The following is a 57671-nucleotide window of genomic DNA, read 5'->3' as shown; positions in this document are numbered from 1 at the left end:
AACTTCTATCGCGACGTGAAGTTCCGCTACATGCGTGCCGGCGGCGCCCAGCTGGACGGTCCGGGCGGCTGGGTGTCCGGCCGCTACGACCGCCGGTGGAACGCGACCCGCGCCCAGCTGCTGCGCACCCGGTCGCTGGGCGGCGAGTTCATCATCCTGCCGCACGACCTGCGGGGCGCCGACGGGTTCGCGATCTCCCGTTTCCCCGGCGACAACGGCAACTGGGCCGACTACGACGCGTTCCTGACCCGCCTCATCGACGACGTGCGGGCGACCGGCGTACCCGTGCAGTGGGACATCTGGAACGAGCCCAACCTGAGCCTGTTCTGGAACCGTCCGCAGTCGCAGTACTTCGAGCTGTGGCGCCGCAGCTACCAGCGGATCCGGGCGGCGTTTCCCAACCACCTGATCGTCGGCCCGAGCATGGCGGGCGTCCCCTCGACCGGCGGTTGGTGGGTGCAGTACCTCGACTTCGTCCGCGCCAACAACGTGGTGCCGGACATCTTCAGCTGGCACGCGCTGCCCAGCGACCCGGTGGCCAACGTCGCGACGGCGAACTCCACACTGGACGCCCGCGGGATCCCGCACCCGCGGGCGTACCAGGTCAACGAGTACGGCGCGTCCAACGAGCAGCGATGGAGCCTGCGCGGCTGACCCGGGTCCAGGCACCGGGAGCGAGCCCCAACGTGGGAGCGGTGCCCGGCCGCCCCTCCAGCCGCATCCAACTCGCGCAGCCCAATCGGTTCTGGCACAAGAAACGTGGTCGTGTCGGACTGTGATCGCCACGCCGCCGACACGCCTGCTCGGCATGGCCTTCGGCCAGCAGCATTGCGCCGCGCGCACCGGCCGCCATCGCCCGCGGCCCGGAGGTGGCATGGGTCGCTGCCGTCGCCGCGAGCTCGAAGGCTGCCGCCGACGCGTCGCCCGGTCGTCCCGCAGCAACCGCGATCTCGACCGCGGCAGCGCACAACGGCGCCCTGCGCAGGGAATCGCTGCCCACGGCCGTCAGGGCCCAGGAGCTGCAGAAACTGGCTACGGGCGATACAGATACGCGATGAGCACCTGCACTTCGGTGAGACCGGTGAGGTTCAGCGCGGCCTGTTGGCGTGCCGCTTCGTCGACTGACAGGCGCCACCGTGTGATCGGGCTGCGGCCCCAGAAGGGCGGCCTGGGCGAGTCGAGACCGCCGAACGTGTCGGCGTCGAAGTTGGCGGCGACCGTCGTGGCGCGCGGTGGCAGCAGCGTGCGGGCCAGCGAGCCGTTGCCCCGCCAGGTTTCGTTGCGGCCTGAGTGCTCGAGGCGGCAGGTGACCCGCGGGTCGCGGGCGGTCGCGCCGAGCAGCGAGACGTAGACGGTCGCGACTTTGGCCTCGGTCACCTGGGGCAGCCGGTCGGCCGTCACGTCGAACTCGAGCAGGCCGGTCGCCGCGAACCCGGCCAGCGCGCCGGCGTCGGTGAGATGGACGAAGAGCAGGCCGCTGACGAGGGTGGCCTCGTACTCCAGGTACTGATCCCGGTAGAAGATCACGCTGGGCAGCCGTGCCATCGTGTCGGCGTAGCGCTGCACCAGCGACAGTGCCGGGCCGGCCTCGCCGCGGGCCAGCCGGCGGTAAGCCTCGTCTTCCTCGTCCACTGGCAACCGGCCCAGGTCGAGCGAGAGCGCCTGCGCGGTCGCGCTGCCGGTGTAGAGGTCGAGGGCGCGGGCGCTGAAGAAGACGTATTTCTGCAGTAGGTCGCAGTAGTCCTGGGCGCGGGCAACGATCGACCGGACCACCTCGGCCGTCGCCCCGACGTCGGCGCGGTAGTTCGCCGCCCGCTGTTGGAGCCGGGTGATGTCGGCCTCGGCCTGGGCGAGTGCCAGGTCGCCGGCGGTCCGCTGAAAGTACGCCTGCCGCCACCGGCCCCAGGCGGCTGCCCGCGCGAAGCCCAGCTCCACCAGCTCTTTTAGCAGCTCCTTGTAGCGGGCCCCGGACGGGCCGGTGATGTTGCTGTACTCGATCTGGCGCAGCAGTGTCGCACGGCTCACCAGGTCTGACGTCTGGGCGTAGATCTCCGGGATGCCGCCGACCAACTCGTCGGCGGGCGGCTGCAGCGACGGGTTCCACTCCCGCGTGTACGGGTCGGTCCACTGCACCCAGCTGGTCAGTGGCCGGCCCGGTAGGCGAAGCTGGCCGTAGTCGGATCGAAGCTGCCCGGGCCGGACAGCACGCGTTGCGCGGTGACCAGATAGCCGGGCACGTCGTTCAGGCGGTTGAGGGCAGAGACCGCCGCCGCGGCCTCGGCTGCGGCGCCCTCGGGCGCGGGAGCGTTGGCGCCGACGATCGCCGTCGCCACCGCCACCATGACCTGCAGCGCGGTGCTCACCGTGCCGATCGAGTCCATCTCATACTCTTCGGCGTCCAGTTCCTGGGACAAGCCGTCGATGATCACGCGGTGCTGGTCGATTGCGGCGCGCAGGGTGCTCAGCTCGGCGATCGCCGACCGCTCGGCGGCGAGCGCGGCCAGCCGCTCGACGGTGCGGATCTGCCGCGTCTCGGTGAGCCGCGCCAGCTCGCCGGACAGCCGTATCTGGTTCTCCGCCACGTCCTGCAGATGGCCGAGCAGCTGGACGGCTACCCCGAACAGCGGCGCCACCGCGGGCACGTAGCCGGTCAGTACGTTCTCGTACCGCGGGAAGTCGGGCACGAGGTCGTGGTCGCGGGCGTAGCCGAGCGCGTTCTGGTTCGCCGTCAGATAACCCGCCAGGATTCGGGCCCGGGCGTGGTCCGGCACCAGCGCGAGGGCGGCGCTCATCTCATCGATCGCGCGGGTCAGGTTTTCGGCGGTCTCGGGCCGGGCGGTCGTGAACGACCGGAACAGGTACTCGCCGACCCGCACCCGGTGCTCGGCCCACGTGCGCACGTCGGTACCGAGCAGGGGCCGCCGGTCCCGATACGCCTGCCAAACGCTGTCGTCGGCGCCCAGTGCCGCCCGGACGCGGTCGGCGAACTGCTGGCCGGTGACGACCTCGTCGGTGATCGTTCCCGCGGCGCCGGCCGCCCCGGCTACTCCTGGGCCGCCGGTTTCCGCCCCGCTCGACAGGTTCTGACCGGCGGCGCCCCCGCACCGCCCGTCCCGCCGCGCACATCTACCTCGGCTGTCGGACCGGTGACCCGCACGATCGAAACCTCGCCGCCCGGACCACCGGGACCGCCCGGACCGCCGGAGCCGCCGGCGCCGCCCTCGGCAGGTTCGGCGTAGTCGTCTTCGTCCTTGTAGTAGCCGCGGTCCCCCTCGCCGCCATCGCCGCCCGCGCCGCCGGCGCCGCCCGCGCTACCAGTGGCGACCAGGACAGCCCGCTCGGCGGCCCGGACGATCAGCCCGATCCGGCCGGCGCGTACTCCCGCGCCACCAGAGCCACCCGGGTGGCCCGGCTCGCCGACAACGCCGATCCCGCTGCCCGACGCGCCGTGGAAGCCGTGCCCGCCCGGCAGTGGGATCGCATCTGGGGCGACGTCGACGCCGCCGCCAGCGCCGTCGTAGGAGTCGGCGATCAGCAGCACATCCATGCCGGGGAAACGAGCCCGGAAGCCAGCGGCGTGCTCCACACGCCGCGCGACCAGCACGACCCGATGGCCGGCCGCGAACGGGACGCCAGCCCGGTCGAAATCGGCACGGACTCCGGTCAGGAAGGCGTCATCCAACGTAATGCGGTCGCGGACCAAGCAGATCGTCGCCACGGCTCATCAGTATCCCGGCGCGGTGAGCAACCGATGACGCGTTGTACCTGATCCGACAGGGCGTCGATGATGCTTGTCGTCGTGCCGGTCGGGCACCAGATGCGTGAGCAGTACCGCAGCCTGCGACCGGCACGCAGCCGTCGCCGGTCGCGGCTACCGGAAGTCACGGGAGGTGGGCTTGCCGCACTGCAGTGACCGCACCGGTCTGCGGCATAGGTGGGCGTTGGCTGTCGGGCAGCGCGACCCTGCCGCGGCGCGACACCGGTTGCCGACGCGTGTGCGCATTGTGCACTGTCCAGCGATATCGGCTCCGATGCGCCGTGTCTAGTTGCGTGTAGCCAGATGCGCGTTTGGATTGGGATGGACGCCGGCGGGCTTCGGGCGCTTCCTGTGAACTTCGGCTGACGGGGAGGCCGGTGGTGATCATTCGCTGCCTGGTCGTGCGGGCAAGCGTAGGTCTCCGATCTCGATGGTCCAGAGGATGTCGGTGAGTTGTTCGGTGGCTTTGGCCAGGTAGCGGCGGTAGGTGCTCAGGGGTAGGTGGAGGATTTCGGCGGCGGCTTCCTGGCTGGGGCAGGGCGCAGGTAGGTGCGGTTGAGGACGGCGCGGAGTTGGTCGCCTTTGGGTTCTTTGCCCAAGCATGCGACGGCGTCTTCGATGGTGGCCCGGAGCTGGTCGGCGTTTGGCCCGTTGGTCGTGGCAGCCAGTGTCGAGCCGAGGAGCGGGTTCGCGGCGAGTTGGTCGGGCCGGTGCAGAGTCTGGAGTGCTGCCTTGACCGCGGCGCTGAAGCGGGCGCGGTCCAGTGGTGGCGGGCGGATCAGCGCGGCCGGTGGTGGTCCGGTTGCTCCGGAGCGCCCACGTTCGTGCATCAGATCGAACCAGTCGTCAACCGGGAGGCGTCGCCAGTCGATGCCGTACACGATGTGTCGTAGGCCGCCGACGTTGGCCTCGACCAGCGGGGCGAAGGCCAGGTAGTCGAGGAAAGGTGCCCAGTGTTCGGCGTCGACAGTGACGATGAACGACCATGCGAGCGGGCGGGTCAACCATTCGATGAGGCTGGGAACGGTGCCGGCCAGCAGCGCGTACAGGTCACGTTGGTGCTCGCGGGGGCCGGCGCAGTAACGGACTAACTCGACACGTTCCCCCGGACGCAGTGGCCCTTCCCGCGCGATGTGGTCGAACACAGCGCGTACGACCGGATCACGGTCTTCCATCGCACTGCCGCCGGGACACCGCACGTGGTAGGCGAACCCGGCGACGCCATCGCCGGTGCGTACGACGCTGAGGTGCTCGGGCTGCTCACGGAGCCAGCCGCGGGCGAGGTCTGCGCTGGCCGGTCCTTCGAATCGTTCGACGATCGAGCAAACCTGCTCGTGTTCGCCGGGGCGGGCCGGGACGACGGTGGCGGAGCCCTGCGCCCGCAGGGCCGAGATCGCGGTGGCGAACGGACTGCGTCGAAGGAGGCAGAACAGTTGCTGCGCGTGCAGCGGCCGATCGAGGCTGGTGCCGGCGCGCAGGCCAGCCACGGCGTGTTTGTAGACGGTCCAGCGATGCGCCCGGTACCGCTCGGGTGCGCGCCGCTCGAACTCGGCATCCAACACGTCCCGGGCCAGGTCGTGGGTAAACAGCCCGCGTGTGCCGCTGACGACGAACGGTTGCCGGGCCAGCCACTGCCAGACCGCAGGCGCGTCGGCGCCCACCAGCCGATGAAGGAGGTCCTCGGTGGTCAGCCAGGCCAGCGCGCAGGTAGCCAGGCCGGTCAGGTGGGCCTCGCCGGGCACGTCGCGCAGGAACGACTCCAGCAGCGCCGAGATGAGATCCGGTGCGTCGGCGAGGGTGTCGGGCACGTCTCCGGATGCGGCGAGGTCGGCCAGCAGGGCCATGGTCAGCGGATGCCCCCGGCCGAGCATCAGCAGGTGCTGCCGCAGCGACGGTACGACGCCGGCGCGTGCGAGCAACTGCCCGCTTTCGACCTGGTCGAACGGATCGAGGCGATGCACGGCCACGAGCTGCCGCCATCCGGAATCGGTACGCCAGGGCGCCGTCGGCGGGTCGCGGCCGGCCAACACCACGACACTGTCAGCGCTCAGACGCGGTACGAACTCGTCACGCAGCCAACCATCGATCGGGGCGAGCTGCTCGTAGCCGTCGACAAGTAGGACCGCGCCGGCCAGCAGCCCCACGGTCGGTCGGCGGTCGTCCTGATGATCGAGGGCAAGCCGGACGGCCGTCTCCAGGCCCTCCGGTGACGGATCGACGTCACGGCCGTCGATCTGCGTGACGCTACGGCCTGCCGCCTGCGCCCGGGCGCGAAACTCCAGCAGCAGGGTGGTCTTGCCGATACCGCCTTGGCCGTGGACGCAGAGCACCCGTCGCGCGGAGCGACCGTCGAGGGCGTCGTCGAAGCTGGCGAGTTCGTGGTGGCGTCCCACGAAGCGTTGCCGCCGCGCGGTGTCCAACAGATCGCCCAGGTGCGTAGCCAACGCCGCCATCTCCAGAGGGTCAGCTCCACTGTCCGCCTGCGGGCCGCGATTGAACAGCCATTGACGACCATCTGACCTGGAAAGTGAGCGCCGATCCGGCCGATCCTCTGGGCAATCGCTTCATGACCCGGAGGTACACCATGGCACGGATTCTTGTTCTCGGCGCAGGCATGTGTGGCCTGTCGACCGCGTTGCTGCTCGCCCGCGACGGCCATGACGTGACGGTCCTGGAACGTGACCCAGCCGAGCCGCCGCCGCCCGCGCAGGCGTGGCAAGCGTGGCAACGGCCTGGCGTCAACCAGTTCCGGTTACCGCACATCATGCTCCCGCGGTGGCGGGCCGAGATGAGCCGCGAGCTGCCGCAGGTCCTCCACGAGTTGGAGGCCAACGGCGGGCTGCGGATGAATGTGCTGGCGATGCTGCCACTGTCCGAGCGTGGCCCGTGGCGCGACGGCGACGACCGGTTCGAAACCGTCGCCGCCCGCCGGCCCGTGCTGGAGGCCACCCTGGCCACCGTCGCCGCCGATACGGCGGGTGTCACCATCCGGCGCGGTGTCACCGTCACCGGGCTGCTCACCGACCCGTCCGTCGGCGGGCCGGTGCCGCGGGTCACCGGTGTGCTGGCCGCCGGCGGGCACGCACTGCGCGCGGATCTCGTCGTCGACTGCGGCGGTCGCCGGTCGGCGCTGGCGTCGTGGCTGCAAGCCGCTGGTGCCCGGCGGCCGGCCGAAGAACGCGCCGACTGTGGCTTCGTCTACTACGGACGGCACTTCCAGACCCGTACCGGAGCCCAGCCGGAAGGCCGCACGAACATCGTGCAACGCCACGAGTCGATGTCGGTTCTGACCCTGCCCGCCGACAACGGCACCTGGAGCGTCGCCCTGACGACCAGCGGCCGGGACCGGGCGATGCGGGCCCTGCGCGACCCGGCCCGTTGGGACGCCGCCCTCGCCCTCTATCCCACTGCCGCACACTGGCGCGACGGTGAGCCCACCGGCGGCGTCGAGACCGTCGCCGGCATCGAGGACCGCCACCGCGACTTCGTCGTGGACGGCGACCCGGTCGCCACCGGCGTCGTCGCCGTCGGCGACGCGTGGGCCTGCACCAACCCCTCACTCGGACGCGGCGCCACGATCGGCCTCCTGCACGCCGAAGGGCTGCGCGACGTCCTGCGCGACACCGACCCCGCCGATCACGACAAGCTGGTGCGCCAGTTCCACGAATGGACCACCACAGCCGTGGAACCGCTGTACCGCGCGACGCTGTGGTTCGACCGGCACCGGCTGGCCGAACTCGACGCCGACGCCGCTGGCATCCCCTACCAGACCGACGACCCGAAATGGGCGTTCAGCCTGGCCACCTTCGCCGCCGGCCGGACCGACCCCGATATCGCCCGCTCCTACCAGTCGCTGGCATCGCTGCTGGCGACCCCCGACGACCTGCTCGCCGAACCAGGACTACCCGAGAAGATCACCAAACTCGGCGGCCACGCCCCCAACTACCCGCTACCCGGACCGGGACGCCGCGAGCTGCTCGCCGCCATCGGCACCTGATCACCGACAGCCGAACCTGGAGACAACCATGCTCATCGAACGTGGCGACATCACCCTCGACGTACGCGACAGCGGCACCGGCCCGCCGGTCGTACTGCTGCACGGCTGGCCGGACACCAAAGACGTGTGGCGCCACCAGATCCCCGCACTGCTCGCCGCCGGGTACCGGGTGATCACTCCCGACCTTCGGGGTTTCGGCGCCTCCAGCCGCCCCACCGCCGTCGACGCTTACACCGCCCCGACCATGGTCGGCGACCTGCTCGGCGTGCTCGACAGCCTGGCGATCGACCGGGCGCACCTGGTCGGCCACGACTGGGGCGCCGCTATCGCCTGGATGACCGCTGCCCTTGCCCCCGATCGGGTCGCCAGCCTCACCGCGCTTTCGGTCGGTCATCCCGCCGCGTTCCGGGCCGCCGGGCTGCGCCAGCGGGAGAAGTCCTGGTACATGCTGCTGTTCCAGTTCCCCGGCATCGCCGAGCAATGGCTGCGCGCGGACGACTTCCGCAACCTGCGGGAGTTCTCCTCACATCCCGACATCGACAGAGTCGTCGAACGCCTGGCCGAACCGGACGCGCTCACCGCCAGTCTCAACGTCTACCGGGCCATCCTGCCGCCGACCTCGCTGATCGAACCACAGGTGGCGTTGCCACGAGTACAGGCACCGGTGATGGGGGTATGGAGCAGCGGCGACCGGGCCCTGACCGAAGAGGCGATGACCGGCTCGGCCGCCCATATCGCCGGCCCATGGCGATACGAACACCTCGACAGCGTCGGCCACTGGATGCAACTGGACGCACCCCAGGTACTCAACGCGTTGCTACTCGACTTCCTCAACCACCGCGACGCGACATCGGCGCCTACCACCCAATCGTCAAGAGACGTCCTGGCCGGCTCCACCACTACCCAGCCTGGCGGGTAGGTGCCGGGCGCCGCACTCGTTCAGCAGAACGACGGTGCACGCGCTGCGGCGCCTGCACCACACCGGCGTGCTCACTCACGGCCAGACCAGCATCCCCATCCATCGGCCGCCGCAACCGGCGGCTCCCTTCGAAAGGCAGGCAGCAACTCATGACCATCGACCAATCCAGCAGACGGCGGGTGGCGGTGCCGCTCATCGCGGTTCTCGCGCTGATCACCGGTGTCGGTGCCTGGCTGGTCCCGGCCGCCGGGGCCGCGACCACATCCGACGCGCCCACCCTGGCACGCACCGCAGCGCCTGTCATCGGCCCGCCGTCGGTGGCCGACCGCATCGACGCCGGACTCGACCACACCTGCGTGGTCGACGACGACGACGCGGTCCGGTGCTGGGGACGTAACGATGCCGGTCAGCTCGGCCACGGCGACAACGCCACCCTGTTCAAGAGCCGCATCGGCGACGATGAGACGCCGGAATCGGCCGGCCCCGTCGACCTCAACGGGGTGGGGGCGTCGATGGTGTCGGCCGGGGACAACCACTCATGCGCCATCCTCGTCGACGCCACCGTCGCCTGCTGGGGCCAAAACCTCAACGGCACCCTCGGCTCCGGCGCCCAGGACCCGTTGAACGGGGCCATCGGCGATGACGAGGTCCCGGGCGCGGTCCGCGTCAACCTCGGCGCAAACCGCACCGCGAAGGCGATCGCGGCAGGTGGCCGCCACACCTGCGTCATCACCGACCGGGACAAGGTCATGTGCTGGGGCAACGGCAACTCCGGCGAACTCGGCTACGGCGACACCGACGACATCGGCGACGGCGAAACCCCGGCCGATGCCGGCACCGTGGACCTGGGTGCCGGACGCGACGCCAGGTCGATCGCGGCAGGTGGGCAGCACGTCTGCGCGCTGATGGACAACGGCAACATCTTCTGCTGGGGCGACAACAGCTCCGGTCAGCTCGGCTACCCCGGCGTCGACGCCGTCGGCGACAACGAGACACCCTTCAGCGTCGGCACCGTCGACCTCGGCGCGACGAAGGCACTCACACTCACCGCAGGGCTCAAACACACCTGCGCCAAGCTCGACAATGACAAGCTGCGCTGCTGGGGCAGCGGCCACTACGGCGCGATCGGCTCCGGCTCCGCCGACAGCATCGGCCTTGTCCAACCCCCGGACACCGGTCACGTGGATCTGCGCGACATCGACACCGACACCGACAACGTCAGCCAGGCCGGCGCAGGCGAGGACCACACCTGCGCGGTGCTGTCCGGCGCCGTACACACCGTGCTCTGCTGGGGCCGCGAGGGGGACGGACGGCTCGGCCAGGTGGGCCTGGCCCCGAACAACAACATCGGCGACGACGAGGCACCCGCCGTCTATGATCCCATCGACCTGGGCGGTGACTCCATCGTCGCCGTCACCGCCGGCGACACGCACACCTGCGCCGTCACCGTCGCAGGCCAGGTGCGGTGCTGGGGTTCCAACCGCCTGGGCGCGGTCGGTCACGCCGGCGGCGACTGGCGAGACATCGGCGACGACGAGACACCCGGATCGATCAATCCGATCGTCCTGGGCGCCACAGTCACCGTCTGCCCGCGCATCCTGTGCCCCTGACAATTCAGACACCCACGCCGAGCACCGGAACGCCAAAGCGGGCCGGTGTTCGGCGACGGCGGCCCGGGCACCGCCGCCCGCCCCACCACCGCCACCTGCTGACAGCAGGTTGAGGCTCTCGCTCGTTTGCGTTTCCTCGACAGCACCTAGCCCTGCCTGCCCGGCTCGCAGTTCCAGCAATCGGTAGGGCGGCGTTGCCTATACTCGGCATGATCGGTACCAGGCAGGCCGTTGAGAAGTCAGCGCCAGGTCCGGGCGGACGGGCGGCGAGCACCGTCGCCTGGGGTCGCGTATCCGCGGTCGACGTAAGAGGTGTGGGCGTTGTGGCGGTGTGCGGGAGAAATTCGGCCGATCCGCGCGCCGTGTCGCGGACCGGCCCGGAGCATAATCGCAGCTAGCAGATCGCCCGGTCGACTGAGGCTCAGGGGGACATCGTGGCCGCTGTGCCCGATCGCGGAGTGCGGTCGGGCGTCTTGGGCGATGCGACGGTGGCGGGTGCGGAAAGTTCGATGCGGTATGTGTTGGATCGTCTTGCCGAGGGTCCGCGTGGTCCGCTTGGTCGGCGGAGGGTCAGTGATGCGATCCTGCGGTCGTGGCGGCGTTCGGCCGATGCTGGTCTGGTTCCACAGCAGATCCATGCGCCGTACGACCCGGATGTTGACGCCGATGGCCGGCTGCGGTGGGCGGCCGCGCCCGCGATGGCGGCGGTGAGCGGTGACCTTGCGGGTGTGGAGGTCGCGCTGTTGCTGGCGGATGGCCGGGGTCATGTCGTCGAGCGGTGGGCGCCGGCGCGGATGGGCTTGGCGATGGATCGGCTCGGTGCGGCGGCGGGGTTTGTGTGCCGTGAGGAGGTTGTCGGGACGAACTCGATCGGCGCAGCTCTTCGCACTGGGGGCGCCTCGGTTGTCCTGGGGTTGGAGCATTTCGCGGATGGTCTGACCGCCCTGTCCAATGCGTCGGGTGCGGTGACCGACCCGCTTACCGGGCGGGTGCTGGGGGTGGTCAACATGACCTGCTCCGGTCGGGTGTACAGCGCGGTGATGCCGGCGCTGATCGGTCGTATCGTGCACGAGACGCAGCAGCGGTTGATCGGCGACTCGGGGGAGACCGCGTCTGTTCTGCATGCCGCGTTTCTGCGGGTGCGCCGGCGAGCGAAGGGACCGATCGCGGTGTTGGACGGGCGGCGGATGTTCGTCAACAGCGCGGGTGCGTTGATCGTCGACCCTGCCGACCGTGCGGTGCTGTGGGATTGGGCCGAGCCGCTGCTGGGCACGCCCTCGGCGCGTGCCGGGTCGATGATTGTGCTCGCGTCCGGCGTCCAGATGGTTCGGTGTGAGGCGGTGTACGACGGGGACGCCACCGCGGGCGCTGTCGTCTGGCTGGGCACCAGCAGCGCGCCGATCTCGGTGCCCAACCCGTCCGCGGATCCGGCGACCCGGTGGACGATGTTGACGGTCTCGGAACGCAGCATCGCCGCGCACGTCGCCAACGGGCTGACCAACCGGGAGACCGCGTCTCAGTTGTTCATCTCGACGCACACCGTCGACTACCACCTGCGGCAGATCTTCCGGAAACTCGACCTGCGTTCACGCGTCGAGCTCGCCCGGGTCGTGGCAGACGCCGACCACCTGCCCCGGACGTAAGTCCGGCGGTCCTCCCGCGCGTCGTCAACGCTCGTCGGACCCTTGGCACGGACTACGCGTTCACGTGGGGTGCGGTGATCCCTTCCCGCCCTACGGTTGCGGCAGTCCATCCCTGTGGAAGGAATCCGCTGATGACGACGATGCCCGTGCTGTTCATCCATGGCCTCTGGCTGCACGCCACCTCCTGGAACCCGTGGATCGAGGTGTTCACCCAGGCCGGCTACGACGCCACCGCACCGGGCTGGCCCGGTGACCCCGCATCCGTGCAAGAGGCCCGCGACAACCCCGAAAGCATGGCCGATCGCGGCATCGACGACGTCGTCGAGCACTACGCGAAGATCATCGCCGACCTTCCGGCCAAGCCGATCCTGGTCGGACACTCCTTCGGCGGCATGTTCGCCCAGAAGCTCCTGGGCCAGGACCTCGCCGCCGCGGCGGTCGCCATCGACGCGGCCCAGATCAAGGGGGTACTGCCGTTGCCGCTGTCCTCGCTGCGGGCGACGCTGCCGGTGTTCAAGAACCCGGCCAACAGGCACCGCACCGTGGCGCTGACCGCCGAACAGTTCCGATTCGCTTTCGGCAACGCGATCCCGGTCGAGGAGTCCGACGCCCTCTTCGCGCAGTGGGCGATCCCGGCCCCGGGCAGGCCCTTGTTCGAGGCCGCCGCCGCGAACTTCAACCCGCACTCGCCGGCGAAGGTCGACACCGCCAACTCCGGCCGGGGGCCGCTGCTGCTGGTCATGGGGGCAAGGACCACACCGTCCCCGAAGCGATCACCAAGGCCACCCTCAAGCAGTACCGGCACAGCACCGCGACCACCGACATCGTCGAATTCGCCGATCGGGCGCACTCACTGACCATCGACCACGGATGGCGCGACGTCGCCGACGCCACGCTCACCTGGCTCAAAGCACAGGGCCTGTGATGCGCCGCCCGACGGTACGCCTGCGCGTGCCCACGCTCCTCGCGACGCTCACCCTCGTCGCGGCAACCGGTCTGGCCGGACCCGGCTCCACGGCGGTCGCCGGGCCGAGCACGTCGAGTGCCGGCAAGCCCACCGTCGTGCTCGTGCATGGCGCCTGGGCCGACTCCAGCAGCTGGAACGACGTCGTGCCGCGGCTGCGCCACGACGGCTACCGCACCGCCACACCCGATCTGGCGCTGGAGTCCGTCGCGGCCGACGTGACCCAGGTCCGCGCCGTACTCGACTCCATCACCGGCAAGAAGATCCTCGTCGCGCACTCCTACGGCGGCATCGTCATCTCCAACGCCGCCGCCGGCCGCACCGACGTGCTCGGCCTGGTGTTCTCGGCCGCGTTCGTGCCCAACGAGGGCGACTCGATCGCCAGCCTCGGCGCCGGCTTCGTGGCCTCCGACGCGTTCCACCACCTCGCGTTCACCGGCGCTGCCTTCGCATCCCCGGCCTACATCGCCCCGAACCTGTTCCGGCAGTACTTCGCCCAAGACCTGCCGCCGGCACGAGCAGGTCTGCTCAACGCAGCCCAACAGCCGTTGAACTTCCCCATCGTCACCACACCGTCCGGGCCTGTGGCCTGGCCAAGCACACCATCGTGGTACGCCATCTCGGCAGGCGACCGGATGATCGACCCGGCACAGCAACGCTGGATGGCCACCCGCGCCGGCGCCCGCACGGTCGAGCTCGCAGACGCCAGCCACGCCGGCGGTATCACCCGCTACGCGGCCCAGTTCACCGCGCTCGTCGGGCGTGCCGCCCACGCCACCACCCGCTAACCAAGTCAGACAGCCCGTCCTGGCCACCCGCGTGGCCAGGACCCGCTGACGTCAGGAGACAACCATGGATCTTCACCTCGCCGGGAAGGTCGCCGTCGTCACCGGTGCCAGTAAGGGCATCGGCCTCGCGATCACCCGATCACTGGCCGCCGAAGGCGTCCGCGTGGTGGCCGGCGCGCGGACAGGCAGCGCCGAACTCGACGTCCTCGCCGATCAGAAAGGCGTCCACCCCGTCCAGGTCGACCTGACCACACCCGACGGACCAGCGACCCTCATCACCGAGGCAGTCAACCGGTTTGATGCCATCGACATCCTCGTCAACAACGTCGGCGCCGTCCGCCCACGCCTGCAAGGCTTCCTCGCCGTCACCGACGAGGACTGGAACTGGGCAATGACGATCAATTTCTTCGCCGCCGTCCGCACCATGCGCGCGGCCCTCCCGCACCTGGTCACCCGAAGCGGGGCGTCCATCATCACCATCAGCTCGGTCAACGCGTTCCTGCCCGACCCCTCGGTGATCGACTACAGCGCAGCCAAAGGAGCCCTCACCAACCTATGCAAATCCCTGTCCAAGGAGTACGGCGGCACGGTCCGGGTCAACACCATCAGCCCCGGACCGGTCCAAACCGATCTCTGGCTCGGTGACGACGGCGTTGCGGCCACCGTCGCCCGCGCCAACGACACCACCGCGGAAACGGTGGCCCGGCAAGCTGCCGCCGACACCTCCACCGGACGATTCACCTACCCGCAGGAAATAGCCAACCTCGTCCTGTACCTGGCCAGCAACCACGCGGACAACATCACCGGAAGCGACTTCCTCATCGACGGCGGCCTCATCAAAACCCTCCAGTAGCGATCACGAGACCGACCCCGCCGCCAACAACTGCTGGAAGCGACCGTGCTCGGCTGCATACCGCGCCGCCCGCGACACCCCGGCCCGGTTGCCTTGCTGGGATAGCTCGACAACCGCACCGTCCGGTGCGCCGTCCAAACGTCAATCGTCGGTGAACAGCTGCGCGGTACTGGCCCGATCCCAAGCGCCGGCCTGGATGCGGAGCAGCACGGCCAGCGCGGCGAGCGCGACCAAGCCGCCGGCTACGAACGCCGCGACCGGATTGCGGTCAGTGACGACCGCCGCCAGCAGCCCGGCACCTGACCCGGCGAGCACGGCGGTGACTACGCTGACCATTCCGGCTACGGTGACAAACTTCTGCCAGCGCCCGCCCATCGAGCCCTTGGATCCGTAGCCGCTCTGCGGCCGGGACGCTGAGCAGGTGCCCGAGCAATTCAGGAGCGTGCAGGAAGTAGTAGCCGCGCAGGCGGGCGATCCGCTGGGCGTAGCCGTGGTCCTCGATACCGGACTGCAGCACCCCGGTCGAAGGTCACCAGGCCCACAAACGCCAGCGTGGGCAGCAGGATGAGCCCGAAGGCGTAAAACGCCGCGCCGACATTGGTAGCGGTGGCGATCAGCCCGAGCGCGACGAGGCCGCCCGACACGGCGACCGGGCACCCTGCAAAGTGAAGTGCTCGGTCGTCGCGAACGAAACCGCCGCTTGCCGCGGGTCGATGTCAACGCGATCGACGTTGTTGGTCGGCTCGCTGTTGGACACAATCCGTCACTCCGATCCACCGTCGCGCAAATGGGTCCAGCCCAGCTGAGGTCGTCAGAGCGCTCCTGGCCGACGGGGCCAGCGCAGGAACGCTCCGACCACTCCCCCAGTGGATGGTGATCCGTCCCCGAGGCGGGAGGACAAACCACCCGATCACCCGTATCGACCGGACCGCCACGACACCCGGCTGCACGGTAGGGGGCCAGCGTACCGAGACCGACCCCACCACGCGTCGGACGACCGGACGGGGACCGGTACCTCGCACGTCCGTCACCCGGCCGGAACGATCCGTACGCTAGGTAGCCCCGCGTCACCCCACTCCGCGCGGCGGCGTAGTGGGCGATCCCACGCCCTGAGAGCCTGGTAAATAAGGGTTTCAGGTGGGTTGGTGGTGGGCGAGGAGGCGGGCCATGAGGATGATCATGGCCCATTGGACCATGGCGGCGTGGTGGTCGGGTCGGCGTTCGTAGTCGCGGACGGTGCGGCGGCATCTGTTGATCCAGGAGAAGGTGCGCTCGACGCACCATCTGCGGGGCAGGACGACGAAGGTGGTCTGTCCGGCGAGCTTGGCCACGATCTGGACGGTCAGGGCCAGGCATTCGGTGGCCCAGTCGACGAGTTTGCCGGCGTAGCCGGAGTCGGCCCAGACCAGGGTGATGGTGGGGAAGGTGGCGCGCAGCGCCCACAGCAGGGGCCGTGCGGCGTCGCGGTCCTGTATGTTGCCGCCGGTGATCAGGATGGCCAGGAGCAGGCCGCAGGTGTCCACGGCGATGTGCCGTTTACGGCCGTTGGTCTTCTTGCCGGCGTCGTAGCCGCGGCTGGTGCGGCCGACGGTCTCCGCTGCGCGCACGGTTTGGGAGTCCACGATCGCGGCGGTGGGCTGCCGGTCGCGGCCCTGCACGGTCCCGGCCGGTACGTGCGGGGCCAGCACGGCCCATTCGGCGTCGCTGGTGTTCCGACCGGTAGCGGCGCCCTCGAGCGGTGGGCAGGTGATCGCCGGCGGCGGCCGGCGTGGCGGGTGCGGCGACGCCCGCGACCAGGTATACAGACAGGGTTGGGCCTTCGGTCGTGCTGGTTTAGTCGCCTTTGCTCGTACCGAAGGCCCTTCTGCATGTCACGCCAACACGCCGCACGACCGTGAGCATCGATCTTCCTGACGGCCACCCACCACCCGGAACCCTTTATTTACCAGGCTCTGAGTGACACGCAGCCGAACTACCAGAGCATCGAGACCTACGGGCCATTCAAACCCGGCCGGGAGAACGGCGCACGCGACGTGGCCGTCACGCTGCTGGACGCCGGCAAGGTGATCCGGGGATACGACAAGCACATGAACGTGAACCCGAAGATCCCACTGCTGGCGGACGGCATCGTGATCGAAAGGGACAGCTACGTGCACGATCCCGACGGCTACTACGTGCAGTTCTACGCCGACGTGCACGACTCGTACGAGGGATTCCTGCCAGGTAGCGGCCCGGTCGAGTCGTACCGCCCGACTCCGGGAGCCCCCGAGATCCTCCGCACCCAGCGATTCCCCAGCAGAGCACAGGCCGAAGCCGTTCTCGCCAGCGTGACAGCCAGCGCCACCTACCGCGTCGACCTCACACCCGCGAGCGCGATCGTCGTTCCAGCGTACGGCCCAGTCTTCGAGGCGATCAACTAACGAGCCATTTTCATCGTGGGTACGGTAGCGGTCGTCTTCGGCGTGTTGAACTCCGCGGCCGCGGCCGAGCGCCCCCAAGCCTCGCCAGCAACCAGCCGGCAGGCATACTTAATGCGCTCCCCGCTCACCAGCAGTGACGCGGTCACGCTCACCGAATGTCGCGCAACAACGGGAGGGGACTCGTGCTCTATGCGCATGTGATACAGCGGCGCGCGAACGGGCGCGCGGCGAGCCGTTCATCAGCGATCGGTTGTCCGCACTTTTCGCAGACGCCGTAGGTCCCGGAGTCCAGCCGGCGCAGCGCGTCGTCGATTTCGGCGATTCGCTCCCGCGCGGCCGCCAGCAGCGCGGTCAGCTGGGCGCGCTCGAAGCCGATGGTGGCGCCCTCCGGGTCGTGCTCGTCGTCGGCGTTCGAATTGCGCGATGCCGCGAACAGCGCCTCCAAATCCACGGCCAACGTCGCCGCCTCAGCCTCGGCGCTCACTCGAAGCCGCAGCAGCTCATCCCGGACCATCTCGGCAGCTTAACGATTTCCGGCGGGCGTCAACCGGCCGCCGAACTGTTTGCTGGGCCGCTGGGGAACGTTGGTCGTGACGATCTGCCTGGTCAGACACCGGCGAACTGTGCCGGGTGCGCGACGTTCGGGACGGACGGGCTCAACCGCGCCAACGTTGGAGTTGGGTGTGTGGAGCGGCTAGCTCTACATTGGACCGCTGGTTACAGTTCCTGGATCAGCCGCAGGGTGTAGGCGTGTTCGAAGCGGGCGCCGATGCGGTCCCACGCGGCGAGGGATGTGGTGAGTGCGTCCGCGTCGTGGTCGAACCGGCCGCGGGCTCGGGTGAGGCAGGCGGTTGCCCAGTCGTTCTCGGTGGCTGTGGCCGATGCCGCCGCGAGTCGGTCGGCCGCGTCGGGCAGTCCACTCGCGACGGCCAGCTCCGCTCCGGCGGCATGGGCGAACGCGCGGTGCCAGTCCTGGAGCGGGAATTCGGCGCAGGTGCGCTCAACCAGTGCGGCGGCGTTGTTCGTCTGTCCGGTGTGGAGGGCCACCCGGGCGTCGACGAACGCGGCGTACGCGTCCAGGTACCGGAACCGGGCGTTGCCGGCGACCTGCTTGGCCCTGGTCCGCCACAGCTGGAACGCATCGTCGTCGCCGAGGAGACCGTGGGCCAGCGCGACCGACGCGACCGCCGGTGAGAGCCACGCGAGCGGGCTTCTGGCCCGCTCGCAGACGTCCCAGAGGGCCAGACCGTCGCGCACGGTTCCGTCGAGGTCGCCCAGCAGCACCCGCGCCGGCAGCAGCGCGCTCAAGGCGACGGCCGACTGCCCGCCGACGAGGTCGTCGGCCGCGGCCAGCCTTGCCACGGACAGCGCGGTGGACGGGTCGCCGACGGTGACCGCGCAGGTGGCGGCCATGTGGTACGTGTCGGTGATCTCGGGTGCCGGGTACGGGTCGTCGCGGGACATGTCGTCGAGCAGGGCCATCCGCTCGGTGGCGACCTGGTGCGCTTCCCGGAACCGGCCGGCGGCGAGTGCCGCGATGCTGACCGCGTCGAGGCACGCGCTGATCAGCACCTGATCGCCGGTGGCGCGGGCGGTGGCCACGGCGGCCGTCATCAGGCCGGGGTCGGGAGTGACCTTCTCCGCGTGGGCGTTCCACGCGTTCGCCGCGGCGAGATGGGCGGCCACGAACCGATCCTGGTGGTCGCCGATGGCCATTGCCCGGTCGAGCAGGTCACGCAGCCGCTCGTGGGGCACCTCGTCGGTGAACCCGGCCGGATGCCGGTTGGCCGTGGTGACGGCGAAGGCGAGCGTGATCGCCTCGGCGTTGGCGTCCCCGGCCAGCCGCGCCTGCTCGGCCGAGGCGAGCAGCAGGTCGAAGGCCCGGCCAGTGTCGATGAAGGCATGCGCGCTGTCGGAGGCACTGCGCAGGTCCCGTGCCGCGTCCTGCGGGGAGGGCGCCCGCCTGGCGGCCTCCTCGTAATGGCCGGGGGCCTCGTGTAGGAACCGGCGGGCGTAGGTCAGGTGCCCCAGTGACCGGGCCAACTGGTGCGGGACGACCTCGGAGCCGGGAGCGGCGGCGGCGAGGGCCGCGCGTAAGTCGTCGACGACCGCGTCGAAGTCACCCCGCCACTCGCCGTCCAGCCTGCCCTCCAGCTCGGCACCGGCCGCCGCGGCCCACCGCAGGTGCCGCTGCTGGACATCGGCCCGCTCACCGCTCGCGTCGAGCTGTTCCGCGGCGAACGCTCGTACGGTCTCCAGCAACCGCCACCTGCTCCGCGTGCCTCCCTGATGCATGACGAGGCTCTTGTCGACGAGTCTGCCGAGCACGTCGGCGACCGCGCCGCTGGTACGACCGGGCAGCAACGCGGCGACAGCAGTCAGGTCGAACCCGCCGACGAAGACCGACAGGCGGCGGAACAGCTCCCGTTCGTCCTCCGCCAGCAGGTCGTGGCTCCAGTCGAGCACCGCGCGCACCGACCGGTGCCGCTCGACCGGGCCCCGGCCACCGGTCAGCACCCGCAGACCGTCGTCGAGCGCGGCGAGCAGTCCGTCGGCGCCGAGCGACGGGCTGCGCGCGGCCGCGAGCTCGATCGCCAGCGGTAGGCCATCGAGCCGGCCGCAGAGTTCAGCGACGAGGGCGTGGTCGGCCGTGAAGTCGGGGTCGGCGGCTGTGGCCCTGTCGAGGAACAGCCGCTCGGCGTCGCAGGCCAACGGCAGCGGCTCGACCGGCACTGTCCGCTCGCCTGGCACGCCGGTCCGTTCCCGGCTGGTGACCAGCACCGTCACGTCGGGACAGGTCGACAGCAGCCGCTCGACGAACTCGGCCGCGGCGTCGATGAGGTGTTCGCAGTTGTCCAGGACCAGCAGTGACCGGCCGCGGCCGAGCCGTTGGGCGATGCTGTCCGCCAGGTTCTGACCCGGCCGTTCGGTCACGCCGATGGTGGCGGCCACCGCCCGTTCGACGAACCCGTCGCGCACCGGCACCAGGTCGACAAACGCGCCGCCCAGCGGGAACGACGGCCCCACCGCCTCAGCCACCACCGCCGCCAGGCGGGTCTTGCCGATCCCGCCGGGGCCGAGCAGCGTCACCAGCCGCGTGTCCGCGAGCAGGCCGACGACCAGCTCACGCTCGCGGGATCGTCCAACGAACGTCGTGCGCGAGGTCGGCAGCCCGGCCAGGTGACCGGGTGGGGGCGTGCCGAGCTGTGCCTGCTCGGCGAGGTCCCACCGGTCGGTGGCGCCATATTTGCGCAACAGGGACGACACGTGGCTCTCGACCGTGCGCACGGAGATGTGCAGCCGGTTGGCGATCTGAGCGTTGGACAGGCGTGCGCCGACCGCCGCGAGTACCTCTGCCTCGCGCTCGGAGACCTCGACTGGATGCACGGTGACAGTGTGACCGATCCGAGGTCGATGCAGGTCGGTCAGTGGTGATTCCGTACTGCCACGGATGTGTGCCCATCGTGTCCCGTACGACGCTGTCCTGGCAGCGCAGACCACGGTTAGGCGGAGGCGATCGGACATGAAACGGGCAGTCGCATCGGTCGACATGTCGCTCGACGGGGTGATCGAACACCGGCAACGATGGATGTTCGACCACCACGACGGCGAGGCCGACGCGTACGCCCACCAGCAGCTCCTAGCGAGCGACGCGCTCCTCATGGGCCGCCGGACCTACCTGACCCTCGCCGAGGCGTGGTCGGCCGCTCCCACCGGCTCGGACCTGGCAACGCGAATGAACACGATGCCCAAGTACGTCGTGTCGTCCACCATGGACAGAGTTGAGTGGCGCAACACGACGATCATCAGCGGTGACCTCCCCGGCGAAGTGTCGAAGCTCCTGCGCGCCGGCCAGAACCTCCTGATGTACGGGTTCGGCCCGGTCGCGCAGACGCTGATGTACCACGACCTGCTCGACGAGTTGCGGATCTGGCTGCACCCGGTACTGGTCGGCAGCGGAAACCTGCGCGACCTGCTCTTCCGAGACGGCAGCACAGCGAAGCTGCGCCTGGTGCGGACCAGGACGTTCACCTCGGGTCTCGTCGTACTCGCCTACCAGCCAATCGCCGGGTCGGCTGCCTGATGCCGCGTTACCGGCTGGTTCAAGCCTTAACGGCGAGCGTCCCCAAAGCGATGGCGGGCGCACCCAGCACAGTTCCTGAACTATGAATCTGCTTAAGGAGTAGACGTGACGATTCAGAGTGATGTACGGGAGGTCAGTGCCGGAACGCGCCGGCGCGATCGGGCTCTCGCGGTGGCGGGGGCCGTCGTGGCTGCCGTCCTGGTCTGGGTGGTGGGCGAACCGTTGCTCGGCTACGACATGATCATCAAGGTCGAGGGGCAAGAGCCGCAGGACCTCGGGGCGAGCGCGATTGTCATGTTCTCGCTGTTGTTCTCCCTGCTGGGCTGGGCGCTGCTGGCCCTGCTGGAGCGCGTGACCCCCCGCGCCCGCCTGATCTGGACGGTCGTGGCGCTGGTGTTCCTGGCCGTGTCGTTCTTCCCGCCGTTCACCATCGAGGCGGCGGGGGGACCAAGGTCGTGCTCGCTCTCGCCCACGTCGCGGTCGCCGCGGTGCTCATACCGGTGTTCCGGGCGACCTCAATGAACGCCCGCAAGTAGGGGCCGGAAACTGGTACGCGAGATCATGGGCGCCTTCTTTCCGGCGGGACAGGGTTCGCTCGGCGACGTTAGTTCGCGTTACTCCCGAACATCGCGAACGTTCACCCAGGTCAAGGGCGCAACGCAACCCATGTCTGCGCCTTCATAAAGGCTCGGAGGCTTTCGCGATACAACCCAGGATCGGCTACGTACGGATATCCACCCCCGCGACCAGAACCCGAACGCCCTCACCGCGGCCCTGGCCAAGACGGCTTGGGCATTACGGATGGATGCGAACAAATCTTCACCGTGCACCACCGCCCGGTAACCCGGCCAGTAACGCGAACCGGCCGACGTACCAGACGCCCAATGTCTTGGTCCGGTCCCAACCGTCCCGACAAACGGTTGCAAACCACAAACGGAAGGAATCCCATGCTAAAGCAAATCGCAGAGAGCGTGCTGGTCCACCAGAGCGAGTTACTCCAGAACAACACCGTTGTCGTCCAAGGCCGGGCTGGCGTGTTGCTCATCGACGCCGGGATTACAGGCGGCGAAATGGCCTGCCTCGCCAACGACCTGTCCGAGCTGGGCCAGCCCGTTGTGGCAGGCTTCTCGACGCATCCGGATTGGGATCATGTGCTCTGGCACGCCGGGCTCGGCGAAGGGCCTCGTTACGGTACAGCCCGCTGTGCGGCTGATATGCGAGATCTGCGGTCAAAGGCGGACTGGAAGGCCCGAGCCGCCGAGGGGCTACCACCGGAAATTGCCGAGGAGATACCGCTGGACGTCTACGGCCTCATTGCCGGACTCCCCGCCGGAACGACGCATATTCCGTGGGATGGCCCTAAAGTCCGGATTATCGAGCACCCGGCACATTCCCCGGGCCATGCGGCGCTGTTGATCGAGGAACGCGGGGTTCTCGTTGCCGGCGACATGCTCTCTGATGTCTTCGTCCCGATGCTCGACAACTTGAACAGCACCAATGACCCGATCGAGGAATACCTCACGGGGCTGCAGTTGCTCGAGAACGTGGCTGATAACGCCAATGTCGTCATTCCCGGCCACGGTTCCGTCGGCGAAGCTGATGAACTGCGCACACGGATCGAGCTGGACCGCGCGTACGTGCAGGCACTGCGTGACGGCGGTGTTTCCAGCGACCCGCGGATCGGCCCGTCGGCTAAGCCTGGCTGGGAATGGGTCAGCGACATACACGCAGGACAAGTGCAGCAGTTCGCCAAGAAGAAAGAGCAGGACAACGAATGAACGACACCCGACCGCAGACTGCGGAGGGCAAGGTGCTCTGGCACTTCACGATGTCATTGGACGGTTTCGTGGCGGGCCCGCACCACGAGATGGGCTGGATGACTGGGACGAACCGTCCTGGCCTGATCGACGAATACGTCACGACCACGGGCGCCGTGCTAGGGGTCGATCCGGTTGGGACATCGCCGCCGCGAGTGGGGGCCGCCCCTACGGCAGCGACTGGGATGGGCCGATCTTCGTGCTCACCCACCACCCTGAGGACGCCACTCCCGCCGACGGTGTCACCTTCTTAGATTGTCACCCCGCGGAGGCGGTACGGATCGGGCTGGAGGCCGCCGGCGGCAAGAACCTCGAGGTGTTATCCCCGACCATCGGCCGTCAGCTACTCGAACTGGGACTGATCGACGAGATCGACCTCCACATCGAACCGGTCCTGCTCGGCGAAGGAATCCGGCTCTACGACAACCCGGGCAGCGAGCCGATCCGGCTCCACCGGGTCGGCGACGTCCACCCCGACTCGGAAGTCAACGTCCGGTACCTGCCCACAACAGTAGAATGTCCCCAATCGGGCAACGCCAGATAGCTAACCTGGGTGATTCGTGGTGATCATCAAGATGGGCCGGTTGTCGGCGTGTAGATAAGCGGAAGTGCCTGTCCTGTAAGGGAAACTTGTGATTGCGACATCTACAGGTTTCTCTGTTAGGGAGGCACTTCCGAGGTGCAGTCTACGGCGTGGTCGAAGGATCTGCGGGTTACCGCGGACGGTTCGGGTGTGGTGTCGCACGTCGGTGCGGTGCTGCTGCGGATGCTGGCCGATCGGGCCGGCCTGACCGAGGCGGTCTCCGGTGTTTTGGCTCGACGTGGCTGGTGGCCGGGCCATGATCGAGGTCGGGTGTTGGTCGACCTGGCGGTGATGATCGCCGACGGTGGCGAGGCGATTTGCGACATCGACGTGCTGCGCCATCAGGGTGAGCTGTTCGGACCGGTCGCCTCACCGGCGACCTGCTGGCGGGCCCTGGACGAGGTCGGCGACCGCCAGCTGCGGCGGATCGCCGCGGCCCGTGCACAGGTCCGCGCCCGCGTGTGGGCGCTGCTCGGGCAGCTACCGCGAGCACGGGCCGCCGGCCGGGACATCGGCGACGGGGTAGTCGTGCTCGATGTCGACTCCACGATCGTGTTGGCGCATAGCGACAAGGAAGGCGCGGCGCCGACCTACAAGCACACGTTCGGGTTCCATCCGATCCTGGTCACCTGTGATAACACCGGCGAGTTGTTAGCGGTCAAGCTGCGGCCCGGCAACGCCGGCGCGAACACCGCCGCAGATCATCTCCAGGTCCTGGCGGAGGCGTTCGCGCAGATTCCCGCCGCCCATCGCAGGCACTTGCTGGTCCGTGGTGACTCGGCCGCCGCGACGCACGCCGTGCTGGACTGGTTGGTCGAGCAAGGCAAGCGTCGCGGCCGCGCCGTGGAGTACTCGATCGGCTGGGCGATCGGCGAAGCCGAGCGGACCGCTATCGCCGCCATCCCCACCTCGGGGTGGTCACCGGCCATCAACGCCGACGGCGGCATCCGCGAGGGTGCGCAGGTCGCCGAACTGACCGGCCTGCTCGATCTGCCCGGCTGGCCGGACGGGATGCGGGTGATCGTGCGCCGCGAACGCCCGCACCCCGGTGCACAGCTGACCCTCTTCGAGGAACGCGACGGCTGGCGCTACACCGCGTTCATCACCGGCACCCAGGTCGGTGCACTGCAATGGTTGGAGGCCCGCCACCGCGCCCACGCCCGCGTCGAGGACCGCATCCGCACCGGCAAAGACACCGGTCTTGGCCGACTGCCGTCCCGCGAGTTCGCGATCAACCAAGCCTGGTGCACCGCCGCAGCGATCGCCGTCGACCTGCTCCGCTGGCTCCAACTGCTCGGCCTGGACGGCGATCTCGCCCTGGCCGAACCCAAACGGCTGCGCTACCGCGTGCTGCACACCGCCGCCCGTCTGACCCGCGGCCAACGCCGCCGCTGGCTTCGCATCCCCGCCACCTGGCCCTGGGCCACCCAGATCACCGCCGCGTTCGACCGGATCGCGGCGATCCCCGCACCCGGCTGACCATCTCAGCCCTTATCCCGCCGACCGGAGGACCAAGGAGACCACGCCACCGCCGCGACAGACGGCCCACCACCATGCCCGGAACCTCATCGCATCGATCACCAGCGATCAACGCCACCGGGTCGCAACATCCGACCTCAGGCGCGAATGATCGAGGCTAAGCCAGGCAACTGAGCGGACAGCTCCCTATCACGGCTCCCACTTCCCAACACACGCACGTTCCTCGTCTTCGTGATCGTCGATAGCGTTGAGCTGCAACGCTATCCAAAGCCACACCAGCTCGCCGGCTGCCTGTGAGCCGTAGACGGATGGATGGTTCGCGCGGCAGAGGCGCCAGCTGGCCGTCGGTTGGGCAGGCAAATGATCAGCGGTCTCGGCTGCGGCATCATCCGCATATGTCAGTGAGGTGTGCCGCGGCCCACCCGAGGGCCGCCACCCCGACCGCGTTGAACGCGGTCCATGCCATCTTCCACAACACCACCGAATGATCATAGAAATTGGGCACAACCGCACTGACGCGCCCGATCCGGTTGGTTTCCCCTCGGCGTCATATGGAAAGAATCTGGCATTATTGAGCGAAGTGATCGTGGCAACCGCGGCGAACCAAGAACCGAATCAGCTCTGCGTTGGACGCAGACGTGGTTCAACTCGATGCCTTGCCGGTCGGCGAGGCACTCAGGTCGTGGCGGTGTCTGTGTGCCATTGGCGTGGGTGCTGGGTGAACGCAGCACGGTAGGCGCTGGGTGTCAGTCCGGTTCGTCGTGTCAGGTGCAGGCGTAGGGAATCGGTGGTGGCCAGGCCGCTGAGGCGGGCGACCTGCTCCATCGGCAAGTCGGTTGTTTCCAGGAGTTCCTGGGCCCGGATCACCCGCTGATGCAGCAGCCATTGAAGCGGGCTGTGGCCGGTCTCGTCGTGGAATTTGCGGGACAGGGTGCGGATGCTGGTGCGGGCATGGGCCGCGAGGGCTGCGCGGGTGAGTGGGTCGTGTAGTTGTTCGAGTGCCCAGCTACGGGTGGCGGCCAGGGAGGTGCCGGTCTCGGGCGGTAGCGGTGCCTTGATGAACTGGGCTTGTCCACCGGGTCGTACGGGTGCCGCCACGACTAGGCGGGCGACCGCGTTGGCTGTCGCGGCGCCGTAGTCGCTGCGTACCAGGTGCAGGCACAGGTCGATGCCGGCGGACAGTCCGGCTGAGGTCAGGACGTTGCCATCCTGGACATACAGCACGTCGGGGCGAAGCTCGACGGTGGGGAAGCGGCGGGCGAACTCTTCGGACTTGGCCCAGTAGGTGGTGGCGCGGCGGCCGTCGAGCAGTCCGGCCTGGGCAAGGACGAAGGCTCCGGTGCAGATCGAGGCGATGCGCTTGCCTTGGGCCGCGCAGCGTCGCAGCGTCGAGAGGATGCGCGGGTCGATGTCGTCGCGGGCCGCGGTGCCCGTGACGATGACGGTGTCCGCGTCGTCGACGGTCTCCAGGCCATAGGGGACGGTGACCTGCAGGCTGCCGCTGGTCACGACAACCCCGGGGCGGGCGGTGCAGATGCGCACCCGGTAGCCGGGGGTGCCGTCGATCAACGTCTCGCCGAGCACCAGTTCGGGAATGGACAGGTCGAAGGTGGTCGCCGGAGGGACGGCGATGACAGCAACCCGGTGCATGGCCTAAACCTCCGGATGTTTGGCATTCGGGCCACTACCTTACCGATCATGCGGGGACGCAGGGTAGGTAGCACGTCGGCCGTCGAGCCGGCGGTCATCGCCGCGACCACACAGGGGAGAACGCGCGTGTCCTTGCACGTCATTGTCGGAGCTGGAGCCACCGGATCGGCCACCGCCCGTCTGCTGGCTGTCGCCGGTGAGCGGGTTCGGCTCGTTACCCGCCGCGGCAGCGGGCCGGTGCACGAGCTGATCGAACGCGTCGCCGCCGACGCCACCGACACCGGACGGCTCATCGAGGTGACCCGCGGTGCCGCCACCGTATTCAACTGCGCCATGCCGCCGTACGACCGCTGGCCGGCGCTGTTTCCGCCGCTGGCCGCCGCCGTCCTGGCGGCGGCCGAACACACCGGCGCGGACTACGTCATGCTTGGCAACACGTACGGCTACGGCCCCGTCGAAGAAGCCGTCACCGAAAACCATCCCAGGCCCCAACCAGCGTCAAGGGGCGTGTCCGGGCCCAAATCTGGCAGGACGCCCACGCCGCTCACGAAGCGGGCCGGGTTCGGGTGACCGAGGTTCGGGCCAGCGACTTCCTCGGCGCGGGCGTCTACTCCCCGTTCACACTCATGGTTGGCGCGCAGGTGCTGGCCGGCTCGCCCGTCTCCTACCCAGGCGATCTCGACGCCCCGCACAGTTGGACCTACACCGGCGACGCGGCACGCACACTCATCGCCGTAGCCCGGCACGAGCAATCCTGGGCCAGGCGTGGCACGTGCCCTCCACCTCTGAAGCGCCCGCGCGCCAACTCGCCACGCGCCTGGCGTCGGCGGCGAACGCGCCCGACCCGCAACTAGGCCACATGACCGGAAGTGAGCTGGCGGAGATCGGGCGGACCAACTCGGTCATGGCCGAGTTCCCGGAAATGCTCTACCTGTACGACCGGCCAAACATCCTCGACGCGTCGTACACCGCAAAGGTCTTGGACATCACACCCACCCCGATCGACCAGGTCCTCGCCGAGATGGCAGCCGAACACGCCACCGCGGCCTGACGGCTATCGGCAACTGTGCCGTGGCGTGGTGCGTGCCGGTTCTTGGTTCGCCTGGGTTCCCCTCGCTGAGACGCGGGGGCAAACGCGGACCGAAACGCGGGGCAGACGCTGCCCACCAGCCTCCCGGATCGTTGCTTTCGCCGGAGGTGCTGGGAAGACGCGAGGTTCGCTTCCGGTTGCGATGTCGACGGCAGTCGTGGACGGCCGATGGCACGCGAACGGTCACCGCGGCGGGTCTGGGCTCAGCGAGACCGGCTGCAGCACGCCCGCAGTGATCAATCACGGAGAGTGCGCCAGAGCCCCGTTCTCACGAACGAAGTCGGTTAGTACCTGCTGTTGCCCGACGCCTCGGGACCGCGTATGCCGGCTTGGTAGGCGATGACGACGAGTTGGGCGCGGTCGCGGGCGTCGAGTTTGGTCATGGCGTGGTTGACGTGTGTTTTGACGGTGAGAGGGCTGAGGGTGAGGTGGTCGGCGATCTCGGCGTTCGACATGCCGGTGGCGACCAGGGCGACCATCTCGCGTTCGCGGTCGGTGAGGACGTTGAGGAGGTTGGAGGTGGGGCGGGGCCGTGGTCGTCGATGGCGAGGTAGCGGGCGATCAGGCCGCGGGTGGCTGCTGGGGAGAGCAGGGCGTCGCCGCGGGCGACGGTGCGGATCGCGTCGAGTAGTACCTCCGGTCGGGCGCCCTTGCCGAGGAATCCGCTGGCGCCGGCGCGTAGTGCCTCGAAGACGTACTCGTCGACCTCGAAGGTGGTCAGTATCAGGACTTTCACGCCGGCGAGACCTTCGTCGGCGGTGATCCGGCGGGTGGCGGCGAGGCCGTCGAGTTCGGGCATGCGGATGTCCATGAGGACGACGTCGGCGCGGGCTTGGCGGGCCAGTCGCACGGCTTGGGCTCCGGTTGCGGCTTCGCCGACGACGGTCAGGTCGGGCGCGCTGTCGACCATGAGGCGTAGTCCGCCGCGGACGATGTCCTGGTCGTCGGCGAGCACAACGCGTATGGCGGTCATGGCGTGGCGCCGGCTGGGGTGGGCAGTTCCGCGGTGACCCGGAAGCCGCCTTCGGGGCGGGGGCTTGCGGAGAGCCGTCCGCCGAGTGCGGCGGCTCGCTCCCGCATGCCGATGATGCCGTGCCCCATCGTGCCGGCCTCGCGACGGGCCGCCGGTGGTCCGTCGTTCTCCACGGTCAGGGCCAGCGTGCCGGGTCGGAAGGCGAGCCGGATGGATGCGGATGTTCCTGCCGCGTGTTTGGCGGTGTTGGTCAGGGATTCCTGGATCAGCCGGTAGGCGGTGAGGTCGACGGCCTCGGGCAGCGGCCTGGCCTGCCCGGTGACGTCGCAGGTGACCAGCAGCCCGGTGGCGGTGAAGGAGGCGATCAGCTCGTCGAGCCGGCTGAGCCGTCCAGCCGGTTCGACGGGCTCGTGCTCGCCGGGTTGGCGTAGCAGGCCGACGGTGAGTTTGAGTTCGGCGAGGGCGGCTTCGCTGGCGTTCTGGATGTGCTCCAGGGACTGGCGGGCCTGGGTGAGGTCTTTGGTGTCCAGCAGGAAGGTCATGGCGCCGGCCTGCACGTTGATCAGCGCTACCTGGTGGCCTACCGCGTCGTGGAGTTCGCGGGCGATCCGGAGCCTTTCGGCCTGGACGCGGCGGTGTGCTTCGTCCTCGCGGCTCTGTTCCGCGCGCCGGGCCCGGTCTTCGAGCATGGCTCGTTGCGCGCGGTTGGCTCGGATGGCTTGCCCGACGGCGGCCGCCGCCACGACCCATGCGAGGGCCGCGAGGTTGACCAGTTCGAACCTTCCCTGGAAGGCGGCCGTCACGCTGCCGGCCAGCGCGAGTGCGCCGCTCACGGCGATGGTCGCGGCGATCACTGCGGTCTTTTCGCTGAGCACGGAGAAAACGAGCATCGCCACGATCAGGGCGGGTCGGGCGGGAGAGTCGGCTGGTCCGGTCGGCTTCATCGCGATCGCCCCCGCGGTCGCGGTGGCCAGGATGAGCCAGGTCGGCCAGTGCAGGGCGGGGACGACGACGAAGCTGGCCGAGACCACCGCGGCGGTGCCGTACACCGCTGGCGTGAGCGCGGTCGGGCTCAATGTCGCGGCGGCCAGGATGGTGAGGAGAAAGACGACGCCTGCCCCGGCCGCTCGGGTGGCGGTGGGGTGCGTGGCGGCGAGCCGGCGCATGCGCTCGCCTACCGGTATCAGGCTCGTGGCCAGGTCTTTTGCTCCCACAAGGTGACAGTAGGCAACCGGTTGGCGAGGCGGCAAACAATCTACTGCGAGCGTAGTAGGCGGCGTCGGGTTGGGCAGGGGCGGCACCTGTGAACGCGGTAGGCAGCCGTCCGGAGCCACCGCGATCGAGGTGGGTGGGGTCGCCGCGCCAGGCCGATGACGGGTACGGCCGTGCCGGCGAACGATGCAGGGGTCGCATATTCGCGGAAGTGGACAGTGCTCCCGATAAGTCGTCAAACAGGAGAAATCAGCATGGCTTCGTTCCTATACCGGTTGGGCCGGTTCGCGTTCCGCCGCCGGTGGTCGGTGACCGCCGCGTGGCTGGCGGTCCTGGCCGCCGCGCTGCTCGGCGCCCTCACCCTGTCCGGGCCGACGCAGGAGTCGTTCAGCATCCCCGGGACTCCGGCGCAGAAGGCGGTCGACCTGCTCGACGAGCGGTTCCCACAGGCATCGGCCGACGGTGCCACCGCGCGCGTGGTCTTCGCCGCACCGGACGGAAAGACGCTCAGCGACCCGGCGTACCGGCAGGCGATCGACACCGCGGTCGCCGACCTGAAGCAGGCACCGCAGGTCGCCTCGGTCAACGACCCGTTCACCTCCGGCGCGGTCAACCCGGCCGGCACGATCGGGTTCGCCCAGGCCAGCTTCCAGGTACCGTCGGACGACCTCACCGACGATGCCCGTGACGCGCTCACCACGGTGGTGGACCAGGCCCGTGCGAGCGGGCTGACCGTCGAGGTCGGCGGTGACGCCCTCGAGCCCCCGGCCAACATGGGCGTCGGCGAGGTCATCGGCGTGATCGTCGCCGCGGTCGTGCTGCTCATCACGTTCGGTTCGCTGGTCGCCGCCGGCCTGCCGCTGCTGACCGCGATCCTCGGCATTGGGATCGGCATTGGCGCCATCACCATGCTCTCCGGCTTCGTCGACCTGTCGTCCAAGACCCCGATCCTTGCGCTGATGCTCGGCCTGGCCGTCGCGATCGACTACGCCCTGTTCATCGTCTCCCGGTACCGGCACGAACTGGCCGCCGGCCACGAGCCGTACGAGGCCGTCGGCCGCGCGGTCGGCACCGCCGGCTCGGCTGTGGTCTTCGCCGGCCTCACCGTGATCATCGCCCTGGCTGCGCTGACGGTGGTCGGCATCCCGTTCCTGGCCCAGATGGGCCTGGCCGCCGCGTTCACCGTCGCGGTCGCCGTGGTCATCGCGCTCACCCTGCTGCCGGCGCTGCTCGGCTTCGCCGGGCGCCGCATCCTCGGCAAGCGCTTCCGCGACCCCGAGGCTTCCGGCGCGACCAGTTTCGGCACCCGCTGGGCCCGCGTGGTCACCCGCCGCCCGGTGGCCGCATTGCTGATCGCCGTCGTCGGGCTCGGCGTGGTCGCGATCCCGACCCTCGACCTGCACCTCGGGATGCCCGACGACAGCACCGCCGCCTCGGACACCACCCAGCGCAAGGCATACGACCTGCTCTCAGCCGGCTTCGGGAAGGGCTTCAACGGGCCGCTGATCGTCGCGGTCGACGCGCCCGCCGGCACCGCACAGACGGCCGCCGACCAGGTCGCCGGGCAGATCCGCGGCCTCGACAACGTCGACACGGTGACCGAACCTGTGCTGAACCAGGCCGGTGACACCGCCATCCTGACCGTCATCCCCGCGAGCGGTCCCAGCGACACCGCGACCGAAGACCTGGTCCGGGCGATCCGGCAACAAGACGGCGCCGTGCCCGGCGCGGCCATCGCCGTCACCGGTCTGACCGCCATCAACATCGACATCTCCGCCAAACTCGGCGCCGCGCTGATCCCCTACCTCGCGGTCGTGGTCGGCCTCGCGTTCATCCTGCTCATGCTGGTCTTCCGATCACTGCTCGTGCCGATCAAGGCCACGCTCGGGTTCCTGCTCAGCGTCGCGGCCACCTTCGGCTCGGTCGTCGCGGTCTTCCAGTGGGGCTGGCTCGCCGACGCGCTCGGCGTCGACCAGGTCGGACCGATCATCAGCTTCCTGCCCGTCGTCCTGATCGGGATCGTGTTCGGCCTCGCCATGGACTACCAGGTTTTCCTGGTCACCCGGATGCGCGAGGAGTACGTCCACGGCACCCCGCCGCGCGAAGCCGTGGTCGCCGGCTTCGGCCATGGCGCCCGGGTCGTCACCGCCGCCGCGATCATCATGATCAGCGTCTTTTCCGGGTTCATCCTCGCCCCGGACGCCGTCATCAAGTCGGTCGGGTTCGCCCTCGGCATCGCGGTCCTCTTCGACGCACTGATCGTGCGGATGACCATCGTGCCCGCGGTCATGACCCTGCTGGGCAAGTCCGCCTGGTGGCTGCCCCGCTGGCTCGACAAGCTACTGCCCGATGTGGATGTCGAAGGCGAGAAGCTGCGCCACCAGCTCGACGATGTACCAGACAGCTCACGCACCGCCGAACACGCATCCGCCTGACCGGGCTCGTTCCCCCTCCCCATGGGGCCGCCGCCGTCCGGCCGTCCACCGACGGTGGCGGCCCCACCCGTCCGCAGCCGCCGGTGGCTTCCACGGCCAACTGCTGCGCATGCTCGCCGCCGGCGTCACCATCTCACTCTCCTTCGACGCCACCTCCCTCGCCCCGATCAACATGTTCGAGTCGATGAACGTGGCCTGGAACCTCGGCCTCCCTTACCTCGGGACGGACACGGCCAACCTGCCTGCCGTCGTATTCCGGCAGGTCATCGAAATGGCCACCATCAACGGAGCACGCGCCCTCGGCCTCGACGCGGCAACCAGCTCTATCACCCCGGCAAACGCGCGGACATCCCTCTGATCCGCGCCGACGACATCAACATCACACCCATCGGCGATCTGGAGTCCACCCTCGTCCGTTCCGCGACCCCGGCGAACATCGACACCGTCCTCATCGACGGCAGGATCGTCAAGCGGAACCGGCGAATCGTCAGCCACGACGTCGACAAGGTGGAAGGCCGGTCACTGAAGGGCCACACAGGACCTCTCCAGGTGTCAGCTGTTGTCTGCGAGGCTGAGCAGGAAGGAACCGCAGCAGCACAGCACGATGACGGCCGCGAGTACGCCATACAGGATGTAGGCAGCGGTCAGACCTGGGTGCTTCTGCGGCTCGAATCCGATCGCGCCGCCGCCGAACGCCCAAACCGGTGCGGAGTAGTGGATTGTCGGCGCATATTGGGTGTTGTCGACGGCGATCGTGGCCGAACCAAACTTCCACAGGTAAGGCACGAAGATCTCGACCTGGTGGGTGCTCAACAGGATGGGGATTACGTTCTCTCCCCACTTGAGGGCGATCGTGTGTCCGTTGATGACGGCCTTGGGCGCGAACAACGCCAGCATGAACGCCATCCAGTGATACTTCGTGAGAATGCGCAGGTGTCCGCCTTGAGGGTTGGTCACGATCACGGATCATAGCGGTGGGTCGCACTGGTTGGCGGTGCCGACCGCGAGGTGTGCGTGGGGGGCGGCTCAGGGCATGTTGCATCCATTACGGATCAGACGGCTCCTCCGCTGAGGTCGTGAGGGGTGAGGTACGCCATCTGAGTAGACGGCCGCGCTTAGATCTGCGGAGCTCAGACCGAGCGCGCCGTTTGGCCGGAGGGGTTGGGCTGCTATCGGGTCTGGATGTCCCACAGTCGTGCGGTGCCGTCGTGGCTGGCGGTGGCCGCGGTCTGCCCGTCGGGGCTGAACACCACGGTGGTCACGGTGGTGGTGTGGCCGGTCAGGGGTTCGCCGATGGGGTGACCGGTGGCGGTGTTCCAGAGGCGTACGGTGCCGTCGTCGCTGGTGGTGGCCAGTGTTCGCCCGTCGGGGTTGAACCACACGGTCACGGTGTTGGTGCCAAGGCAGGGTTCCTGCTGGGCGATGACGGGCTTGCCGGTGGCGATGTTCCACAGCCGGAACCCGCCGCAGTCCTCGGCGGCGAGGGTCCGCCCGTCGGGGCCGAACACCACAGCGCTGGTGTATGTCTGGCCGTCGATGTAGTCGACGCCGGTACCCACGAACGAGGGGAGCTCGTAGGCCAGGCTCGTGATGCGTTGTCCGGCGGCGATATTCCACAGTCGGACCACTCGGTCAGCGCCGAAGACGGCGACGGTCTGCCCGCCCGGAGCCAGCACCGCATCGTCCGCGTCGGCGGTGTTGCCGTTCAGCGTTGTGACGAGCCGTCCGGTGGCGGTGTTCCAGAGGCGTACGGTGCCGTCGCCGCCGAGGGTGGTGATCGTCCGCCCGTCGGAGCTGAACTCCCAGTTGTGACCGGCGAAGTAGTCGCCGGGCGGCGGGGTGCTGAGGCTGCGGGTGAGGGTGGCGATGAGGTGGCCGGTGGCGACGTTCCACAGCCGTGCCGTGTCGTGATCGACGGCGCTGTCGCCGACTGCCAGGAGCTGTCCGTCAGGGCTGAATCCGACGCGGTCCACGCGGTCGGTGTGGCCGGCCATGGTCGTGATCAACTCGCCGGTTACGGTATTCCACAGCTGTATGGCGCCGTCGTCGCTGGCGGAGGCAGCGTTTTGTCCGTGTGGGTTGAATGCCCAGTAGCCCTTCAGGGTGGCGATGCGCCGACCGGTGGCGACGTTCCACAGCCATGCGGTGCCGTGATCGTCGCTGTCGCCGCCGACTGCCAAGGTCTGTCCGTCAGGGCTGAACATCACGTAGGACGCTTCTTCCTCGCCGTGGCTGGTCATGGGCTCGCCGATGGGGCGGCCGGTGGCGGTGTTCCAGAGTCTTACGGTGCCGTCGTCGCTGGCGGTGGCCACGGTCTGCCCGTCAGGGCTGAACGCCACGTCGGTCACGATTGCGGGGCGATCGGTCAAGGTGGCCCGTGCGGTGTCTCGCGGAAGGTGGATGACACCAACGATCGAGGCTGTCAGGGCGACCGCGGTCGCGGTCGCCGCCACGATCGGCCGGCGGTATCTGCGCCGATCGGACCCGGGTGTCGCGGGCGTGGCCCGGCCGGGGATGTCAGGGGTCGCGGTGCTTTGGTCGGCGAGGCGTTCCTGCAGGCGGACGTGCCGGAACTGGTATGCGCCGCCGGACTGGCGAAGCAGCTGTCGGTCCCTGGCGTCGGCGAGGAAGCTGAGCAGGCGCAGCGGTAGGCGACCCTGTCCGGCCAGCAGCACCCGGGTGAGCGTGAACCGTGGCCACGCCCGAGTGAGCAGGGCCAGCAGCGCGAAGATCAGCCCGGGGACGACGCACGCCGCACCGATGATCATCAGTTTCACGCTGCCGTCCGGGGTGGGCAGGGTTGTGTCCGTGTCGGTGTCCGCCCACCAGCGGGTCGAGACGGTCGCGGACACGTCGGGGTTGCCGGGCCATCCAGGCCAGCCGGTGAGCCATTGACTGGACAGGCTGCCGAGGATCAGGGCGGCGGCGAGCGCCGGAGCCGTGAGAACAGCCACGACCGCTCCCCGACCGCCGCCGCCACCCAGGAGGATCGACGGTCCTGCCGCAGGAAGCCCTCGGGGCTGGCCTGCGCCGCACTTGTTGGCGGGGCATCAAGCCAGTTGTGTACGGCCAGGGCCACCGCGACCACGACGGCGAGGGCGGTCACGGCAGCGAGCGCCTCGATGTAGGTCTGGATGACGGTGAAGGACCATCCGTCGCTGACCTGGATGGCACCTGCGGCCACGAGCAGGACGGGCACGGCGGGGACAGCGATCAGCGCCGCGCCGGTCGCGAACCCGCGGCGTAGCCGGCCCAGCGAGCCGCGGATCGCGAACGACAGCCGTCCTGGTGCCCGACCGGCTCCCGCGTACCAGATCACGATCGCGAAGATGGTGAACGTGCCGCCGACAGCGGCTGCGACGGTCAGCGCTTCATCCAGCGGGATGGCGTCTTCGGTGTTCGCGTTGGTGTTCGCGGCGGCGATCCCGGCTGAGATCCCACTCATCAGCGCGATGCCTCCGCCGATGCCGATGCCGGGGGCGACCCAGGGTGAGAGCAGTCGTTGGCTGAGCCGCCACCAGGCCAGGTCACGTTCGCGGTAGCGATGCAGGTAGATGGCCAGGAAGGTCAGCCAGGGCCGCGCCTGCCGCGCTGTCCACCGAGCAGGTGTCTGGTGCACCGGGTTGCCGGAGGGCAGGCGATCCGGGGCGTACGCGGCATCGATGACCCGGTCGGTGAGGTGGTCCTCCACCGCGTGACGACAGTCGAACCGGGTGGCGTCCAGCAGGTCGCCGGGGTCCCCGCCGAGGCGCTGATAGACCATGCGCGCGAGGGCGAGCATCAGCGGGGTGGACAACGCCGAGGCCACCGGACCCTGCGGCTGGGCTCGCACGTCGGCGTAGACGGCTTCCCACGCGGTGCCGTCGGGCCAGTCGACCTGGGACAGGTACCCGATGACATCGGCCGCGGGCACCGGCACGATCTGTACAACCGGCGCCCGGTGCAGGGTGGGCGCGCCATCGGTGATCACGTCGGCGTACTCGGCGGTGCGGCACGTCACCACGATCGGGTGGTCGGCACCGATGGCGTGGTTGAGCGCGCGGACCGCGCCGCGGCGGGCCGACTCGGGTATCTCGTCGAGTCCGTCCAGCACTGGCATCAGGAGCCGATGGTCAAGCAACCGGCGTGGGATCTCCGACCGACCGGCCGGCGTAGTAGGAGTCGGCCAACGTGCGTACCACCCAGTCGTCGAGACCCTCGCGGACCGGATCCCACGACGAGGCTGCCAGCAGCACCGGTACCGGCGCGCCGCTGGCTCGTGCCTTCAGCAGGCCCAGCGTGAGCAGCATGGCCAGGACGGTCTTGCCCGCGCCGGGCTCGCCGACGATCACCAACCGGCCGCTGGGTATGCGTCGGTATCCGTCGGCGAGTTGGACGACAACGTCGTCGAAGCGACCGTCCATCCGCCCGGCCAGCCGGTCCCGTACGACCCGGTGTGGGCGTTCGTCGAGGTCACCACGCGTGCTTGTCCAGGACAGCGGCAGTACCTTCGGATCGCGCAGGTGCCGGGCGGCGACCTCGCCCAGCCACTCCGCCTGAACGATCTGCGCCAGGTTGTCGGCCAGCCCTTCGGCGTCGCGCCAGGAGGCTTCGCTGCGGCGCAGGTAACTGGCGGCGGACAGGGCCGCTTGCGCGAAGCCGCAAAACAGGCCCGCCACCCCGGCCCACGCGGCGCCGTCCGTCAGATCACGGGTGAGCGACCATGTCCCGAGCCCCACTATCGCGATGGCCGAGCCAGCCAGGACAAGCTTTCCGAGGAACCGATGTGATGATTGTTCTGGCATCCAGTCACCCGCCAGGTTGTAGCGCGACCGGCGTCCACACAGTTCCCCAACGGCTGGGCGTCGCACGAACGCCGCGCGTATCGCTGGGTAAGCATCCCGTGATTGGTCGGGGAAAGGGATCCGGAAGTCGGCTTTAGTTTGCGTCCTGCCGCAACATGATTTCGGACGAGTCGCCGATGTCATCGACCCCGGCGACGCGCGCCGACAACGTGGACAACCGCAACCGCTAGAGACCTTTCGGGGTCAGGTTCAGAATCAGGATCGAGTTCTGAGCTACCGCGGCGCTCGTCGCAGTCCAGACCGTCGCTCCCGCGGCCTCACCCTGCGCGGTCCACAACCAACCCCGACGGCTGGTTTCTGGGCCGTATACCTCACAGTCATGAATATGCCTCTGAGGTATGGGGCCTTGGGTCTTGTGCCGCGGGGCTGGCAGCGCTGGTCGGGGGTTTCGGCGAGCGCTTGCGAGCCGCCGACCTGCGCGGTGCCCGCGGGAGCGTGCGGTCCGCAGGTGACGCGGGCCGGGGCATGTCCGTCCGGGCAAACCCCAGACGCCGCCTGACCCCAAACCTAAAACGTCTCTAGACCGATCATTGTCGTTCGCAGGTAGCCGTAGGACGTCGATTCCCACCGCCCATAGTGACCGGCCGCACGCCGACACCTTGCAGAAATCGAAATCCGCAAGGTTGATCCGAACGCTCGACGTCGCCGAAACTCGGACCTACTTTGCGGTCTCCTGGCAGCACGTCGATCATCCGCAAATCCTCAGTCGACGGCGACAGCAGCCCCGTTGCTTCCGCCCGAGCCTTGCGAGTCGGACTTGCGTGGCGATCTGTGCGGGACGCCGGACCTCTCAACCCTCGCCGACCCCGTGCCACAAGGTTGGCGAAAGGCCCGACCAACGAAATAGCCGATGGCACGGTGGACAAGGCGGAGTCGGTGAACCTTCGCCGCTCACCCGGGAACCCATGAACAACAGCTCGAACGGTGTCGAGGCGGTTGGCGAAACATCGGACCAAACGATTCACAGCCGATAGACATGTAGGTGGTACGCGCAGGCCATGGCCGGACGGCTTCCCGGCAAGACCGTCCTGATCCCTTGACCTGACCGGCGCTTGTCCGGGGAGCGAGACGGCTCTGGCCAGGTCGTGGCGGTCAGCCGCCGTGGTGCGGGACGGTCAGGTAGCCGCCCATGTGGTACATCAGCGGCGGGTGGGCTTCGTCGAGGTGGTCACCCGCCACCGGCTCGCCCAGCACGATCGTGTGATCGCCGGCGTTGAGCCGGTTGACCACCCGGCACACCAGCCAGGCCAGCGGATCGGTCAGCAGCGCGACGCCATGTGGCCCGCGGCGCCACGACAGGTCACCGGCGAATCGGTCGATGCCTTTCGTGGCGAACCGGCGGGCCACATGCTCCTGCCGCTGGTTGAGGATGTGCACGCCGACGTGGTGGGCCGCCTCCACGGCCGGCCAACTCGACGACGACCGGTCGAGGCAGAAGGAGACCAGCGGCGGGCGCAGCGAGACGGAGGTGAACGAGGTCGCGGTAAAGCCGACCGGCGGATTGGCGTCCGCCGTGACGACCACGACCGACGCGGCTTGCCGGCGCAGCAGCGCGCGGAACAGGTCGGGCTCGATGGATGCGGTGGCCTGGTCGGTGCGGTCCGGGGCGATCGTCATCACGCTTCTCCGTCCTTTTGCGGCGCCCGCCGGCGCCGTCACTCAGTCAGCCGGGGTTGCCGTCGCCTCGACGGGGAGGCCGGCGTCGCGCCACCGCGCGAAGCCGCCCTCCACGTGGGCGACGTTCACGAAGCCGTCGGTGACCAGGGCTTCGGCAACGGGTCGGGAACCGTCGACGGAGCCGCAGACCACCACGATCGGGGTGTCCACCGAGACGAGGCCGAACACGGCCTTGAGGTCGTTGCGGTCGGCGATGACCGCGCCAGGGATGGCGCCGTCCGCCTCGCGGCGGGGTGCGCTGCGTACGTCGACGAGGAGGGCGCCGTCCGCGACGCGCTCGCCGGCGTTGGCGGGGGAGATGAGTTGGGGTGTGGGCGGGTTGGACACCGTAGCTCCTGATGGGTTGGGACCGGTGGCGATGGGGCGGTCCGGCAGCGTGGCCCACTGTGACCACGAGCCGGGGTAGAGGACGGCGTCGGGCACGCCGGCGATGGTCAGCGCGGCGATCTCGTGCGCCGCGGTGACGCCGGATCCGCAGTAGACACCCACCGGCCGGCCCGGCTCGACGCCCAGCGTGGCGAACCGCTCGGCCAGCTCCCGCGGGGTACGGAAGGTGCCGTCGGCGTTGAGGTTGTCGGCGGTGGGTGCGCTCACCGCGCCGGGGATGTGACCGGGCTTGGGGTCGATCGACGCCACCTCGCCGCGGTAGCGCTCGCCGGCCCGCGCGTCCAACAACAGACCGCCGTCGGCGACCAGCCGGGCCGCGCCGTCCGGCCCGACCGACGGCAGCCGCGCGGGGCTGAGCTCGACGTCGCCCGGCTCGGCGTACTCGTCGCCGGTGGCGACCGGGTGCCCGGCGGCACGCCAGGCGGCCAGCCCGCCGTCGAGCAGCCGCACGTCGGCCAGCCCGGCCCAGCGCAGCAGCCACCACGCGCGGGCCGCGGCGAGGTTGCCGTTGTCGTCGTACGCCACCACGGTGTCGCCGGCCCGGATGCCCCAGGACCGGGCGGCGGCCTCCAGGCTGGCCGGGTCGGGCAGCGGGTGCCGGCCCAGCCCGTCGGCCGCCGGCGCGGCGAGCTCGGTGTCGAGATCGACGTAGACGGCGCCGGGGATGTGGCCGGCGCGGTACTCCCCGCGCCCGGGCGGCCCGCCGAGGCGCCAGCGTACGTCCAGCAGCCGTACGTCGGGGCGCGCGGCGACCTCGTCGGCGGTGATCAGGACGGTCATGTCAGATGGCCTTTCCGGGGTTGAGGATTCCGGCGGGGTCGAAGATCTGCTTGATCTGGCGTTGCAGGGCGAGCACGTCGGTGCCGAGCTCCCGTTCCATCCAGCCGCGCTTGAGCGCGCCGATGCCGTGCTCGGCGCTGACTGTGCCACCGAGCGCGAGGGCGAGCGCGAAGATCTCGTCGGCGGCCCGCCGCGCCGGCTCCGGGTCGTCGCCGACGAGGATGATGGGGTGCAGGTTGCCGTCCGCGGCGTGCGCGAAGACGTAGATGTCCGCGCCGGTTGCGGCCGCGATCGCGGGTACGGCGTCGATGGCCTCGCCGAGCCGGGAGCGCGGCACGGCGATGTCCTCGATGAGCGTGTGCCCCTTGGCCTGGATGGCAGGCAGGGCGTCGCGGCGGGCGGCGGAGAGGACGGCCGCGGTGCCGGGATCGAGCGTCGTCTCCACCGATGTCGCGGTCGGGGTGAGCACCTTCGCGACGAGGTCGATCTCCTCCTGCGCGCCGTACCCGTCAGCCTGCACGAGCAGGAACGCGTCGCCGCGCCGGGCCAGGTCGGTGCCGCGCAGGTCGTCGATGGCCGCCAGGGTCCGGCCGTCGACCAGTTCCACCACTGCGGGGCGTAACCCGGCCGTCGCCAGCGCGACCGATGCGGCGGCGGCGTCGGTCACGGTGGCGAAGAACGCGGCCGCGGTGCCGATCCGGCTCGGCCGGGGCAGCAGGCGCAGGGTGGCGCCGACGACGACGCCGAGCGTGCCCTCCGAGCCGACGAACAGGCTCGCCAGGTCGAGCCCGGTCACTCCCTTGACGGTTTGGTGTCCGATGTGGACAAGGCGGCCGTCGGCGAGGACGATGTCGAGGGCGAGCACGCTGTCGCGGGTCACGCCGTACTTGGCGCCGCGCAGCCCGCCCGCGTTGGTGGCGATGTTGCCGCCGACGGTGCAGATCTCCACGCTGCCCGGATCGGGCGGGAAGAACAACCCGTACGCCGCGGCGGCGCGGTCGAGGTCGGCGGTGATCACGCCGGGCTCGACGCGGGCGACGCCGTCGATGGGGTCGATGTGGAGGATGCGGTCGAGGCCGGACACGTCCAGGACGATGGCGCCCGTGCCCGCCGACGCCGCGCCGGCCAGCCCGGTGCCGGCACCGCGGGTGACCACGGGTGTGCCGCGGCGGGCCGCCTCGGCCAGCGTGCGCCGCACGTCGTCCACGTCGCGGGCGCGTACCACCGCCAGCGGCGTGCCGCCGGGCGCCCAGCCGGAGCGGTCCGCGAGGTCAGACACCCGCGTTCACCCCGAGCAGATCCGCCACCCGGTGCGTGCCGGGCGGGTCGCCGGCCACCGCCTGGGCGCCCAGCAGTCGCTGCAGGCGTTCGTTCAGCGGTGTCGGAACCCCGTACCGGCGGCCCAGCCGCACGATCTCGCCGTTGAGATGGTCGACCTCGCTCGACACCCCGCGGGCGACGCTCTGCCAGGTGGACGCCCGGCCCGGCGTGTGCCCGGGCACCGGCTCGACGGTCAGCCGGAACCGGCCGCCGCGCAGGGCGTCCGCGCCACCGGCGGGGACGATCCCGGCGGCGGCGTACGCGGCGGTGGCCTCCGCGGCCAGCAGCTCGGCGGCCCGCGCCTTCTCCTCGGGGGTGCCGTCGAGCAGGTCGAGTCCATTGCGGACGTTGCCGAGTAGCTTGCGCGCCTTCCACGCGGAGATGTCCCGGACGCTGTGTACGCCGTAGCCGGCCTGGGTCAGGTCGCGCACGTACTCCTCCTGGTCCGGGTCGGCCCGGTCTGGATAGCGGCCGAGCCAGGCGACGCCGATCAGGGGGTATGACGGGCTAACCACCTCGCCGGGGGTCAGATAGCTGGCCGCGATGCCGATGGTCACGCCGTAGACCCGGGCGAAGCGGCGCAGCGCGAGCTCCTCGGCGACCAGGCCGTTCTGGACGGTGAGGATAGGCAGGTCGGCGGCGAGGCCATCACTATCGGCCAAGGGCTGCCAGGCCCACTGCGCCAGTGCACCCTCGACGTCCTGCGCCTTAGTCGCCAGCACGAGAACGTCGCGCGTGGACAGTCGCACCTCGGCGGGGCCACCGGCGGCATCCAGCCGTACCGTCTGGGTGGCGTGCGGGCGGCGTACCCGAAGGCCACCGGCGCGGATCGCGGTCAGGTGTGGGCCGCGGGCGACGAGCACGGCGGGGATGCCGGCCAGCTCGAACTGGGCGGCGAGCAGGGCGCCGACGGCGCCCGCCCCGATGACGACGTAGCGGCGGCTCACGATCGTGACTCCTGCCGGTCGCGGCGGCCCGGGATGGCGTCCAGTAGCTGCCGGGTGTATTCGCTCGCGGGGCTGGCGAAGACCTGCGCGGTCGTCCCCTGTTCGACGACGCGTCCACGATGGAGCACCGCGACGCGGTGCGAGATCTGCGCGACGACGGCGAGGTCGTGCGACACGAACAGGTAGCTCAACCCCAGCTCGCGCTGCAGGTCGGCGAAGAGGGTGAGGATCTGGTCCTGGACCGAGACGTCCAATGCGGACACCGGTTCATCTAGCAGAAGCAGGTCGGGGCGCAGGGCGAGCGCCCGGGCGATCGCGACCCGCTGGCGCTGCCCGCCGGACAGCTCGGCCGGGCGCCGGCGCAGGAACGACTGCGGCAGGCTGACCTGATCCAGTAGCTCGCGGGCGCGGGCGCGGCGCGCGGCGCGGTCACCGACTCGGAACGACACCAGCGGCTCGGTGACCACCTCCTCGATGCTGAACCGTGGGTCGAGCGACGCGAACGGGTTCTGGTGCACCAGCTGGAACCGCCGGCGCAGGGGCCGCAGCCGGCGCCAGCTCAGCCCGCTGATCTCGGTGCCGTCGAAGACCACCCGGCCCTGGGAGGGATGTTCCAGGCCAAGCGCGACGCGCAGCGTGGTGGTCTTGCCGGAGCCGGACTCGCCGACCAGTGCGAGCGTCTGTCCAGTGGGGACGGACAGAGAGACACCGTCGACGGCGCGGACGGTGCGGTCGCCCTTCGGAGAGCGGGGGAGGGTGAAGTCCTTGGTGACTCCTTCGAGCTGGAGCAGCGGCGGCGCGTCCACCACGCCGGTGTATCGGGGCACGACGCGGCCGCCCCCGCCCAGACCGGGTGCGGCGGCGATCAGCCGCTGGGTGTACGCCTCGGCCGGGCGTACCAGCACGTCGTCCGGCGACCCTTGCTCGACGACGCGGCCGTCGTGCATCACGAGCAGCCGCTGGGCGCGATCGGCCGCCACCGCGAGGCTGTGGGTGATGAGCAGTAGGGAGAGCCCGCGTTCGGCGACAAGGCGTTCGAGGTGATCCAGGATCCGCTTCTGCACGGTAACGTCCAGCGCGCTGGTCGGCTCGTCCGCGATGATCAGCTGTGGGTGGCCGGCCAGCGCGATGGCGATCAGCACCCGCTGCCGCATCCCGCCGGACAGCTCGTGCGGGTACTGGCGGGCACGCAACACCGCGTCGTCCAGGCCGGCGGCCTCCAGCGCCTCGACCACCTCGGCGTCCACCGACCGCTTCGGCAGGTCGGCACGGCGGCGGACCGCCTCGGCCACCTGGGGGCCGACCCGCAGGGTGGGGTTCAGGCCGACCATCGGATCCTGGGGGACGAGCCCGACCACGGTGCCACGGACCGCCCGGAAGGCCCGGTCGCCGGCACGCGTGAGGTTGTGACCGGCGACCTCGATCGTCCCGCCGGTGACGGTCGCCGAGCCGGGCAGTAGTCCAAGGATGGCCGAGGCGAGGGTGGTCTTGCCCGAGCCGGACTCGCCCACCACCGCGACCGTCTCTCCCTTGTGGATGGACAGGTCGAGGTCGGTCACCGCGGCGGTGTGCTGCCGTCCACGGCCGTACACGATGGACAGTCCACGCACGCGAAGGAGTTTTTCCGTCATCGCTGCAGCTCCTCCATGCTCTTCGAGATGTGGTTGAGGCTGAAGACCACCAGTCCCACGAAGAGCCCGGGGAGCAGGCTCAGCCACGGCGATGTGATGAGGTAGTTGCGGCCCTGCGAGATCAGCGTGCCCCACTCGGCGGCTGGCGGCGGCGCGCCGAAGCCGAGGAAGCTCAGCGCCGAGACGGCCAGGATCGCCACGCCGAAGTCGAGCACGGCGAGGGCCAGCACCGGTCCCCAGGAGTTGGGCAGGATGTGCCGCACCAGGACCCGTGGCCACGACGCGCCGCCGGTGCGGGCCGCCTCGACGTACGGCAGCGTCTTGACCTTGAGCACCTCCGCCCGGGTGATCCGGGAGAACCCCGGAAAGATCCCGACGGCCACCGCGATGGCGGTCGGCAGGATCCCGAAGCCCAGCGCGGTCACGATCGTCAGCGCGAGCAGGAGCCGGGGGATGGCGAGGGTCACGTCGACCACCCGCATCAGGACGGCGTCGAGCCAACCGCCGAGGAAGCCGGCGACGACGCCGATCGCCAGGCCAGCGACCAGCGCGAACCCGACCGCGCCCAGGGTCGCCTGGATGGTGAGCGTCGAGCCGTGCAGCACCCGGCTGAACAGGTCGCGGCCGAGCTCGTCGGTGCCGAACCAGTGCGCGCCGCTCGGCGGTTTGAGCTTGTCGACCGGCGCGGTCGCGGACGGGTCGTACCCGGTGAACCAGCTGGGAAACACCGCCGACACCACCACGAGTGACACGAACGCGGTGGCGAGCACCAGCCCCGGCCGGCGCAGCGCTGCCGGCCACCGCCCGCGCCGTACCGCGGTGACCGGCGGGGTGGTACGCGACTGTTCCGCTTCGACGGCGACGTCGAGTGACATGGCAACCTCCGGGCGGTCAGGACACCCGCTGCGTGTGGGTGACGCGCGGGTCGAGCAGCGGGTAGATCAGGTCGACGACGAGGTTGATCGCGACGAACACGGTGGCGGCGATGAGCACGATCGCCTGTACGACGTGGACGTCCTGGGCCAGCACGGCCTCCTGGGCGAGCCGGCCGACGCCCTCCCGGGTGAACACCGTCTCGGCGACCACCGCCTCGGTGACGGTGGCCCCGAGCAACAGCCCGAGCAGCGTCAGCGCCGGGAGGGCGGCGTTGCGCAGCGCGTGCCGGGCCTGGACGGCGTTGCGGGACAGGCCCTTGGCACGCGCCGTGGTGATGTACGGCTCGCCCAGCGTGTCGTTGAGGCTGCGGGTCAGCACCTGGGCGAGCATCGCGGCGGTCGGCGCCGACATCATCACGGCCGGCAGGATGAGGCTCCGCCACCCGTCGGTGCCGGTGGCCGGCAGCCAGCCGAGCGAAAACGCGAACACCTGGATCAGCAGCAGCCCGACGAAGAACGGTGGGAACGAGACCCCGATCGCCGGCAGCCGGGCGAGGAGGATCTTCGCCGGCCGCCACTGGACCCAGGCGGCCAGGTAGGCGACGGAGAGGCCGCCCACGAGCGTGAACAGGATGGCGGTCGCGCCGAGGGCGATCGTGGAGCCGAGCCGCTCGTCGAGCAGCTGCGACACCGGGACGTGTTTGGAGATGGAGTCGCCGAAGTCCAAGCGAACGAGGTGCCAGAGCTGGTCCAGGTACTGGACGTACACCGGCTTGTCCAGGCCGTACTGGGCCTCCAGGGCGGCCAGCTGCTCGGGGCTGAGATCGTCCGCCTGCATGTCGCCGGCGGCCAGTAGCAGCGCCACCGGGTTGCTGGGCAGCAGGTACAGCACGACGAAGGTCGCGGTGAACACCGCCCAGAGCACGCCGACCGCCTGGGCGATCCGGCCGAGGATGTAGCGCAGCATGGCGGCCTACCGTGCCAGCCAGATGTCGTTTGCCCGCAGGAACGCCTCGCTGGTGAAGGCGAATCCCTGTACCTTGCCGGACAGGCCGGCGACCTGGACCCGTTCGTAGACCGGAAACGAGACGCCCTGGGCGATGAGGTACTGCTGCAGCTCGGTGTAGACCTGGCCGCGGGCGGCCGGATCGGTGGCCTGCAACCCCTTGGCGAACAGCTCGCTGACCTTGGTGGCGGTGGCGGCGTCCTGGCTGTACTTCGCGCTGCCCTGCTGGCTCACCGCCTGGTCGAGCACCGAGCCGAGCACGCTGGGGTCGGCCCGGGTCAGGTACGTCAGGACCAGGTCGAAGCCGCCGCTGGCGAGGATTTCGACGCGCTGGGCGGCGGTGACGACCTTCAGCTGCAGGTCGATTCCGATCTTCTTGAGCTGGTCCTGCACGAGCTGGTCGCCGGGCAGCGCGACGGTGACCGGGTCGACGAGCGTGAGCTTCTTGCCGTCCTTGTAGCGGTAGCCGTCGCCGCCGAGCTTCCAGCCGGCCTCGTCGAGCAGGCGGCCGGCGCCGTCCGGGTCGAACGCCAGTGCGGCGGACTGGTCGGCGAAGTGCGGCGTCGTGGAGTCGAACACGCTCGCCACGACCGGGTACTCGCTCCAGTAGATGGTCGAGGCGTACGTCTTGCGGTCGATCGCCTTCTGCAGCGCCTGCCGGACCTTCAGGTCGGCCAGTGGCCCGCCCTTGGCGACGTTCGGCACCAGTTGGTAGCTGATGCCAGGCAGCGGGCGCGACTCGATGCTCCCGCCGGCGGCCTCGACGAGCTGCTGGTCGGCCTCGGAGATCGGCTCGCGCGGCCAGGCGATGTCGATGGCGCCGCTGGTGAGGCTGCCGACCCGGACGCTGTCCTCCTTGATGTAGCTGACCTCGATTTCGTCCAGGTACGCCGCGCCCTGGTTCTTGACCAGCCCGGACGGCCAGGCGTAGTCCTTGCGCTTGGTGAGGTGGGCTTCCTTCGCCGCGGTGTAGCTGTCCAATGTGAACGCCCCGGACCCGACGACCTTGCCGGCGCACCGCTGCTCGGGCGTCTCCTGGTAGGTCTTCGGCGACAGGATCGCCAGCGTGGTGGTCGAGGTGGCTTGCAGGAAGGCCGCGTTGGGCGTGTTGAAGTCCACCGTGACGGTGTCGGCATCGACCACAGTGGATGATTTGTAGCCGGCCAGGTAGGTCAGGCCGAGCAGCGACTTCGGCCCGAGCGCGTACGTGCCGTCCAGGGCGGTCTTCACCGCGGTGGCGTCCAGCGGCGTGCCGTCGCTGAACGTCACCCCCTGGCGGAGGTTGAAGGTGTACGTCTTGGCGTCGGCCGAGACGGTCCAGTCGGTAGCCAGCCAGGGCACGATTTTGCCAGTCTCCGGGTCCTGGTCGGTGAGCGAGTCGGCGATCTGGCGGTCCAGCGAGCGGCTCTCGATCCAGTAGACCTGGTTGGGGTCGATGCAGCCCTGCGCGTCGTCCCAGAAGGCGATCTTCAAGGTGCCGCCGGGGACCGGCGTGTCGCCGGCGGAGGCCGTCGTGGAGCCACCGCCGCCACAGGCGGCGAGGCCCATCACGGCCGCGAGCGACAGGGCCCCGATGCGTCTGGGCTTTCTCATGGCGGTGCCGTCTCCTTTATGAGGGGTACGCGGCAAGCACGCGCTTGCCGGCGATGAGCAGGGCGGCGTCGTCCTGCGGCGGGTGCACGCGGGAGGCGAGCACGTCACGCAGGTGGCGTTCAAGGGGGTTGTGGCGGGTGAGGGCGGGGTTGCCCAGCGCTGCCACGGCGGTCTGCACGGCCGTGATGGCCGAGCGGGTGGCCAGCAGCTTGCCGAGCACCGCCCGTTCGGCGGCGTTCTCGTCGCCGGCGTCGATCCGGGCGGCGAGGCCGAGCAGGATCTCCTCGGCCTGTACCAGTTGGCTCTCGATCTCGCCGGCGACGCTCTGGATGCGTTCGGTGGTCGCGATCGGCCGGCCCAGCGACGTGGGGACGCGCTCGTTCGCGAAGCGGACGAAGAAGTCCCGCGCCGCCCGCGCGACGCCGACGTAGAGCGCGGCCGCGGACAGCCCGGCACCCGCGTACGCGCGGACCTCGGGGCGCTGCTGGGACAGCGGGGTGCCGGTGAAGTGGTCGGCCGGGATCTCGACGCCGGTGTAGATGACGTCGTGGGTGCTGGAGGCGCGCAGCCCGAGGTGGTCCCAGGTCTGGACGACCTCGATGCCCGGCGCGTCGGCTGGCACCACGGCGTGCGCCAGCAGCGGGTCCTCGTCCTCGGTGGCCGCCCACACCAGGTGGTAGCTCAGCCCTTCCGAGCCGGTCGCGTACCCCTTGCGTCCATTGAGGACCCATCCGTCCGCGGTGCGCCGGATCTTCGTGGCCGGTAGGCCGCCGCGCGCCGGCGCGCCCCACTCGGGTTCGGCGCGGATCGCGTTCAGCAGAACCGGCCGGTCGGCGGAGTCGGCGACGACCCGGCGGTACACCTCTTCGGGCCACCACGGGGCGCGGTCCTGGAACTGGTGCTGGAGCACGGTCATCGCGGTCAGCAGGGCCACCGACGGATCGCCCTGCCCGAGCGCGGCGAAGAGCCGCACACCGTCCACCGTGGACAGGCTGGTGCCGCCGTACCGGGGCGCGATGCCGGCCCGCAGCAGCCCGGCCCGGTGGACGGCCTCGATGCCGGCCCAGGGAAACTCGGCGGACCGGTCGTACTGCTCGGCCGTCTCGGCGAGCTGCCGGCTCACCCGGGCCAGGGCCGCCTCGGACAGGTCCGGCGCCGGCAGCGCCGTCGTCAGGCTGGCCGTCACGACGCCACCAGGTCGTTCTCGGGTACCAGCGGGGGCTGTTCGACGACCTGACCGCGCTTGCCGGTCTGCGCCCGGTGGGCGAGCTCCTGCCGCACCAGGGGGATGATGTAGCGGCCGTAGTCGATGGCGTCGTTGAGGTTGTCGTAGCCGCGGATCGAGATCAGGTCGGCGCCGAGGTCGACGTAGTCCAGGATCGCGGCGGCGACGGTCTCGTAGCTGCCCACGAGGGCGGTCGAGGCGCCCATCGCGCCGGTGGCCGACGCGGTGGGTGTCCACAGCGCCCGGTCGTGCACATCTTTGCGGGCGGCGATCTCCAGCAGCCGCTGCGATCCCACGTTGGCCGGTCCGTCGCCGCCGTCCCAGCGCTTCTTCGGCGCCCACAGGCTCTGGCCGCGGCTGGTGCGATCGCGCAGGATGTCCAGGACGTGGTGCGCCTTCTCCCAGGCGAGGTCGTCGGTCGGGGCGACGATCGGCCTGAACGTGACCCACGTCCGCGGCACGTCGCTCCGCCCGGCGCGGCGGGCCTCCTGCCGTACCCGTTCGATCTGCTGCCTGGTGTCAGCGAGCGGCTCGCCCCACAGCCCGAAGATGTCGCCGAGCGCGCCACCGACCCGGTACGCCTCGTCGGACGAGCCGCCGACGGATATCGGGATCGTGCCGTTGACCGGCTTCACGTACGAGATGAAGTCCTCGAACGAGTAGTACGTGCCGGAGTGGTCGAACGGCGTGCTGGACGACCAGACCTGGCGCAGGATGCGGATGTACTCCTCCTCGCGCGCATAGCGCTCGGCCTTGGCCAGCCGGTCGCCCTCGCGTGCCTGCTCCTTGTCGCTTCCACCGGCGATGAAGTGCACGACGGCCCGTCCGTTGGACAGCTGATCCAATGTGGCCAGTGATTTGGCCGCGACGGTGGGGTAGATGGTGTTGGGTCGCAGCGCGATGATCGGCTTGATCCGCTCGGTGAACTGGGTGAGCGCCGCCGCGACCGTGAACGGGTCGTGGAACGAGGAACTGTACGGGACCAGGGTGTAGTCGAACCCGCCGTCCTCGAGGACCCGGGCGTACCGCCGGAGGAAGGCGACGTCGATGGCCCGGTCGGCGGAGCCGTTGACCTCGTTGCTGTTGTTGACGTTGATGGCGCTGATAAATTCGACCGGCATGTCGAGTCGTACTCCTGACGTGTGGTGGCGGGTGGCGAGGCGCTGAAGCCGTGGGCACGGCGCGGTCGCGCCGTTACGGGAGAAGGGTCAGCGAGCGCTGCGACAGCACCGGTGACCGCGACACCGGTGAGAAGGGCCGACCGCCGACCGGGCGCCGGTGTGCGCCCTCGGGTAGGTCTGCCTGGTCATGACCAAACCATACTTACCCGATAGGAATACGTCCAACCGCGATTCGTTGACCCGACCGATCGGAGACTCCGATCGGTCCAGCGATCAGGCGACGCTGCGCAGGTACGCCCGGGACGCGAAGAACTCCCCGCCGACCTCGCAGGCCGTGCGCTCCAGCTCCGGGTCGATGCCCCGCCGGGCGACGACATGCAGGCCGGTGTGACCCAGATCAGGCAGCTGCCGCAGCGCCACCAACCCGGGCGGGGTGCGGCCGGCGCTGGGCAGCAGGGCCACACCCAGGCCGGCGCGTACCGCCGCGACCACGCCGTCCAGGCTGGTCGACTCGGCGGTGATGGTCGCTGCCCAGCCGGCCTGGTCCAGCGCCTGCAAAGCCTTCTGCCGCAGACCGCACGGCTCCTCGAACGCCACGACCGGCCACGCCTCGCCCGGTGCCGGCGCCGCGAACCGGGGCGCCGCGTACCAGTGCAGGGGAAGCAGGCCGACCCGCGTGCCGATGGGCTCGGCGCCGGTGAGCACGACCGCCAGGTCGAGCGTGCCGCGGGCGACGGCCTCGGCGAGCTGGGTGGATCGGTCGATCCGGAAGCGAACGGACCGGCCCGGAAAGGCGTGCCGCAGCGCGCCCAGCAGCTGGGGGAGCATCTGGTCGGCGGCGTGCTCGGTGGAGCCGACCACGATGGTCGGCTCGTTACTGACCTCCAGCCGTCGCAGCGACTCGTCGTGTACGGCGAGGATCCGCCGCGCCTCCACCAGCAGCGCCTCGCCGCCCGCGGTCAGACGCACACCCCGGCCGGCCTTCTCGACCAGTGGCTGCTTCAGCCGGCGCTCCAGGAGGCGGACGTGCTGGCTGACCGTCGACTGGCTCAGGCACAGTGCCGCCGCGGCGCGGTGGAAGCCCCCGCAGTCGGCGATCGCGATGAGAGTGCGCAAGTGGATCAGGTCGAGCGGCTCCGGCACGACAACCTCTCAAACCTATCGGCTTTGTAGATTATAGCTCAGTGGCGCACGCGCAGATACCGGGTGAGGTGAGCGATCACCTCGCGGGCGTCGTCCTCGATGCCGTGGATGAACGTCGACTTGCGCCGCCGCAGCACCGGCAGCCCCAGCGCGTACAGCCCGGGGCTGTCGACCACGCCGCCGTCGTGGCGCAACTGTCCCTTGGCGTCGACCACGGGCACGTCGAGCCACCCGTAGTCGGGCCGGAACCCGGTCGCCCACACGATCGTGCGGATCTCGCCGCTGCGCAGGTCGACCTGTAGCCGAGTCGACTCGGGCATGCGGGTGGGCGCGAGGCGCTCGGGAGGGTCGACCTCGGCGTCGTGTCCGTGCGTCCGGGCCCACTCGTCGAACGTGTCCAGCAGGCGCTTCAGCTTGAGGTCCGCGAGCGAGAACACGTTGCGCAGGCCGCCGGAGAACAGCGCGTGGCCGTCGCGTACGGCGGCCCAGCGGCCCACCAGCTCGACGCCGGTCGCGGCGAGCGCGTTGAGATCGAGCGTGCTCCGCTCGGGGGTGCCGACGAGCTGCGGGGAGGGTAGCCGCCGGGCCCGGGTCAGGTCGTCGACCTGGTCGTACCGCTGGTCCCACACGCCGGACGCGTCCATCCACCACAGCACGTCCCGTCCGCGGTACGTGCGCGGCAGCCGGACGTGCTCGCCGACCGAAAGGACCACCGGCCGGCCCGATCGCCTCAGCTCGGCTGCCAGTTGCACGCCGGTCGCCGACGCTCCCACGACGAGGACGCCGCCGTCGGGGAGCTTGGCGGGGGAGTGGTAGTCGAACGGTGTCAGTTGCTCGACGGACTCCGGCACCGCGTGCCTGATCTGCGGCACCGCCGGCTGGTTGCACGCGCCGCTCGCGATGACCACCGCCCGGCAGCGGATCTCGCCGCGGCCTGTCGTCACCTGGTAGCCATCGTCGACGGCTGTCACCGACGTGACGTTGGTGCCGGTCCGGATGGGGGCGCGCGAGACGGTGGCGAAGCGGCCGATGAACTCGATCACTTCGCCGACCGTCATGTAGCCGTCCGGGTCCGGGCCTTCGTAGCGGTGGCCCGGTAGGCGGCTTTGCCAGTTGGGAGTGAGCAGTCGCAGCGACTCCCAGCGTTCGTACCGCCAGGAGTTCGCCACCTCACCGCGTTCGAGTACGACGTGGTCGATCGACCGCTCGGTGAGGAAGTGGCTCGCGGCGAGGCCGGCGTGCCCCGCCCCGATGACGACCGCGGTGACCTGCTCGATGGCGCGTGCCTCCCTCAGGCGACCTCGACGGTGACGTTCGTCGGGTTGGTGAGCGCGTCGAACACGGCCGAGCGCTTCTGGGACTGGGCCACCAGCGCTTCGATGTCCTGCTCGGAGGCGTCCGCGTCGATCTTGAATGTCACCTTGATGTCGTTGAAGCCGTTGCGGACGTCGCTGTCGACACCGAGGATCCCGCGGATATCGTGCTGGCCCTCGACCGTCGACTCCACCGAGCGCAACTGGATGCCGCGGTTCTGCGCGACGGACGCGACGCCCGCCGTCAGGCAGCTCGCGAGGCCGACGAGGAGGTACTCGATCGGCGTGATGCCGTTGTCCTCGGCCGCGAAGACCTCGGGGTGGTCGGCGTCGAACACCGCGTCGGACTTGTGGGCATGTTCCTGCCCGAGCCCGAAGAAGTTGCTCACCGTGGTCGTGCTGTGCACCCCGTTCTGCCATTTGGCGGATGCCCGCCAGGTGAACTGAGCTGCCTCGGGGGCGCCCTTCAGCGCCTGCCGTGCGTCGAGCAGCGCCTGAACGTTAACTCCGTTGTCGACCATGGTCATGGCGGGTTCTCCTCATTACCGATGGGCGTGGTAGACAATAGCATCGGGAGGACAAGGATGGCCATGAACGCGGTTGTCGAGACGCGGTACCTCGACCTGCCCAAGCCGCTGCGGCTTGACTGCGGACGGGAGCTGGCCTCGGTCCGGGTGGCGTACGAGACCTACGGCGTCCTCGCACCAGAGCGGGACAACGTCATCCTGGTGTGCCACGCGCTCAGCGGTGATGCCCACGCGGCGGGTCTGTCGAAGACACCCGAGGAGAGCACGCGCGACGGGTTCGCGGCGGAGGACCGGGACGGAACAGCCGGCAAGGGGCTTGGTTGGTGGGACGGGATGATCGGTCCGGGCAAGGCGTTCGACACCGACCGCTACTTCGTCGTCTCCACGAACCTGCTTGGCGGCTGCCGCGGGACCACGGGACCGTCATCGGTCGACCCGGCCACGGGTAAGCCGTACGGGTCGGACTTTCCGGTGATCACCGTGGCGGACATGGTGCGCACGCAGCGCGCGTTCCTGGACGTACTCGGCATCGGGCGGCTCGCGGCGGTGGCCGGCGGATCGCTCGGCGGGATGCAGGCATTGGAATGGGCGATCCTGTTTCCCGAGCAGGTCGACGCCGTCGTGGCGATCGCCAGCACGCACGCCCTGCACCCGCAGGGCCTGGCCTGGAACGCGATCGCGCGTGACGCGATCATGCGCGATCCTGCCTGGCAGGGCGGTCACTACTACGGCACCGGCAGAACGCCGGACGGCGGCATGGGCGTGGGGCGGATGGTCGGCCACGTGACGTACCTGTCCGCGCCGGCGCTGGATGACAAGTTCGGCCGGCGGCTGCAGTTCGCCGACGACATCCGCTACACGATCACCGAGCCGGAGTTCGAGGTCGAGAGCTACCTGCGCCACCAGGCCGACTCGTTCGTCCGGCGCTTCGACGCCAACACCTATCTGTATCTGTCGCGCGCGTTGACGTATTTCGACCTCGCACGGCAGCATGGCGGCGGATCGCTCGTGCGGGCGCTCGACGGCGTTTTGGCGCGGACGCTGCTGATCGCCTTCAGCTCGGACTGGTTGTACCCGCCCGCCGCGTCGAGGCAGATCGAGGACGCCCTGCGCGCCCTCGGCAAGCCGGTCGAGTACCACGAGATCGAGGCGCCGTACGGCCACGACTGCTTCCTGCTGGAGGAAGCGCGTCAGACGCCCATCGTCCGCCGTTTCTTGGAGATGCCTTCGTGACAGACCGCGACTTTGGATTCGAGACCCGGCAGCTGCACGCCGGGCAACGACCCGACCCGAACACCGGCGCGCGTGCGGTGCCGATCTTCCAGACGACCAGCTACGTGTTCGAGGACCCGGAGTCGGCGGCGGCGTACTTCAACCTGCAGGAGTACGGGAACACGTACTCGCGCATCATGAACCCGACCGTCGCGGTGTTCGAGGAGCGGGTGGCGAATCTGGAGGGTGGCTGCGGTGCGGTGGCGTTCGCCAGCGGCATCGCCGCGCAAGCGGCCGCGCTGTTCACGCTGCTGCAGCCGGGCGACCACGTCGTGTCGTCCACGGCGCTGTACGGCGGGACGGTGAATCAGCTTAAGCATCTGTTGCGCAAGATGAGCGTCGAGCTGACGTGGGTCGACCCCGACGACCCGGACGCGTGGCGGCGTGCGGTCCGCGCGAACACGAAGGCATTCTTCGGCGAGACGATCGGCAACCCCGCCGGGAACGTGCTGGACATCGAGACCGTGGCGTCCATCGCGCATGAGCACGAGCTGCCGTTGATCGTGGACAACACGTTCGCCACGCCGTACCTGTGCCGCCCGATCGAATGGGGCGCCGACATCGTCATCCACTCGGCGACGAAGTTCATCGGCGGGCACGGCACGAGCATCGGCGGCGTTGTCGTCGAGGCCGGCACGTTCAACTGGTCCAACGGCCGGTTTCCGGTGATCGCGGATCCGTCGCCCGCCTACCACGGCCTACAGTTCCACGAAACGTTCGGCACCTACGGCTACCTGATGAAGCTGCGGGCCGAGACCCTCCGCGACCTCGGCGCGGCGCTCTCACCGTTCAACGCATTCTTGTTCCTTCAGGGGCTTGAGACACTGTCGCTGCGGATGCAGCGCCATGTCGAGAACGCGCGGGCGGTCGCGGCGTTTCTCGAGTCGCACGAGCTGGCCACGAACGTGACCTACCCGGGCCTGCCAGCAAGCAGGTACCGCCCGCTCGTGGACCAGTACCTGCCACGCGGGGCGGGCGCGGTGTTCTCGTTCGACTGCGCCGGCGGCCGGGAGGGTGGGCAGGACCTCATCCGCGGCGTGACGCTCTGGTCCCACCTGGCGAACGTGGGCGACGCGAAGAGCCTGATCATCCATCCCGCCAGCACGACACATCGCCAGCTCGGCGACGACGAGCTGCGGGCGGCCGGCGTCGCACCGGGGACGGTACGCCTGTCGGTCGGGACCGAGTCCGTCGAAGACCTGATCTGGGACCTGGAGCAGGGTTTCGCGAAGGTGGTGGCCACGGCATGAGCATCGACCTCGACCGGTACCAGGACACGTCGGCGATCCAGCGCGTGCTGCACACCGCGCGGACCATCGCGATCGTGGGACTGTCGAACAACGAGCTACGCGCCAGCAATTTCGTCGGCTACTACCTCAAGCGGCATGGCTACCGAGTGATCCCCGTCAACCCGCGCGAGACGACGATCCTCGGCGAGACCAGCTACCCGAGCCTGCTCGACGTTCCCGTGCCGGTGGACCTGGTGAACGTCTTCCGCGCGCCGGACGCGCTGCCCGCGATCGCCCGGGACGCGGTCGCCATCCACGCCGGTGCCCTCTGGTGCCAGTTCGGTGTGATCAACGAGGAGGGCGCGCGGATCGCGGAGAACGGCGGCCTGACGGTGATCCTGGACCGTTGCCTCAAGGTCGAGCACGCGCGCTACCTGGGCCGGATGCACTGGCTCGGCCTCAACACGCAGCGCATCACGTCCGTCCGCTCCGGCCTCCAGTAGCCGGTCGCCAGCCAGAGCTGCTCGCCCAGCTCGATGCGCCCAGTCAGACGGGATGGGCGAGGCCCAGGTGGTCCCGCAGCGTCACCCCGTCGTACTCGGTCCGGAACACGCCACGTTCCTGCAGCAGCGGTACGACGGTGTCGGCGAACTCGTCCAGCCCGCCGGGCACGAGGTGCGGTACGAGGATGAACCCGTCGCTGGCGTCCCGTTGGACCAGCTCGTCGATGGCCGCGGCGACGGTGGCGGGCGAGCCGATGAAGGTCTGCCGGCCGCTGACCTGGATGACCAGGTCCCGGATCGACAGCTTCTTGGTTTCGGCCAGCTCGCGCCATTGCCGCGCGGTCTGCAACGGGTCGCCGAACATCCGTACGCTGGCGCGGCCGCGTACCACGGTGTTCTCGCCGACAAGCGGGTCGACGTCGGGCAGCGGCCCCTCCGGGTCGTACCCGGACAGGTCGCGGTTCCACACCTGCTCCAGGAAGCGCAGCGCGGTCCGGCCGCTGACCTGTTGGTGCCGGACGACGTCGGCGCGCTCCTGGGCGGCGGCGTCGGTGTCGCCGAGCACGAAGGTCGCGGCCGGCAGGACGAGGAGTTGGTCCGGTGCGCGGCCGTAGCGGGCCAGCCGGCCCTTGACGTCGGCGTAGAAGTCCTGTCCCGCCTGTAGTGTGCTGTGCCGGCTGAAGATGGCGTCGGCGGTGGCGGCGGCGAACTCGCGGCCGGCGTCGGAGTCGCCCGCTTGCAGGATCACCGGCCGGCCCTGCGGCGAGCGCGGCACGTTGAACTGCCCGGCGATGTCGAAGTGCGAGTCCCGGTGCGCGAACGCGCCGGCGCCGGGCCGGCGCAGGAACGCGCCGGACGCCTGGTCCGCGACGATTTCGTCGCCCTGCCACGAGTCGAACAGCTCCCATGCCGTACGCAGGAACCGCTCGGCGCGCTCGTAGCGGTCCTCCTGGCGCAGGAAGCCGCCGCGGCGGAAGTTCTCGCCGGTGAAGGCGTCCCACGAGGTGACCACGTTCCATCCGGCGCGGCCCGCGGAGAGGTGGTCGAGGCTGGCGAACTGGCGGGCCACCTCGTACGGCTCGTTGAAGGTGGAGTTGATGGTGCCGGTGAGCCCGAGCCGCTCGGTGACGGCGGCGAGCGCGGCGAGGACGGTGAACGTGTCGGGCCGGCCGACCACGTCGAGGTCGTAGATGAGGCCGTTCTGTTCGCGCAGGCGCAGGCCCTCGGCGAGGAAGAAGAAGTCGAACTTGGCGCGTTCGGCGGTCTGTGCGAGCCGGACGAAGGAGTCGAACTCGATCTGGCTGCCGGACTCGGGGTCGCTCCACACCGTGGTGTTGTTGACGCCGGGGAAGTGGGCGGCGAGGTGGATCTGCTTGGGCATGTCAGGCACCCCCGAGCGCGTACCGGTTGGCGGGACGGGGCAGGCCGAGCAGTCCGCGGAGTGTGCTGGCCTCGTACCCGTGCCGGAAGGCCCCGCGGCGTTGCAGTTCCGGCACCAGGCCGCGGGTGATGGCGGTGAGGTCGTGGGGGAGTGTGGCCGGTCGCAGCCGGAAGCCGGCCAGGCCGGCGACCTGCCACTGCTGCAGCAGGTCGGCCAGCTGTCCTGGCGTGCCGGTGAAGACATAAGCGTCCGATGTGTACGGTGTGCCGGCCAGCGCGTCGAGCCGGTCCTTGCGGGTGACGGCCTCCTTGGCGGTGTCGCCGAGGAAGACGACCACGTCGCCGAAGACGAGTGGTCCCGGGCCGACCTCGCCGGCGATGTCGGCCGCCTGGCCGGTGTCGAACGGGGTCACGAAGGCCACGTCGGACGAGCGGGCGGCGAACCGGTACGGCACCGCCGAATGGGCGAGCGCGGTGACCACCGGCTGGCCCTGCGGCGGACGGGGCACAATGGACGGTCCGCGGACGGTCAGCCACTTGCCGGCGAAGTCGATGTAGTGCAGCTTGTCGCGGTCGATGAAGCGCCCGGTCGCCGCGTCGCGGACCTCGGCATCGTCCTCCCAG

General features: G+C 69.8%; 54 protein-coding genes and 1 pseudogene (2 of these 55 running past the window's edge). 23 read left to right on the top strand and 32 right to left on the bottom strand.

The window, feature by feature from the left end:
• Window positions 1-19, top strand: partial view of a hypothetical protein gene (locus Prum_RS53595; RefSeq protein WP_281368848.1) — the final stretch only. Its footprint begins 113 nt before the window's first position; 19 of the gene's 132 nt are visible here — the last part of the coding sequence; its start codon lies off the left edge, out of view; it ends in the stop codon at window positions 17-19.
• On the top strand, window positions 16-654 hold the full coding sequence (locus Prum_RS06325) for a GH39 family glycosyl hydrolase (RefSeq protein WP_246277689.1): 639 nt from the start codon (window positions 16-18) through the stop codon (window positions 652-654). The genes Prum_RS53595 and Prum_RS06325 overlap by 4 nt, the downstream gene beginning before the upstream one ends.
• A gap of 378 nt (window positions 655-1032) precedes the next feature.
• Here Prum_RS06325 and Prum_RS06320 read toward each other — a convergent pair whose 3' ends face one another.
• The 4 genes from Prum_RS06320 to Prum_RS06305 all read right to left on the bottom strand — a co-directional run bounded on the left by Prum_RS06320 (window position 1033) and on the right by Prum_RS06305 (window position 6210).
• Entirely contained in the window at window positions 1033-2133 is a 1101-nt protein-coding gene (locus tag Prum_RS06320) for a hypothetical protein (protein ID WP_173074745.1), read from the bottom strand.
• An 8-nt stretch (window positions 2134-2141) separates the two neighbouring features.
• Complete coding sequence (locus Prum_RS06315) at window positions 2142-2900, bottom strand: hypothetical protein (RefSeq protein WP_173074743.1); 759 nt, start codon at window positions 2898-2900, stop codon at window positions 2142-2144.
• 143 nt (window positions 2901-3043) lie between these two features.
• On the bottom strand, window positions 3044-3682 hold the full coding sequence (locus Prum_RS53590; RefSeq protein WP_173074742.1) for a hypothetical protein: 639 nt from the start codon (window positions 3680-3682) through the stop codon (window positions 3044-3046).
• A 566-nt stretch (window positions 3683-4248) separates the two neighbouring features.
• Entirely contained in the window at window positions 4249-6210 is a 1962-nt protein-coding gene (locus Prum_RS06305) for an ATP-binding protein (protein ID WP_246277688.1), read from the bottom strand.
• Window positions 6211-6341: 131 nt separating this feature from the next.
• On the opposite strand from Prum_RS06305, the gene Prum_RS06300 reads away from it, so the two are divergent.
• The 7 genes from Prum_RS06300 (at window position 6342) to Prum_RS06270 (ending at window position 14531) form a co-directional block, all read left to right on the top strand.
• Window positions 6342-7754 carry an FAD-dependent oxidoreductase gene (locus tag Prum_RS06300; RefSeq protein WP_173074740.1) on the top strand — a complete coding sequence of 471 codons (1413 nt, stop codon included), beginning with the start codon at window positions 6342-6344 and terminating at the stop codon, window positions 7752-7754.
• Window positions 7755-7782: 28 nt separating this feature from the next.
• The gene (locus Prum_RS06295) at window positions 7783-8673 is read left to right on the top strand and encodes an alpha/beta fold hydrolase (protein ID WP_173074738.1); all 891 of its coding nucleotides are present in this window, start codon (window positions 7783-7785) and stop codon (window positions 8671-8673) included.
• Window positions 8674-8822: 149 nt separating this feature from the next.
• Complete coding sequence (locus Prum_RS06290; protein WP_173074736.1) at window positions 8823-10283, top strand: RCC1 domain-containing protein; 1461 nt, start codon at window positions 8823-8825, stop codon at window positions 10281-10283.
• 509 nt (window positions 10284-10792) lie between these two features.
• Window positions 10793-11926 (top strand): LuxR C-terminal-related transcriptional regulator, encoded by a 1134-nt coding sequence (locus Prum_RS06285; protein WP_218577100.1) that lies wholly within the window; start codon window positions 10793-10795, stop codon window positions 11924-11926.
• Between the two features lie 131 nt (window positions 11927-12057).
• Window positions 12058-12783, top strand: a complete 726-nt coding sequence (locus Prum_RS06280) for an alpha/beta hydrolase (RefSeq protein ID WP_246277687.1) — start codon at window positions 12058-12060, stop codon at window positions 12781-12783.
• Between the two features lie 67 nt (window positions 12784-12850).
• Window positions 12851-13678: an alpha/beta fold hydrolase gene (locus Prum_RS06275; RefSeq protein ID WP_173074734.1), complete on the top strand. Its 828-nt coding sequence runs from the start codon at window positions 12851-12853 to the stop codon at window positions 13676-13678.
• Between the two features lie 64 nt (window positions 13679-13742).
• On the top strand, window positions 13743-14531 hold the full coding sequence (locus Prum_RS06270) for an SDR family NAD(P)-dependent oxidoreductase (protein WP_173074732.1): 789 nt from the start codon (window positions 13743-13745) through the stop codon (window positions 14529-14531).
• Window positions 14532-14672: 141 nt separating this feature from the next.
• Here the strand turns inward: Prum_RS06270 and Prum_RS06265 are convergent, their stop codons facing one another.
• Together Prum_RS06265 and Prum_RS06260 are read right to left on the bottom strand one after the other, a co-directional pair.
• On the bottom strand, window positions 14673-14867 hold the full coding sequence (locus Prum_RS06265) for a hypothetical protein (protein ID WP_173074730.1): 195 nt from the start codon (window positions 14865-14867) through the stop codon (window positions 14673-14675).
• A 797-nt stretch (window positions 14868-15664) separates the two neighbouring features.
• Window positions 15665-16219, bottom strand: a complete 555-nt coding sequence (locus tag Prum_RS06260) for an IS5 family transposase (protein ID WP_173074728.1) — start codon at window positions 16217-16219, stop codon at window positions 15665-15667.
• Window positions 16220-16564: 345 nt separating this feature from the next.
• Between Prum_RS06260 and Prum_RS06255 the strand changes: the two genes are divergently transcribed.
• Complete coding sequence (locus Prum_RS06255; RefSeq protein WP_173074726.1) at window positions 16565-16951, top strand: hypothetical protein; 387 nt, start codon at window positions 16565-16567, stop codon at window positions 16949-16951.
• Window positions 16952-17138: 187 nt separating this feature from the next.
• Here the strand turns inward: Prum_RS06255 and Prum_RS06250 are convergent, their stop codons facing one another.
• Entirely contained in the window at window positions 17139-17465 is a 327-nt protein-coding gene (locus Prum_RS06250) for a TraR/DksA family transcriptional regulator (RefSeq protein ID WP_173074725.1), read from the bottom strand.
• A 203-nt stretch (window positions 17466-17668) separates the two neighbouring features.
• A complete protein-coding gene (locus Prum_RS06245) occupies window positions 17669-20338 on the bottom strand; it encodes an ATP-binding protein (RefSeq protein WP_173074723.1) in 2670 nt (889 codons plus the stop codon).
• A gap of 136 nt (window positions 20339-20474) precedes the next feature.
• On the opposite strand from Prum_RS06245, the gene Prum_RS06240 reads away from it, so the two are divergent.
• The 5 genes from Prum_RS06240 (at window position 20475) to Prum_RS06220 (ending at window position 24914) form a co-directional block, all read left to right on the top strand.
• A complete protein-coding gene (locus Prum_RS06240) occupies window positions 20475-21035 on the top strand; it encodes a dihydrofolate reductase family protein (RefSeq protein WP_173074721.1) in 561 nt (186 codons plus the stop codon).
• Window positions 21036-21140: 105 nt separating this feature from the next.
• On the top strand, window positions 21141-21557 hold the full coding sequence (locus Prum_RS51020) for a DUF6069 family protein (protein WP_246277686.1): 417 nt from the start codon (window positions 21141-21143) through the stop codon (window positions 21555-21557).
• Window positions 21558-22006: 449 nt separating this feature from the next.
• Window positions 22007-22813, top strand: a complete 807-nt coding sequence (locus Prum_RS06230) for an MBL fold metallo-hydrolase (protein ID WP_246277685.1) — start codon at window positions 22007-22009, stop codon at window positions 22811-22813.
• A 238-nt stretch (window positions 22814-23051) separates the two neighbouring features.
• Window positions 23052-23396 carry a dihydrofolate reductase family protein gene (locus tag Prum_RS51015; protein ID WP_246277684.1) on the top strand — a complete coding sequence of 115 codons (345 nt, stop codon included), beginning with the start codon at window positions 23052-23054 and terminating at the stop codon, window positions 23394-23396.
• 135 nt (window positions 23397-23531) lie between these two features.
• Window positions 23532-24914 carry an IS1380 family transposase gene (locus tag Prum_RS06220; RefSeq protein WP_173074717.1) on the top strand — a complete coding sequence of 461 codons (1383 nt, stop codon included), beginning with the start codon at window positions 23532-23534 and terminating at the stop codon, window positions 24912-24914.
• 675 nt (window positions 24915-25589) lie between these two features.
• On the opposite strand, the gene Prum_RS06215 is transcribed toward Prum_RS06220, so the two are convergent.
• The gene (locus Prum_RS06215; protein WP_173074715.1) at window positions 25590-26564 is read right to left on the bottom strand and encodes a GlxA family transcriptional regulator; all 975 of its coding nucleotides are present in this window, start codon (window positions 26562-26564) and stop codon (window positions 25590-25592) included.
• Window positions 26565-26690: 126 nt separating this feature from the next.
• Here Prum_RS06215 and Prum_RS54415 point away from each other — a divergent pair, with 126 nt between their 5' ends.
• From Prum_RS54415 to Prum_RS54405, 3 genes are read left to right on the top strand one after another with little or no spacing between them, the layout of a single operon-like run.
• Window positions 26691-27134 carry an NAD-dependent epimerase/dehydratase family protein gene (locus tag Prum_RS54415; RefSeq protein WP_308785338.1) on the top strand — a complete coding sequence of 148 codons (444 nt, stop codon included), beginning with the start codon at window positions 26691-26693 and terminating at the stop codon, window positions 27132-27134.
• Window positions 27131-27418 carry a Rossmann-fold NAD(P)-binding domain-containing protein gene (locus Prum_RS54410; RefSeq protein WP_308785337.1) on the top strand — a complete coding sequence of 96 codons (288 nt, stop codon included), beginning with the start codon at window positions 27131-27133 and terminating at the stop codon, window positions 27416-27418. The genes Prum_RS54415 and Prum_RS54410 overlap by 4 nt, the downstream gene beginning before the upstream one ends.
• Window positions 27419-27423: 5 nt before the next feature.
• Complete coding sequence (locus Prum_RS54405; RefSeq protein WP_308785336.1) at window positions 27424-27615, top strand: hypothetical protein; 192 nt, start codon at window positions 27424-27426, stop codon at window positions 27613-27615.
• A gap of 323 nt (window positions 27616-27938) precedes the next feature.
• Here Prum_RS54405 and Prum_RS54950 read toward each other — a convergent pair whose 3' ends face one another.
• Genes Prum_RS54950 through Prum_RS06200 form a run of 3 tightly spaced genes read right to left on the bottom strand, consistent with a single transcriptional unit; the run spans window position 27939 to window position 29841 of the window.
• Window positions 27939-28109 carry a response regulator transcription factor gene (locus Prum_RS54950; protein ID WP_371871195.1) on the bottom strand — a complete coding sequence of 57 codons (171 nt, stop codon included), beginning with the start codon at window positions 28107-28109 and terminating at the stop codon, window positions 27939-27941.
• Window positions 28034-28627, bottom strand: coding sequence for a response regulator (locus Prum_RS06205; RefSeq protein ID WP_371871194.1), 594 nt, complete (start codon window positions 28625-28627; stop codon window positions 28034-28036). Before Prum_RS06205 ends, Prum_RS54950 begins: the two co-directional genes overlap by 76 nt.
• Window positions 28624-29841, bottom strand: a complete 1218-nt coding sequence (locus Prum_RS06200) for a sensor histidine kinase (RefSeq protein ID WP_173074713.1) — start codon at window positions 29839-29841, stop codon at window positions 28624-28626. Before Prum_RS06200 ends, Prum_RS06205 begins: the two co-directional genes overlap by 4 nt.
• Window positions 29842-30093: 252 nt before the next feature.
• Between Prum_RS06200 and Prum_RS06195 the strand changes: the two genes are divergently transcribed.
• Window positions 30094-32274 (top strand): MMPL family transporter, encoded by a 2181-nt coding sequence (locus Prum_RS06195; RefSeq protein WP_173074711.1) that lies wholly within the window; start codon window positions 30094-30096, stop codon window positions 32272-32274.
• Between the two features lie 109 nt (window positions 32275-32383).
• A complete protein-coding gene (locus Prum_RS06190; protein WP_173074709.1) occupies window positions 32384-32632 on the top strand; it encodes an amidohydrolase family protein in 249 nt (82 codons plus the stop codon).
• 194 nt (window positions 32633-32826) lie between these two features.
• Here Prum_RS06190 and Prum_RS06185 read toward each other — a convergent pair whose 3' ends face one another.
• From Prum_RS06185 to Prum_RS06100, 18 genes and pseudogenes are all read right to left on the bottom strand, one after another.
• The gene (locus Prum_RS06185; RefSeq protein ID WP_246277683.1) at window positions 32827-33237 is read right to left on the bottom strand and encodes a hypothetical protein; all 411 of its coding nucleotides are present in this window, start codon (window positions 33235-33237) and stop codon (window positions 32827-32829) included.
• 206 nt (window positions 33238-33443) lie between these two features.
• Window positions 33444-35228: a WD40 repeat domain-containing protein gene (locus Prum_RS06180; protein ID WP_173073888.1), complete on the bottom strand. Its 1785-nt coding sequence runs from the start codon at window positions 35226-35228 to the stop codon at window positions 33444-33446.
• Window positions 35189-36373, bottom strand: a complete 1185-nt coding sequence (locus tag Prum_RS06175) for a hypothetical protein (protein ID WP_173074707.1) — start codon at window positions 36371-36373, stop codon at window positions 35189-35191. Before Prum_RS06175 ends, Prum_RS06180 begins: the two co-directional genes overlap by 40 nt.
• Window positions 36374-36386: 13 nt before the next feature.
• Entirely contained in the window at window positions 36387-36992 is a 606-nt protein-coding gene (locus Prum_RS06170) for a hypothetical protein (RefSeq protein ID WP_173073884.1), read from the bottom strand.
• A gap of 1218 nt (window positions 36993-38210) precedes the next feature.
• Window positions 38211-38735, bottom strand: coding sequence for a flavin reductase family protein (locus Prum_RS06165; protein ID WP_173074705.1), 525 nt, complete (start codon window positions 38733-38735; stop codon window positions 38211-38213).
• Window positions 38736-38777: 42 nt separating this feature from the next.
• Window positions 38778-39122 (bottom strand): rhodanese-like domain-containing protein, encoded by a 345-nt coding sequence (locus Prum_RS55715; protein WP_173083450.1) that lies wholly within the window; start codon window positions 39120-39122, stop codon window positions 38778-38780.
• A 3-nt stretch (window positions 39123-39125) separates the two neighbouring features.
• A pseudogene (locus tag Prum_RS06155) lies at window positions 39126-39962 on the bottom strand (sulfurtransferase); the annotation flags it as partial.
• 1 nt (window position 39963) lies between these two features.
• Complete coding sequence (locus Prum_RS06150; protein ID WP_173074703.1) at window positions 39964-41241, bottom strand: FAD-binding oxidoreductase; 1278 nt, start codon at window positions 41239-41241, stop codon at window positions 39964-39966.
• Window positions 41234-42229, bottom strand: coding sequence for a ketopantoate reductase family protein (locus Prum_RS06145; protein ID WP_173074701.1), 996 nt, complete (start codon window positions 42227-42229; stop codon window positions 41234-41236). Before Prum_RS06145 ends, Prum_RS06150 begins: the two co-directional genes overlap by 8 nt.
• Window positions 42226-43860 (bottom strand): dipeptide ABC transporter ATP-binding protein, encoded by a 1635-nt coding sequence (locus Prum_RS06140; protein ID WP_173074699.1) that lies wholly within the window; start codon window positions 43858-43860, stop codon window positions 42226-42228. Before Prum_RS06140 ends, Prum_RS06145 begins: the two co-directional genes overlap by 4 nt.
• Complete coding sequence (locus tag Prum_RS06135; RefSeq protein WP_173074698.1) at window positions 43857-44735, bottom strand: ABC transporter permease; 879 nt, start codon at window positions 44733-44735, stop codon at window positions 43857-43859. The genes Prum_RS06140 and Prum_RS06135 overlap by 4 nt, the downstream gene beginning before the upstream one ends.
• A 16-nt stretch (window positions 44736-44751) precedes the next feature.
• Window positions 44752-45702 carry an ABC transporter permease gene (locus tag Prum_RS06130; protein WP_173074696.1) on the bottom strand — a complete coding sequence of 317 codons (951 nt, stop codon included), beginning with the start codon at window positions 45700-45702 and terminating at the stop codon, window positions 44752-44754.
• Window positions 45703-45708: 6 nt separating this feature from the next.
• Window positions 45709-47334: an ABC transporter substrate-binding protein gene (locus tag Prum_RS06125; protein ID WP_173074694.1), complete on the bottom strand. Its 1626-nt coding sequence runs from the start codon at window positions 47332-47334 to the stop codon at window positions 45709-45711.
• Window positions 47335-47350: 16 nt separating this feature from the next.
• Window positions 47351-48520 (bottom strand): acyl-CoA dehydrogenase family protein, encoded by a 1170-nt coding sequence (locus Prum_RS06120; protein WP_173074692.1) that lies wholly within the window; start codon window positions 48518-48520, stop codon window positions 47351-47353.
• The gene (locus Prum_RS06115; RefSeq protein WP_173074690.1) at window positions 48517-49680 is read right to left on the bottom strand and encodes an LLM class flavin-dependent oxidoreductase; all 1164 of its coding nucleotides are present in this window, start codon (window positions 49678-49680) and stop codon (window positions 48517-48519) included. The genes Prum_RS06120 and Prum_RS06115 overlap by 4 nt, the downstream gene beginning before the upstream one ends.
• Window positions 49681-49953: 273 nt before the next feature.
• Window positions 49954-50823, bottom strand: coding sequence for a LysR substrate-binding domain-containing protein (locus Prum_RS06110; protein WP_173074688.1), 870 nt, complete (start codon window positions 50821-50823; stop codon window positions 49954-49956).
• Between the two features lie 38 nt (window positions 50824-50861).
• Entirely contained in the window at window positions 50862-52076 is a 1215-nt protein-coding gene (locus Prum_RS06105) for a flavin-containing monooxygenase (protein WP_218577693.1), read from the bottom strand.
• A 38-nt stretch (window positions 52077-52114) separates the two neighbouring features.
• On the bottom strand, window positions 52115-52663 hold the full coding sequence (locus Prum_RS06100) for an OsmC family protein (protein WP_173074686.1): 549 nt from the start codon (window positions 52661-52663) through the stop codon (window positions 52115-52117).
• A 63-nt stretch (window positions 52664-52726) separates the two neighbouring features.
• On the opposite strand from Prum_RS06100, the gene metX reads away from it, so the two are divergent.
• The 3 genes from metX to Prum_RS06085 are packed head-to-tail and all read left to right on the top strand — an operon-like array spanning window position 52727 to window position 55667.
• Window positions 52727-53896, top strand: a complete 1170-nt coding sequence (gene metX, locus Prum_RS06095) for a homoserine O-acetyltransferase MetX (RefSeq protein ID WP_246277682.1) — start codon at window positions 52727-52729, stop codon at window positions 53894-53896.
• Window positions 53893-55185 carry an O-acetylhomoserine aminocarboxypropyltransferase/cysteine synthase family protein gene (locus tag Prum_RS06090; RefSeq protein WP_173074682.1) on the top strand — a complete coding sequence of 431 codons (1293 nt, stop codon included), beginning with the start codon at window positions 53893-53895 and terminating at the stop codon, window positions 55183-55185. Before metX ends, Prum_RS06090 begins: the two co-directional genes overlap by 4 nt.
• Window positions 55182-55667: a CoA-binding protein gene (locus Prum_RS06085; RefSeq protein WP_173074680.1), complete on the top strand. Its 486-nt coding sequence runs from the start codon at window positions 55182-55184 to the stop codon at window positions 55665-55667. Before Prum_RS06090 ends, Prum_RS06085 begins: the two co-directional genes overlap by 4 nt.
• Window positions 55668-55710: 43 nt before the next feature.
• On the opposite strand, the gene Prum_RS06080 is transcribed toward Prum_RS06085, so the two are convergent.
• Together Prum_RS06080 and Prum_RS06075 are read right to left on the bottom strand one after the other, a co-directional pair.
• Window positions 55711-57048 carry an NtaA/DmoA family FMN-dependent monooxygenase gene (locus tag Prum_RS06080; protein ID WP_173074678.1) on the bottom strand — a complete coding sequence of 446 codons (1338 nt, stop codon included), beginning with the start codon at window positions 57046-57048 and terminating at the stop codon, window positions 55711-55713.
• 1 nt (window position 57049) lies between these two features.
• On the bottom strand, window positions 57050-57671 hold the 3' portion of the coding sequence (locus Prum_RS06075; RefSeq protein ID WP_246277681.1) for an LLM class flavin-dependent oxidoreductase. 557 nt of this gene lie beyond the right edge of the window; only the last 622 of its 1179 coding nucleotides appear in the window; the start codon falls outside the window, past its right edge — the gene reads right to left on this strand; its stop codon occupies window positions 57050-57052.

Origin of the sequence: Phytohabitans rumicis, assembly GCF_011764445.1 — a bacterium.
Classification (GTDB): Bacteria; Actinomycetota; Actinomycetes; order Mycobacteriales; family Micromonosporaceae; genus Phytohabitans; species Phytohabitans rumicis.
The sequence above is the reverse complement of the archived record's forward strand: the minus strand, read 5'-3'. Positions and strand labels throughout refer to the sequence as shown.

Excerpts from the sequence above, each read along its gene's own strand:
- Prum_RS06080 (WP_173074678.1), bottom strand. The coding sequence starts at position 57,048 with ATGCCCAAGCAGATCCACCTCGCCGCCCACTTCCCCGGCGTCAACAAC.
- Prum_RS06305 (WP_246277688.1), bottom strand. The coding sequence starts at position 6,210 with ATGGCGGCGTTGGCTACGCACCTGGGCGATCTGTTGGACACCGCGCGG.
- Prum_RS06205 (WP_371871194.1), bottom strand. The coding sequence starts at position 28,627 with ATGACCGCCATACGCGTTGTGCTCGCCGACGACCAGGACATCGTCCGC.
- Prum_RS06195 (WP_173074711.1), top strand. The coding sequence starts at position 30,094 with ATGGCTTCGTTCCTATACCGGTTGGGCCGGTTCGCGTTCCGCCGCCGG.
- Prum_RS06290 (WP_173074736.1), top strand. The coding sequence starts at position 8,823 with ATGACCATCGACCAATCCAGCAGACGGCGGGTGGCGGTGCCGCTCATC.
- Prum_RS06115 (WP_173074690.1), bottom strand. The coding sequence starts at position 49,680 with ATGCCGGTCGAATTTATCAGCGCCATCAACGTCAACAACAGCAACGAG.
- Prum_RS06280 (WP_246277687.1), top strand. The coding sequence starts at position 12,058 with ATGACGACGATGCCCGTGCTGTTCATCCATGGCCTCTGGCTGCACGCC.
- Prum_RS06240 (WP_173074721.1), top strand. The coding sequence starts at position 20,475 with ATGAAACGGGCAGTCGCATCGGTCGACATGTCGCTCGACGGGGTGATC.
- Prum_RS06285 (WP_218577100.1), top strand. The coding sequence starts at position 10,793 with ATGCGGTATGTGTTGGATCGTCTTGCCGAGGGTCCGCGTGGTCCGCTT.
- Prum_RS06275 (WP_173074734.1), top strand. The coding sequence starts at position 12,851 with ATGCGCCGCCCGACGGTACGCCTGCGCGTGCCCACGCTCCTCGCGACG.
- Prum_RS06125 (WP_173074694.1), bottom strand. The coding sequence starts at position 47,334 with ATGAGAAAGCCCAGACGCATCGGGGCCCTGTCGCTCGCGGCCGTGATG.
- Prum_RS06265 (WP_173074730.1), bottom strand. The coding sequence starts at position 14,867 with ATGGTCAGCGTAGTCACCGCCGTGCTCGCCGGGTCAGGTGCCGGGCTG.
- Prum_RS06135 (WP_173074698.1), bottom strand. The coding sequence starts at position 44,735 with ATGTCACTCGACGTCGCCGTCGAAGCGGAACAGTCGCGTACCACCCCG.
- Prum_RS06215 (WP_173074715.1), bottom strand. The coding sequence starts at position 26,564 with ATGCACCGGGTTGCTGTCATCGCCGTCCCTCCGGCGACCACCTTCGAC.
- Prum_RS06140 (WP_173074699.1), bottom strand. The coding sequence starts at position 43,860 with ATGACGGAAAAACTCCTTCGCGTGCGTGGACTGTCCATCGTGTACGGC.
- Prum_RS06270 (WP_173074732.1), top strand. The coding sequence starts at position 13,743 with ATGGATCTTCACCTCGCCGGGAAGGTCGCCGTCGTCACCGGTGCCAGT.
- Prum_RS06175 (WP_173074707.1), bottom strand. The coding sequence starts at position 36,373 with ATGCCAGTGCTGGACGGACTCGACGAGATACCCGAGTCGGCCCGCCGC.
- Prum_RS06085 (WP_173074680.1), top strand. The coding sequence starts at position 55,182 with ATGAGCATCGACCTCGACCGGTACCAGGACACGTCGGCGATCCAGCGC.
- metX (WP_246277682.1), top strand. The coding sequence starts at position 52,727 with ATGAACGCGGTTGTCGAGACGCGGTACCTCGACCTGCCCAAGCCGCTG.
- Prum_RS06300 (WP_173074740.1), top strand. The coding sequence starts at position 6,342 with ATGGCACGGATTCTTGTTCTCGGCGCAGGCATGTGTGGCCTGTCGACC.
- Prum_RS06130 (WP_173074696.1), bottom strand. The coding sequence starts at position 45,702 with ATGCTGCGCTACATCCTCGGCCGGATCGCCCAGGCGGTCGGCGTGCTC.
- Prum_RS06190 (WP_173074709.1), top strand. The coding sequence starts at position 32,384 with ATGCTCGCCGCCGGCGTCACCATCTCACTCTCCTTCGACGCCACCTCC.
- Prum_RS54950 (WP_371871195.1), bottom strand. The coding sequence starts at position 28,109 with ATGTCGAACGCCGAGATCGCCGACCACCTCACCCTCAGCCCTCTCACC.
- Prum_RS06295 (WP_173074738.1), top strand. The coding sequence starts at position 7,783 with ATGCTCATCGAACGTGGCGACATCACCCTCGACGTACGCGACAGCGGC.
- Prum_RS06250 (WP_173074725.1), bottom strand. The coding sequence starts at position 17,465 with ATGGTCCGGGATGAGCTGCTGCGGCTTCGAGTGAGCGCCGAGGCTGAG.
- Prum_RS06100 (WP_173074686.1), bottom strand. The coding sequence starts at position 52,663 with ATGACCATGGTCGACAACGGAGTTAACGTTCAGGCGCTGCTCGACGCA.
- Prum_RS54405 (WP_308785336.1), top strand. The coding sequence starts at position 27,424 with ATGACCGGAAGTGAGCTGGCGGAGATCGGGCGGACCAACTCGGTCATG.
- Prum_RS06165 (WP_173074705.1), bottom strand. The coding sequence starts at position 38,735 with ATGACGATCGCCCCGGACCGCACCGACCAGGCCACCGCATCCATCGAG.